This is a genomic window from Paenibacillus sp. P4_A9, from assembly GCF_056402415.1.
Genome location: NZ_JBFUHL010000004.1, coordinates 1 through 57,671, shown reverse-complemented (window position 1 = coordinate 57,671; position 57,671 = coordinate 1). Strand labels below are relative to the sequence as shown.

General features: G+C 45.0%; 56 protein-coding genes (1 of these 56 running past the window's edge). 17 read left to right on the top strand and 39 right to left on the bottom strand.

The window, feature by feature from the left end; translation table 11 throughout:
* A protein-coding gene (locus tag AC1DVJ_RS05635) for a UvrD-helicase domain-containing protein (RefSeq protein WP_477589029.1) crosses the window boundary here: on the top strand, positions 1–1,185 show its 3' portion. 1,164 nt of this gene lie to the left of the window's left edge; the window shows 1,185 of its 2,349 coding nt (coding positions 1,165–2,349); the start codon falls outside the window, past its left edge; it ends in the stop codon at positions 1,183–1,185.
* A gap of 61 nt (positions 1,186–1,246) precedes the next feature.
* On the opposite strand, the gene tpx is transcribed toward AC1DVJ_RS05635, so the two are convergent.
* Together tpx and trxB are read right to left on the bottom strand one after the other, a co-directional pair.
* On the bottom strand, positions 1,247–1,777 hold the full coding sequence (gene tpx, locus AC1DVJ_RS05630) for a thiol peroxidase (RefSeq protein ID WP_477589028.1): 531 nt from the start codon (positions 1,775–1,777) through the stop codon (positions 1,247–1,249).
* Between the two features lies 1 nt (position 1,778).
* Positions 1,779–2,735: a thioredoxin-disulfide reductase gene (gene trxB, locus AC1DVJ_RS05625; RefSeq protein ID WP_477589026.1), complete on the bottom strand. Its 957-nt coding sequence runs from the start codon at positions 2,733–2,735 to the stop codon at positions 1,779–1,781.
* A gap of 267 nt (positions 2,736–3,002) precedes the next feature.
* Between trxB and AC1DVJ_RS05620 the strand changes: the two genes are divergently transcribed.
* Positions 3,003–3,914 carry a peptidyl-prolyl cis-trans isomerase gene (locus AC1DVJ_RS05620; protein ID WP_477589025.1) on the top strand — a complete coding sequence of 304 codons (912 nt, stop codon included), beginning with the start codon at positions 3,003–3,005 and terminating at the stop codon, positions 3,912–3,914.
* Positions 3,915–3,974: 60 nt separating this feature from the next.
* On the opposite strand, the gene pdaA is transcribed toward AC1DVJ_RS05620, so the two are convergent.
* The gene (gene pdaA, locus AC1DVJ_RS05615; RefSeq protein WP_477589270.1) at positions 3,975–4,688 is read right to left on the bottom strand and encodes a delta-lactam-biosynthetic de-N-acetylase; all 714 of its coding nucleotides are present in this window, start codon (positions 4,686–4,688) and stop codon (positions 3,975–3,977) included.
* A gap of 231 nt (positions 4,689–4,919) precedes the next feature.
* Here pdaA and AC1DVJ_RS05610 point away from each other — a divergent pair, with 231 nt between their 5' ends.
* Entirely contained in the window at positions 4,920–5,213 is a 294-nt protein-coding gene (locus AC1DVJ_RS05610; protein WP_477589023.1) for a hypothetical protein, read from the top strand.
* Between the two features lie 552 nt (positions 5,214–5,765).
* Here the strand turns inward: AC1DVJ_RS05610 and AC1DVJ_RS05605 are convergent.
* The 4 genes from AC1DVJ_RS05605 to AC1DVJ_RS05590 all read right to left on the bottom strand — a co-directional run bounded on the left by AC1DVJ_RS05605 (position 5,766) and on the right by AC1DVJ_RS05590 (position 11,039).
* Positions 5,766–9,377, bottom strand: a complete 3,612-nt coding sequence (locus AC1DVJ_RS05605; RefSeq protein ID WP_477589022.1) for an Npt1/Npt2 family nucleotide transporter — start codon at positions 9,375–9,377, stop codon at positions 5,766–5,768.
* Between the two features lie 155 nt (positions 9,378–9,532).
* Positions 9,533–9,967, bottom strand: coding sequence for a DUF6526 family protein (locus AC1DVJ_RS05600; protein WP_477589020.1), 435 nt, complete (start codon positions 9,965–9,967; stop codon positions 9,533–9,535).
* A gap of 3 nt (positions 9,968–9,970) precedes the next feature.
* On the bottom strand, positions 9,971–10,195 hold the full coding sequence (locus AC1DVJ_RS05595; RefSeq protein WP_028555525.1) for a hypothetical protein: 225 nt from the start codon (positions 10,193–10,195) through the stop codon (positions 9,971–9,973).
* 79 nt (positions 10,196–10,274) lie between these two features.
* Entirely contained in the window at positions 10,275–11,039 is a 765-nt protein-coding gene (locus tag AC1DVJ_RS05590; RefSeq protein WP_477589019.1) for a GTP pyrophosphokinase, read from the bottom strand.
* Between the two features lie 184 nt (positions 11,040–11,223).
* Between AC1DVJ_RS05590 and AC1DVJ_RS05585 the strand changes: the two genes are divergently transcribed.
* The 3 genes from AC1DVJ_RS05585 (at position 11,224) to AC1DVJ_RS05575 (ending at position 12,984) form a co-directional block, all read left to right on the top strand.
* Complete coding sequence (locus AC1DVJ_RS05585; RefSeq protein WP_477589017.1) at positions 11,224–11,862, top strand: transmembrane-type terpene cyclase; 639 nt, start codon at positions 11,224–11,226, stop codon at positions 11,860–11,862.
* A gap of 128 nt (positions 11,863–11,990) precedes the next feature.
* Positions 11,991–12,674 (top strand): hypothetical protein, encoded by a 684-nt coding sequence (locus AC1DVJ_RS05580; protein ID WP_477589016.1) that lies wholly within the window; start codon positions 11,991–11,993, stop codon positions 12,672–12,674.
* Positions 12,649–12,984: a hypothetical protein gene (locus tag AC1DVJ_RS05575; RefSeq protein WP_477589015.1), complete on the top strand. Its 336-nt coding sequence runs from the start codon at positions 12,649–12,651 to the stop codon at positions 12,982–12,984. Before AC1DVJ_RS05580 ends, AC1DVJ_RS05575 begins: the two co-directional genes overlap by 26 nt.
* A 108-nt stretch (positions 12,985–13,092) precedes the next feature.
* Here the strand turns inward: AC1DVJ_RS05575 and AC1DVJ_RS05570 are convergent, their stop codons facing one another.
* The 9 genes from AC1DVJ_RS05570 to galU form a co-directional block, all read right to left on the bottom strand.
* A complete protein-coding gene (locus AC1DVJ_RS05570; protein WP_477589014.1) occupies positions 13,093–15,219 on the bottom strand; it encodes a CocE/NonD family hydrolase in 2,127 nt (708 codons plus the stop codon).
* A 12-nt stretch (positions 15,220–15,231) separates the two neighbouring features.
* Positions 15,232–16,392 carry a dipeptidase gene (locus tag AC1DVJ_RS05565; protein ID WP_477589012.1) on the bottom strand — a complete coding sequence of 387 codons (1,161 nt, stop codon included), beginning with the start codon at positions 16,390–16,392 and terminating at the stop codon, positions 15,232–15,234.
* Between the two features lie 12 nt (positions 16,393–16,404).
* On the bottom strand, positions 16,405–17,382 hold the full coding sequence (locus AC1DVJ_RS05560) for an ornithine cyclodeaminase family protein (RefSeq protein ID WP_477589011.1): 978 nt from the start codon (positions 17,380–17,382) through the stop codon (positions 16,405–16,407).
* A 346-nt stretch (positions 17,383–17,728) separates the two neighbouring features.
* A complete protein-coding gene (locus AC1DVJ_RS05555) occupies positions 17,729–18,079 on the bottom strand; it encodes a CcdC protein domain-containing protein (RefSeq protein WP_477589010.1) in 351 nt (116 codons plus the stop codon).
* A complete protein-coding gene (locus AC1DVJ_RS05550; RefSeq protein WP_477589008.1) occupies positions 18,061–18,219 on the bottom strand; it encodes a hypothetical protein in 159 nt (52 codons plus the stop codon). The genes AC1DVJ_RS05555 and AC1DVJ_RS05550 overlap by 19 nt, the downstream gene beginning before the upstream one ends.
* Positions 18,220–18,369: 150 nt before the next feature.
* The gene (locus AC1DVJ_RS05545) at positions 18,370–19,422 is read right to left on the bottom strand and encodes an NAD(P)/FAD-dependent oxidoreductase (protein WP_477589007.1); all 1,053 of its coding nucleotides are present in this window, start codon (positions 19,420–19,422) and stop codon (positions 18,370–18,372) included.
* A gap of 699 nt (positions 19,423–20,121) precedes the next feature.
* Positions 20,122–21,495, bottom strand: a complete 1,374-nt coding sequence (locus tag AC1DVJ_RS05540; protein WP_477589006.1) for a UDP-glucose dehydrogenase family protein — start codon at positions 21,493–21,495, stop codon at positions 20,122–20,124.
* Complete coding sequence (locus AC1DVJ_RS05535; protein ID WP_477589005.1) at positions 21,492–22,472, bottom strand: GDP-mannose 4,6-dehydratase; 981 nt, start codon at positions 22,470–22,472, stop codon at positions 21,492–21,494. The genes AC1DVJ_RS05540 and AC1DVJ_RS05535 overlap by 4 nt, the downstream gene beginning before the upstream one ends.
* A gap of 5 nt (positions 22,473–22,477) precedes the next feature.
* Complete coding sequence (gene galU, locus AC1DVJ_RS05530; protein WP_477589269.1) at positions 22,478–23,368, bottom strand: UTP--glucose-1-phosphate uridylyltransferase GalU; 891 nt, start codon at positions 23,366–23,368, stop codon at positions 22,478–22,480.
* 181 nt (positions 23,369–23,549) lie between these two features.
* Here galU and AC1DVJ_RS05525 point away from each other — a divergent pair, with 181 nt between their 5' ends.
* The gene (locus AC1DVJ_RS05525) at positions 23,550–24,740 is read left to right on the top strand and encodes a glycosyltransferase family 2 protein (RefSeq protein WP_477589003.1); all 1,191 of its coding nucleotides are present in this window, start codon (positions 23,550–23,552) and stop codon (positions 24,738–24,740) included.
* A 14-nt stretch (positions 24,741–24,754) separates the two neighbouring features.
* Entirely contained in the window at positions 24,755–25,741 is a 987-nt protein-coding gene (locus AC1DVJ_RS05520; RefSeq protein ID WP_477589001.1) for a glycosyltransferase family 2 protein, read from the top strand.
* Positions 25,742–25,791: 50 nt separating this feature from the next.
* On the opposite strand, the gene AC1DVJ_RS05515 is transcribed toward AC1DVJ_RS05520, so the two are convergent.
* The 4 genes from AC1DVJ_RS05515 to AC1DVJ_RS05500 form a co-directional block, all read right to left on the bottom strand.
* Positions 25,792–26,862, bottom strand: coding sequence for an NAD-dependent epimerase/dehydratase family protein (locus AC1DVJ_RS05515; RefSeq protein ID WP_477588999.1), 1,071 nt, complete (start codon positions 26,860–26,862; stop codon positions 25,792–25,794).
* Positions 26,847–27,911, bottom strand: coding sequence for a glycosyltransferase family 61 protein (locus AC1DVJ_RS05510; RefSeq protein ID WP_477588997.1), 1,065 nt, complete (start codon positions 27,909–27,911; stop codon positions 26,847–26,849). Before AC1DVJ_RS05510 ends, AC1DVJ_RS05515 begins: the two co-directional genes overlap by 16 nt.
* A 238-nt stretch (positions 27,912–28,149) precedes the next feature.
* Complete coding sequence (locus tag AC1DVJ_RS05505; RefSeq protein ID WP_477588995.1) at positions 28,150–29,058, bottom strand: NAD-dependent epimerase/dehydratase family protein; 909 nt, start codon at positions 29,056–29,058, stop codon at positions 28,150–28,152.
* 24 nt (positions 29,059–29,082) lie between these two features.
* Positions 29,083–30,252, bottom strand: coding sequence for a glycosyltransferase family 61 protein (locus AC1DVJ_RS05500; protein WP_477588994.1), 1,170 nt, complete (start codon positions 30,250–30,252; stop codon positions 29,083–29,085).
* Between the two features lie 94 nt (positions 30,253–30,346).
* Between AC1DVJ_RS05500 and AC1DVJ_RS05495 the strand changes: the two genes are divergently transcribed.
* The 3 genes from AC1DVJ_RS05495 (at position 30,347) to AC1DVJ_RS05485 (ending at position 32,182) form a co-directional block, all read left to right on the top strand.
* Positions 30,347–30,553 (top strand): hypothetical protein, encoded by a 207-nt coding sequence (locus AC1DVJ_RS05495; protein WP_477588992.1) that lies wholly within the window; start codon positions 30,347–30,349, stop codon positions 30,551–30,553.
* Between the two features lie 39 nt (positions 30,554–30,592).
* The gene (locus AC1DVJ_RS05490) at positions 30,593–30,751 is read left to right on the top strand and encodes a hypothetical protein (protein ID WP_477588990.1); all 159 of its coding nucleotides are present in this window, start codon (positions 30,593–30,595) and stop codon (positions 30,749–30,751) included.
* 159 nt (positions 30,752–30,910) lie between these two features.
* Positions 30,911–32,182: an MDR family MFS transporter gene (locus tag AC1DVJ_RS05485; protein WP_477588988.1), complete on the top strand. Its 1,272-nt coding sequence runs from the start codon at positions 30,911–30,913 to the stop codon at positions 32,180–32,182.
* An 83-nt stretch (positions 32,183–32,265) separates the two neighbouring features.
* Here AC1DVJ_RS05485 and AC1DVJ_RS05480 read toward each other — a convergent pair whose 3' ends face one another.
* From AC1DVJ_RS05480 to AC1DVJ_RS05465, 4 genes are all read right to left on the bottom strand, one after another.
* Positions 32,266–32,340, bottom strand: coding sequence for an excalibur calcium-binding domain-containing protein (locus AC1DVJ_RS05480; protein WP_477589267.1), 75 nt, complete (start codon positions 32,338–32,340; stop codon positions 32,266–32,268).
* A gap of 79 nt (positions 32,341–32,419) precedes the next feature.
* On the bottom strand, positions 32,420–33,121 hold the full coding sequence (locus AC1DVJ_RS05475) for a thermonuclease family protein (RefSeq protein WP_477588987.1): 702 nt from the start codon (positions 33,119–33,121) through the stop codon (positions 32,420–32,422).
* A gap of 376 nt (positions 33,122–33,497) precedes the next feature.
* Positions 33,498–33,704: a hypothetical protein gene (locus AC1DVJ_RS05470; protein ID WP_477588986.1), complete on the bottom strand. Its 207-nt coding sequence runs from the start codon at positions 33,702–33,704 to the stop codon at positions 33,498–33,500.
* Between the two features lie 115 nt (positions 33,705–33,819).
* Complete coding sequence (locus AC1DVJ_RS05465) at positions 33,820–35,736, bottom strand: DUF2334 domain-containing protein (protein WP_477588985.1); 1,917 nt, start codon at positions 35,734–35,736, stop codon at positions 33,820–33,822.
* 324 nt (positions 35,737–36,060) lie between these two features.
* Here AC1DVJ_RS05465 and AC1DVJ_RS05460 point away from each other — a divergent pair, with 324 nt between their 5' ends.
* Complete coding sequence (locus AC1DVJ_RS05460; RefSeq protein WP_477588984.1) at positions 36,061–36,270, top strand: hypothetical protein; 210 nt, start codon at positions 36,061–36,063, stop codon at positions 36,268–36,270.
* A gap of 89 nt (positions 36,271–36,359) precedes the next feature.
* On the opposite strand, the gene AC1DVJ_RS05455 is transcribed toward AC1DVJ_RS05460, so the two are convergent.
* The gene (locus AC1DVJ_RS05455) at positions 36,360–37,622 is read right to left on the bottom strand and encodes an SWIM zinc finger family protein (RefSeq protein ID WP_477588982.1); all 1,263 of its coding nucleotides are present in this window, start codon (positions 37,620–37,622) and stop codon (positions 36,360–36,362) included.
* A 206-nt stretch (positions 37,623–37,828) separates the two neighbouring features.
* On the opposite strand from AC1DVJ_RS05455, the gene AC1DVJ_RS05450 reads away from it, so the two are divergent.
* Complete coding sequence (locus AC1DVJ_RS05450; RefSeq protein WP_477588980.1) at positions 37,829–38,539, top strand: DsbA family oxidoreductase; 711 nt, start codon at positions 37,829–37,831, stop codon at positions 38,537–38,539.
* Positions 38,540–38,647: 108 nt separating this feature from the next.
* Here the strand turns inward: AC1DVJ_RS05450 and AC1DVJ_RS05445 are convergent, their stop codons facing one another.
* The 6 genes from AC1DVJ_RS05445 to AC1DVJ_RS05420 form a co-directional block, all read right to left on the bottom strand.
* On the bottom strand, positions 38,648–39,091 hold the full coding sequence (locus AC1DVJ_RS05445; protein WP_477588979.1) for a DinB family protein: 444 nt from the start codon (positions 39,089–39,091) through the stop codon (positions 38,648–38,650).
* A gap of 54 nt (positions 39,092–39,145) precedes the next feature.
* The gene (locus AC1DVJ_RS05440) at positions 39,146–39,661 is read right to left on the bottom strand and encodes a HugZ family pyridoxamine 5'-phosphate oxidase (protein WP_477588978.1); all 516 of its coding nucleotides are present in this window, start codon (positions 39,659–39,661) and stop codon (positions 39,146–39,148) included.
* Positions 39,662–39,700: 39 nt separating this feature from the next.
* Entirely contained in the window at positions 39,701–40,480 is a 780-nt protein-coding gene (locus AC1DVJ_RS05435; RefSeq protein WP_477588976.1) for an ABC transporter ATP-binding protein, read from the bottom strand.
* 1 nt (position 40,481) lies between these two features.
* Positions 40,482–41,471 (bottom strand): FecCD family ABC transporter permease, encoded by a 990-nt coding sequence (locus tag AC1DVJ_RS05430; RefSeq protein ID WP_477588974.1) that lies wholly within the window; start codon positions 41,469–41,471, stop codon positions 40,482–40,484.
* Between the two features lie 16 nt (positions 41,472–41,487).
* Positions 41,488–42,510: an ABC transporter substrate-binding protein gene (locus tag AC1DVJ_RS05425; RefSeq protein WP_477588972.1), complete on the bottom strand. Its 1,023-nt coding sequence runs from the start codon at positions 42,508–42,510 to the stop codon at positions 41,488–41,490.
* Between the two features lie 179 nt (positions 42,511–42,689).
* Positions 42,690–42,830 carry a hypothetical protein gene (locus tag AC1DVJ_RS05420; RefSeq protein ID WP_477589266.1) on the bottom strand — a complete coding sequence of 47 codons (141 nt, stop codon included), beginning with the start codon at positions 42,828–42,830 and terminating at the stop codon, positions 42,690–42,692.
* A gap of 185 nt (positions 42,831–43,015) precedes the next feature.
* On the opposite strand from AC1DVJ_RS05420, the gene AC1DVJ_RS05415 reads away from it, so the two are divergent.
* Positions 43,016–44,197 (top strand): GGDEF domain-containing protein, encoded by a 1,182-nt coding sequence (locus tag AC1DVJ_RS05415; RefSeq protein WP_477588971.1) that lies wholly within the window; start codon positions 43,016–43,018, stop codon positions 44,195–44,197.
* Positions 44,198–44,653: 456 nt separating this feature from the next.
* Here the strand turns inward: AC1DVJ_RS05415 and AC1DVJ_RS05410 are convergent, their stop codons facing one another.
* The 5 genes from AC1DVJ_RS05410 to AC1DVJ_RS05390 form a co-directional block, all read right to left on the bottom strand.
* Positions 44,654–47,590, bottom strand: coding sequence for a rhamnogalacturonan lyase (locus AC1DVJ_RS05410; protein WP_477588969.1), 2,937 nt, complete (start codon positions 47,588–47,590; stop codon positions 44,654–44,656).
* Positions 47,591–48,003: 413 nt separating this feature from the next.
* Complete coding sequence (locus AC1DVJ_RS05405; protein WP_477588967.1) at positions 48,004–48,552, bottom strand: hypothetical protein; 549 nt, start codon at positions 48,550–48,552, stop codon at positions 48,004–48,006.
* Positions 48,553–48,601: 49 nt separating this feature from the next.
* Positions 48,602–49,858, bottom strand: a complete 1,257-nt coding sequence (locus AC1DVJ_RS05400; protein ID WP_477588966.1) for a TerD family protein — start codon at positions 49,856–49,858, stop codon at positions 48,602–48,604.
* A 43-nt stretch (positions 49,859–49,901) separates the two neighbouring features.
* Complete coding sequence (locus tag AC1DVJ_RS05395) at positions 49,902–50,477, bottom strand: TerD family protein (RefSeq protein WP_477588965.1); 576 nt, start codon at positions 50,475–50,477, stop codon at positions 49,902–49,904.
* 145 nt (positions 50,478–50,622) lie between these two features.
* The gene (locus AC1DVJ_RS05390) at positions 50,623–51,885 is read right to left on the bottom strand and encodes a Rossmann-fold NAD(P)-binding domain-containing protein (protein WP_477588964.1); all 1,263 of its coding nucleotides are present in this window, start codon (positions 51,883–51,885) and stop codon (positions 50,623–50,625) included.
* A 226-nt stretch (positions 51,886–52,111) separates the two neighbouring features.
* Here AC1DVJ_RS05390 and AC1DVJ_RS05385 point away from each other — a divergent pair, with 226 nt between their 5' ends.
* The 3 genes from AC1DVJ_RS05385 (at position 52,112) to AC1DVJ_RS05375 (ending at position 54,233) form a co-directional block, all read left to right on the top strand.
* On the top strand, positions 52,112–52,552 hold the full coding sequence (locus AC1DVJ_RS05385) for a CHRD domain-containing protein (protein ID WP_477589265.1): 441 nt from the start codon (positions 52,112–52,114) through the stop codon (positions 52,550–52,552).
* Between the two features lie 180 nt (positions 52,553–52,732).
* The gene (locus AC1DVJ_RS05380) at positions 52,733–53,779 is read left to right on the top strand and encodes an IS1595 family transposase (protein ID WP_477588963.1); all 1,047 of its coding nucleotides are present in this window, start codon (positions 52,733–52,735) and stop codon (positions 53,777–53,779) included.
* Between the two features lie 31 nt (positions 53,780–53,810).
* Positions 53,811–54,233 (top strand): DUF4362 domain-containing protein, encoded by a 423-nt coding sequence (locus AC1DVJ_RS05375; protein WP_477588962.1) that lies wholly within the window; start codon positions 53,811–53,813, stop codon positions 54,231–54,233.
* A 520-nt stretch (positions 54,234–54,753) separates the two neighbouring features.
* On the opposite strand, the gene AC1DVJ_RS05370 is transcribed toward AC1DVJ_RS05375, so the two are convergent.
* The 3 genes from AC1DVJ_RS05370 to AC1DVJ_RS05360 all read right to left on the bottom strand — a co-directional run.
* Positions 54,754–56,298, bottom strand: coding sequence for an ABC transporter substrate-binding protein (locus tag AC1DVJ_RS05370; RefSeq protein WP_477588961.1), 1,545 nt, complete (start codon positions 56,296–56,298; stop codon positions 54,754–54,756).
* Positions 56,299–56,363: 65 nt separating this feature from the next.
* Positions 56,364–57,263 carry a carbohydrate ABC transporter permease gene (locus tag AC1DVJ_RS05365; RefSeq protein ID WP_477588960.1) on the bottom strand — a complete coding sequence of 300 codons (900 nt, stop codon included), beginning with the start codon at positions 57,261–57,263 and terminating at the stop codon, positions 56,364–56,366.
* Between the two features lie 10 nt (positions 57,264–57,273).
* Positions 57,274–57,671, bottom strand: a 398-nt coding sequence (locus AC1DVJ_RS05360; protein WP_477588959.1) for an ABC transporter permease subunit, incomplete at its 5' end; no start/stop codon positions are given.

Sequence of the window (57,671 nt, the reverse complement as noted above, 5' to 3'; positions counted from 1 at the left end):
CAGTATGGGGATTTTGCGATTTTGTATCGGACGGCGAGCAACAGTCGGGCCATTATTGAGCAGCTCATCCTGCATAACCTCCCTTTTGTGGATTATGGCACCAATGATTCGTTCTACGAGCAGTGGATGGTGAAGCCGATTATTGACCATTTGCGAATTGCCCATGAGCGTCGGAATTTCGAAGCCATCGAAGGTGTCCTCCCCTCATTATATATTGGACGAGACCAAGGCATGCGTATTATTCAAGATCAGGAAGCGATTCAGGCGAAAAAGTGGCCCTTAATTCACCTGCTTGGGCTTCCGCAGTTGAAAGATTTTCAGAAAGATAAGCTAAAAGCCCGCATCCGTCTAATCAAATCACTTGTTGAAATGACGCCGTTGGCGGCGATTCAAGCAATTCGTAAGGATTTTTACGATGCGTTCTTGGAGACCAACAAGCGCAGCAAGCTCACGCAGCATCGCGAAATGCTGAAGGAAACGCTGGACGAGCTGGAGTCCTCTGCCAAGCGGTTCAATACGGTGGAGCAGTTCCTTTATTTTATCCATGAAGTGGCGGAAAAACGCACGGAAATGCGAATGCAAAGCAAAGAGCAATTCGCGGATAAAATCTCGCTCATGACGATTCATAAATCGAAGGGACTCGAGTTCCCGATCGTGTACTTGCTCTGTGCGATTGAGGGCAATATGCCGCATAGCTCGGCACTCGAAGCAAGCCATTTGGACGATGTCAAAATGGCGGGCGTTGTTGCGCGGGATAAGTCGGCGGCTGCGCTAGAAGAGGAACGGCGACTTGCTTATGTCGCCGTGACACGGGCGAAAGGCGAGCTGCTGATCAGCTCGCCGGCGTTTTATCGCGGGAAGAAGGCGGAGCCTTCCCGGTTTCTGTTGTCCGCGTTCCCTGGCGCGGACGCAGGGGTTGTCACCAGCCGCAGCATGCCGGCTGGCGGTGCTGCGGCCGCTCGCGGAGCGGCGGCCGGGCGGTCAGCCACCGGCGGAGCCGTGGCTGGGGGTAGTGCTGCGACCGCGACCGAGCGGGTCGCGGCGTGGTTGTGCGGCGCGACCGGCTGCAAAGCCTGGTCGCGGATCTCTTCGCCGCAGGAGGCACGACTCGCGGCGAAGGCGTGCCCGCTCTGCGGTGCGGGCATGGTCAAAGGCAGCCGCGAGATCACTCTAGCGCGGCGGTAACATCAAAGAGCAGCCATCCGCAAAGGATCGCTGCTCTTTCTTTCATCTCGACATTTTACAATTAAACTAACTCCCTCAACGCATGTAACGCCGCATCATAATCCGGATGGTCCTTCATTTCAGTCAAATACTCCACATAACGAACGGTGTCATTTGCATCCACGATGAAAATCGCACGCTGGTCCAGCTGAATCTCTTTAATGAGCACGCCGTAGGCTTGACCGAAAGAGCGATTTTTGTAGTCAGACAGGGTGACCACTTTATCAATACCCGCAGCGCCGCAGAACCGGCTTTGAGCAAAAGGCAGGTCCACGGAAATCGTCAAGATGACGACGTCATCACCTAGCTTGTCGGCCTCCACATTAAAGCGGCACGTTTGAGCGTCGCATGTCCCGGTATCGACGGAAGGGACAACGGATATGAGCTTTATTTTGCCTGCATAATCCGCCAAGCTTACCTCGGTCATCAAATCCTTATTTACTCTAAAATCTGGCGCTTGATCCCCTACTTTAATTTCCGGTCCCAGCAACGTGATTGGGTTCCCTCCAACTGTAGCTACGCCTGTGCGTTCTTCTATGTGTGTTTGTGTCATATCAGTATCCTCCTAAGATTAGTTCTTGTGTAGTATGCTGCTCCGAAATAAATCGCTCGGCATCGAGCGCCGCCATACATCCGCTGCCTGCAGAAGTAATGGCTTGACGGTAGATGCGATCCTGCACATCGCCGCAAGCGAACACGCCTGGAATTGTCGTCTGAGATGTGCCTGGGATCACCTGCAGGTAACCGAGCTCATCGGTTGGCAGCTGCCCGCCTAGGAATCCTGTGTTCGGAGTATGACCGATCGCTAAGAAAATACCATCCGCCTCTAGCAACTCCTCTTTGCCTGTTGCATTGTTGTGGACTTTCAGTCCTGTCCCGCCCATCGGCCCCGCAACCACTTCAAGCGGTGTGCGATTCAAGCTCCACGCTACTTTGCTATTGCCGCGAGCATGTTCCTGCATGATTTTCGAAGCTTTGAGATCATCCCTCCGATGTACCACACGTACTTCCGAAGCGAATCGAGTCAAAAACTGTGCCTCTTCCATTGCAGTGTCACCACCGCCGATGACGATGATTTTTTTGTTCCGGAAGAAAAATCCGTCGCAAGTCGCACACGTGCTGACGCCTTTGCCGATATTGTCTGCCTCACCGGGTATCCCTAATTTCTTGGCTGTTGCACCCGTTGAAATAATCAAAGCGTCCGCGGTCAATTGTGCACCATTCTCAAGAAACAAGGTAAAAGGACGTTTGGAGAAATCCACCTCTGTTACGCGTCCCGACTGAATCACAGCTCCGAAGCGGAGTGCTTGCTTCCGCATATTGTCCATTAACTCAGGTCCCGTGATCCCCTCTGGAAAACCTGGGAAGTTATCTACCTCTGTTGTCGTGGTCAGCTGACCACCAGGTTGAATCCCTTCAATAACAAGCGGCGACATATTTGCTCTCGCTAGATAGATGGCTGCGGTTAATCCCGCGGGGCCTGTTCCAATAATAATCGCTTTGTGATGCATAGGAATGCCTCCTTCGATATGGCTATCAATGATTGCTGTATTTTGTATTGTGTAAAATTTAATTTCTTGCAAATCTTATGAATAGATCATATCAACCTTCTTTTGTATTGTCAACAATTTAATTGCATACAATCTAATTCGTTGTATCTATCCGAAGTCTTAAGCTAAGATTCAGGTTACGCTCATACTCCCTTCAGCTAAGACATGCATAATGAGGTACAGAACGCGAACGACACTAATAGCCACACCACGAGAGGAAGAATATAAATGAATTCAAAAAATAATCGCAAATGGGTATGGACATCATCCGTACTTTTGGTCAGCTTGATCGCTTACGTTTCCGTATTTCCACCCGTTTCTAAAAATGACGATGCGAAAGCCGTTGCCAAAGTCAACGGGGTTGAAATAAGCACGACCAAGCTTTATGATGCTTTGATCGCAAGTGGCGGCGCACAAACCTTGGACTCCATGATCATGGAAGAGCTTATTACCCAAGAGGGTAAAAAAGCTGGAGTTCAGATAACGGATGCTGATATTACGAATGAAATTCAAACGATTAAAGCCTCGTATGGCTCCGAGGACGAGTTTAACCAAGCACTTACCAACTATGGCATGACTCAGGATGATTTGAAGAAAAATATGCAAACACAAGTGATGCTCAAAAAGATTTTGGAGCCGCAAGTTACCATCACTGACGATGAAATCAAGAAGTATTATGATGAAAATTTAGAATCTCTAAAAGTACCTGCACAGGTGAAGGCTTCTCATATCTCTGTAGCGACGGAAGCTGAAGCTGAGGCTATTATTGCGAAGCTGAAAAGCGGCGGAGATTTCGCAGCACTTGCAAAGGAAAGCTCCACGGATACAACGACGAAAGACAAAGGTGGAGACCTTGGCTATATCTCAGCAGGTCAAGTGGATCCAGTCATCGAAGCCGCGGCATTTGCTTTGGAAACAGGTGGCTTAAGCTCAGCCGTACAAACGGCAACAGGCTACGATGTGATTAAAGTAACGGATCATAAAGCCGCTTCAACACCTACACTTGCGGACAAAACCGATACGATTAAAAAAAGCTTAGTTGATCAAAAGATCTCAACACTTTCCCAAACTTGGTTGGATCAGAAAAAATCAGAAGCGAAGATCGAAAATAATTTAGCCGATATCGCTAAAACAACCTAACCATAAAGGACCGTCCCTCAAGGTTTCATTACCTTAAGGGACGGTCCTTTTATTGTCATATTACGGCGTGTGAAGCTTCATCTCGTTCAGACTCTTGAATTGATAGCCCTGCGCTCTGGCAGCATCAATAATCTTACCAAGTGCTTCCGTATTATCACTAGATACGGAATGCAGCAGGATGACGGCGCCTGGGTGCAGCTGGGCCATCACATTTTTATAAGCATACTCCCAGCCCTTCTGCTTCTTCGGTTCCCAGTCACGGTACGCAACGGACCAGAACACATTGGTGTAGTTAAGGCCTTGGCTGACAGCCAGCGAACGGTCATTGAAGATACCCCGCGGCGTGCGCAGATAGTGCATGTCCTTTTGCCCCGTAACTGCAGCGACCTCATCTTTCACTTGGTTCAGCTCTTTCTGAATACGTTCTGCCGAAATTTGACTCATATCGGGATGGCTCCACGAGTGGTTCCCGATCAGGTGTCCCTCTGAGGTCATGCGCTTCAGCAGCTCCGGTTCCGTCCGAATGTAATGGCCTGTCACGAAAAATATAGCAGGTACCTGCTTCTCTTTCAGCACATCCAGAATCCTGCCTGTGTAGCCTTGTTCATACCCATTATCGAAGGTTAAGTACAATTCCTTGAGCGACTGATCGCCTGTAAAAACAGCCCCATGCTGCTTCAAGAGACCCTTGAAGCCTTCTTGATCGATGGATGGCGGCTGACCATTGACGCTTTTTTTGAAACCAAAATGATACGATCCATCGGCAGACACCATTGTCACTTGCCCCGCCAATAAGGCCAGAGAAAGCAGTATAATTCGCAAGATTTTCACGTGGATGTCATTCACTCCTTGCCTTGTGTGATAAGTTGTGGTGGTGAGTTACAGCCAAGTTGGACTGTTACTAATATGCCACATTATATTTTTTCTCATCCGAAATCTGTGATATCCCCCCATTCCACTTGGCTTTCACTTGAATACAATAGAGTGAGTACATGATTTGTAGGGGTGGAGATTTCAATTCGTAGACGTGATACTAAGCCAATCAAAGAAGATTTACTGCATATCCTAAAGCTATCTTCGGAAGAAGACATATATCAAGCACAATATAACGGGTTTTCTCTAGCCGATATCGCGAGAGCTAATCAGGTTGATGTACAGAAGGTCATTGAACTCCAATTAGCGGAGCTAATGGAGCAACTTCAGGCTCGTCTATTCAATGGCAGCATCACATCAGAGCAATATTTGGCTCAGCGTGCTGAATTACCAGAAATCATTAGTAAGAGCGTATATGCCATGTGATAGAGCGGCACCCCTTCTTGGGGTGTTTTTTTGCTACTGATACCGTTTAACCTTGCCGCGGTATGTAGCTCAAATTGTTTTAAACTAGCAAATCTTGAAGATCTCTATCGAGCAGAAAACCTCCGCTAATCTAAATATAGGCTTGGCCTCCAGCGGCAAAGTGCCTGAACAGACAAGCTGTGTCTGTCAAACTTGGCATGGGGGGCCCGACCTAGTCTTTAGCTGTATAAACTACAGTTAATTTTCGCGAATCTAACGGTTTCGCAGGAATAGCTGGAAAACATGTAGTTAATTTGTAGAGATTTTGAAGAATCAGGCTAAACCTTGAAAATTAACTGTAGGAAATACATTTAATCCCACGGATACGAGAAATACGGTTCAATTAGATGGAGAAAATCCAGTTAGATTCAAGAGCTGTGGTGCTTTCTGGGGTTGGGGAACCGGGAACCGGGCGTATCCACGAGCCATAATAAGGGGTAAGCTTCGCCGCCGCCCAAATCCAAAAAGGATGCCAAGCCGTTACCACGGTTGGCATCCTTTCACTTTACCACGCTAGATCATGCCACGCAGGCGATCCGCAATAACGCGCATCATACTGCGCAGTACATCGATGTTCTGGAAGCAAAAGCTCAGCACGAGATCACGATGCAGCTGGAGCAATACGGTTGGCTCCTTCGCGGTGCAATCCGCCGAGCGAGGGCCGCTGTCGATGATTGCCATTTCGCCGAAGAAGGCTCCTTCGCCCAGCAGCGCAAACTCTTCGCTGCCACGGTGCACGCGGATGCTGCCTTCGATGATCCCATACATGGTATCCCCGAAGTCACCAGCGCGACAGATCGCTTCGCCTGGCTCATAGGCGACTTCATCGACCATTTGGGCCAGCCAAATGAAGTCATCTGGGCCCAGATGGGCAAATAGGTCGATCTTTTGCAGTACGAGGATCCGACGTAAAATCATTTCGTCTCTTGTCAATTCCCTCGCACCCTCAGGCTCTTGGAGCGCCGCTGCCGCGGCTTCTGCCTGCGCAAGTGCAAGCTCCGACCGTGCAGCTTCGTTATTCTTATCTAGCACTTGTCCTTGCTCCACCTCGGAAGCCTGCCCTTTCCCCTGACCACGCTCCAGCTCGGAGCGCAGCCTGCGTGAAAGCAGCTTCATCATTTCAACTGCAATGCTCGTCTGATCGAACATCATATCGAAGAACACGGATGAATCCAGCCGCCACAGCACCATATTTTCTTCCGCCTTAATCGTCGCTGTCCGCGCGCTGTTCGTCAGAATCGCCATCTCACCGAAGCAATCGCCTAGTTTCAGTTCACCGAGGAGCTGTTTGTCGCGATATACCCCGGCTCTGCCCTCATCTACCAGCATAAGGGAATCGCCTGTATCACCCGCTTTAATGATGGTATTCCCTTGTTCGACGGCCATTTTATGCAGTCGCTTAGCAATAACAGATAGGTCTCTACTCGTGAGACCCTGGAATAACGATACACGACGAAGCAGTTGCACACGGTGCATCAGATCCGCGAGTTCGACGTTCACAGACACTTCTGACGACTTCCGAAGGGTATGGTACTGTATCGTTTGTGTTAGCCAATCGTCTCCTTGCTCGGCTAACCAGCTCAAATGCAGGTTCAGCTCTACCTTGCTAGCTGCTGCTTTCGCTACCGTCCGTGAGCCTGCCATGAATTTAGCCATGTTCGTACGCAAAGTCCCTTGCAGCGTCTGATCGATAACCTCTTCCGCATTGGCCTGTTGACGTGAGTCACCTTCCGACCAGTCCAGATACACAGCCTGCATCGTTTGCCCATCATGCAAGAGGGCGAGTAATAAAAACACCCGTCGCGTAATCGCTGACCGAATTTCGCCAATGATATTCGCAATATCCGCATAGTCAGCTACGCCAACGACACTTGCGCCATGCTCAGCAAACTCCGCATAGAGCTGCAACTCTTGGAAGATATACGCCTCCACTTTCCCACTATCGGGCTGAGGCAATTGCTTACACATGCGTTGCAATGACTCTAAAATACGGTCACGCAAGGCATAAGGTGCCCTCTCATAGCAAGCAAACAACATGTCCATCGCTCGTTGTGTAGCAATTCGTTCAAACACCGCCGGCAAATATAAGCTAATTTCCTGCTGCTCCAAATATGGTGCCAGCTGTGGCAGCACATCATCTTCGTCATAGGCTGCAAGCGCGTCGATGGCGTAGCGCCGGGTTTTGCTATCTTTTAGCATACCAATAATCGGTACAAGTAACGGTGGCACGTGGAGGATCGCGGCTGACTCCAAAGCTCGAATTCGAACCAGCGGACTGTTATCCTGCAAGAGGGAAATGAGTGGCTTATAGAAGTTTTTTACACGGATTTGTCCGAATAACGCGGCCATTGCAATCCGTTCCTCTTCGTGTCCGCTCTTCATCATTTCTTTCAGCTTCCCAACCGCACGAAACATGCCTTCAATGCTATAGTATTTGACTAAGCCAGCGATGGTTGCGGCCTGAACCTCAACGGATTGGTCATCTAAATGAACCGTAATCTCTTCAACATAATCTTCTTCGGCATAAGCCGAAAGGGCGATAATCGCTTTCGCTCTGACTTGTGTGTGTTCCACTGCTATCAGGGTCTGCAGGAGGGGTTCAAAACCTTTCGGTACCTTCACCTCCACATACGCCAAGGCTTCTAAGCGAATTTCAGTTATGGGGTGATGCAGCAGGCCGTCCAAATGCGGTGTTAGGTCAAATGAGCTTGTCTCTTTCAAAAGACCGAACGCATACAGAGCTTGCTGCTTGTCTGAGCCATTCAGCGCATCGATCAGGATTTGCCGAGTAACGGAATCCATCAGATTAAGCTCGACCTTTTGCAGGTCGTCGCCGCCAGTTTTGAGATTCGACAATAGCGTCGTCAAGTACGCTTTCTTTACCTTGATGCCCGCGAAAATCCCCACAACGAGCAAAACTAACACGATATAGCTCAGCTTCTCTGGGGCTACGAATCGCGTAACGAGGAGAAGACAGATGGCCGCAAGTCCTTTGGCACCATTCCGAACAATCCCGTCCAAAAATCCCTTCGCTTTATTCCGCCATTCTGGAGGCACGGGGAACATTACTAACTGGCTCACAGAGGAGTAAATCGTGTCGCCGACGACCTTATCGCTCCCTTTGACAACAACCGCCATAGCAAGGATCGGCAGTACGAGAATCCCGAGACTCCCTGCGAAGAGAGCGATCGGGAAAATTAACAGCGCCGTCATCACGCCAAATCGCGTAATCACACGCCCTGACACGAGCAATTGCACACAGAGGGCAATCAACCCAGAGAAGCCGTAAAAGCTTCCCATGAAGCCGGCTAATGCCTCATTTTGCAAGGTGCCACGTAAAATGACCTTGAACTGGTAGTCAATTAAGGTTAGCGACACAACGAGTGCAGCAGCCAATATTGCGACATATTTGAGATGCGGAACGCTCGCGAAAAGGCCGCCTTTTTGCTGTACGGATGACGACTTAGCAGCTGTTTTGCGCGCCTGTGCCGGCTTCGAATCACCGTTGTCTTTGGTCATACCCAATACGAGAAAAACAGCGACAAGACCGAGTAACTGCAGAACTGCGTACACATAGATTAAATTCGCTGTTCCTACGAGCGGAACTAGGACTTTGAGGCCGAAACCGCTTAAAATCCCGCCCATAATCCCCCCGCTGCCAACGAGTCCGATCATCTGCTTCGCTTTCCGCTGGTCCATGACCGAGGTAGCGAACTGCCAGAAGCATACGATCATCAGAAAATTGAACACATCATAGCCGATATAAATGACCGGAAACACCCATCGCAGCTCCAGCCCTACGCCGAATCTAGAGATCAGAACGAAGGTCGAAATTAATGGAATCATCAGTTTTAGAAGCGTTTCTAGGCGTACCTTGGGGGAGAAACGTTGGAATACGATGCCTGCCGTAATCATCACGAGTGCCTGCGGCAAGTACATCAAGGACAAATAAGAATTGTCGAATCGACTTAGGAAGAGTGTATCTGCCGCTGTTCGTCCGATCGTTGAAGCTGACACCACAAAGAATAAATAAGTAAATAACAGAAATACCTTCCTGTATTCCTTCTTATCCTCTGTGAACTTATCTAAAAAGGATTGATACTTTTTACTAATACTGCTGTTCACACGACACCTCATTTTCAAATCAAACGATCAGACTCTCCCCTAAAATTGTACCAGAAGTCCTAGGAAAAAATAACTACTTTTTCTACAAAATGACGTATACAAGCACAAAAAAAGACATCATCCGCGGATGTGTCTTTCATAAAGTGAAAACCATCTTATACTCGGTAATTGTCGCCTCTCCAGCTGCGAATCGCTTTCTTAATCGCATCTGGGGCCATCCGCTCAGCTGCTGCCTTCTTACAAAGTGCAGGAAATTCTTCATCCGATGCAAAGCGTAAAGCCGTAATTTGTCCCATCGTCAGCTTCTTATCCAGCAACTTCTGTGTCAGCACAAAGTGCCGAAGGTTCTCTTCTGCTCGAATCGCCCGATCCTGCACCTTAATCGGGTAGGAACGGATAAGCAAAAAGATCACAACCACAATGACAGCAATGAGTACAAACATGACTGCTGGCAGCACCTGATCGTCGGCCTGTAAGGCGCTCACTAGCTGCATGATGGATAGAACCACTAAGCCTAGCGCTAACAATGTGAACATATAATGAAACAACGGATGCATACGTCGATGGTTAACATAATTTTGAACCTTCATCTACTATTTCCCCACAATCTCAGTAATCTCTCTCTCTAATAAGAGATAACGATGCACACTTCTCATGATGGGCACTTTCGTTAGATTGTTCTTATCCACGTATTGCTTCATCTGATCTTTCGATAGACCTAAAATTTTGCCTGCTTCCATCACTGTCAGGACAACTTCGTTGCTTGTCGCGTTGAATGTTGTCTTCACCTTTTGATTCCAGTCTTCAAATGATTGCATGTATTCGCACCCTTCTCATTCCGATCTCTCTATTATAGCACGAAAATACATTTTTCACCCAATTACCTTCATCTGCCACCTAAGACTCCTCATCACTCATTAGTGCCAGCAGTGCTTTCGGCAACGCAAATTGCTGATTACTTATCATAATCTGATTCAAAGCATCCTCGGCAATATCCGCCTGCTCTTCCTTAATCAAGCCGATCTCGGCATGCAGCCGTTCCATCTGTGAATCCAGTGCTGCCGCGGAGGCTGCTGCTTGCTTCAACTCCTCCAGTAGACGACCTGGTACTGCTTGGTTACCTTCACTGAATTTATAGAATATCTTATGCTCCAAGCTCGCCCAACAGTCCATGGCAATCGTACGAATTTGAACTTCCATACAGACGCGCTCCTCGCGGTCCGACATATGTACAGGCACTTCAATGAGCAAATGTAAGCTTTGGTACCCATTCGGCTTCGGATTCTTAATATAATCCTTTTCGCTCAAAATATTGAGATCATTCTGGTTTCTCAGCATCTTCGAGATGACATAGATATCGGAGACGAATGAGCATGTAATTCGCAGGCCGGCAATGTCCTTTACGCTGCCCTTAATGCCTTCGAAAGAAAGCTCTCCCCCTTTTCTCATCAGCTTTTGAACAATGCTTTCCGGTGATTTCAAACGAGATTTCGTATGTTCAATCGGGTTATATTCATGCAGCATCTCGAATTCTTGAACGAGGATTTCAATCCTTGTTTCCATTTCATCCAGTGCAAACTTATAGGTCATCATGAAGCGCGTAATGTCATGTTTAAACTTCTTCAAGTCATTCATCGAAATTTGATTGCTGATCATATTCATGCAGAACTCCATTCTTTGGTCATGGTTATTTTCCATTCTTTGCTAGTTTAAATCATGAGGATCGCTCGAAGCAAATTTAGCGAACAGAAAAGACACCTTCGCTGATCTCATACCCCCTTCTTTTTCCCAAGGGTTGTACATAGAAATGGAAAGAGACACCCGCGAAAGGATGTGCTTTCCCACTATGGCGATGCAACACCTGCTGTCCAATCAAATGGAGCTCTTCCTGCAATATGGACTGGCCATTTTTTGGACAATCACCTATATTCTCATCATTATCCAAGGGTTCAAGGATCGCGCCTGCGGCATGCCATTAGCAGCCATATGCGCCAATATTACGTGGGAGTTTCTATTCGCGTTCGTGATGCCTTTTCACCCGCTGCAGATGATCATTTCACTTGTCTGGTTCCTGCTGGACTGCGTCATTCTGTTCCAAGCTGTCTACTTTGCCAAACCTAAGTTTCCGCCGCGATTACTCCTACCTGCGATTTTCTTCCTACTTGTGATTTCCCTGCTGCTCCATGTCGGAATGGTCGTCGAGTTCCATGATCAAGTGGGCAAATACACAGCTTTTGGCATCAATTTGATGATGTCCGTTCTGTTTATCGAGCTGCCCTTTAAGCAGGGTCTGAAGGGTCAGTCTATTTATATCGCGTATTATAAAATGCTGGGTACCTTGTGCGCTTCCGTGCTCTGTTATTCTCTGTTTCCGGACTCATTTCTACTAACGATCATGTGTGTGTTAGTGACGGTGGCGGATCTTATTTATATTGTGATCGTTCATCGGGCGGAGTTGGTGGCTCGTCGAGTAGATGCAGCCTGAACGAAATAAAGCTAGGTTTAAAATCCACCATTTTGAATAATAATAACTAATGACTTTAAATTACTTTAAAATCAATTTAAATTAATTGAAAAACATAGCTAAAAGCATTAATATGGAGGTATGGGGTGATGTTAATGCCGATAACCTATGCGGAAAAAAACTTATTTAGCAGGAATGCACAAGAAATCGTAGTAGAACTCCTTGATCGTAGTTATGATAATAGTGTTTTGTTATTTAAAGTTCTAGCCCATTCTGTGCAGAATAATGCTACGCTTGTACAAACATTAGATGAGTCCATATTTGAAAATACAGAAGTTTTTAAAGAGCAATTTTCAAACTTATTACAGCATGCACTGACTCAAGCTTATAATCAAAAAGAGATAATTACAGAGTCAACGAAAGATTACAGCATAAAAGAGCTCTCGAAATATTTCGGAGTTTCTGTCGTTTCCATACACAATTGGTTAGATCAAGGACGATTTGAGGGCATTGAACGTGCAGGTGACCACAAGCATAATCGTATTCCCGGAGATACATTTTACGTTACAACTACGGGTAAAAAACTCAGAGTCGACGATGTGGTTAAAATGTGGGAACAGCAAGAGCTAGAGCATGAACAACAGCATCAGCAAGAAGACAATTTAAACTACTATACACGCCAAATCGCGATGTATGAGCATAAATATCATGGTGAATATGAAGCGACGCTCGGTGCGAAAGCTGAATTTACTCCCGAAGAAGAGACAGACGCTCAAGTTTGGAAACACTTGCTAAGGAGGCAAACACTTGAGTTTAGAAATACCAAAGAGTAACTTCATTTTTATCGAAAAAAACTTCTCCGATATTATTCAGGAAATTCGAAATGGCGCACAAGGTCTTGCGAGCGATGCTAGAACAATTCGCAAAACAATCGTTTTTCATGATTTCTCCAAAATGTACTGCATCGAATTCTTGGAGGAAACCAAAACAGAAATTGAGTTGTATTGGTATGATTGGTATGCAGAAAATCAACAACTGATTATGAAGTTCCATGCACATTATCATGCAGATGGAACACCAGCGCATATTTCCGTCCATGATCCCTTCCATATTCAGAATGATACATACCGAGGGCCGGCCTAATACACATTTTCGTGAACTTACTCATATCTTAGAATTTATTCGATTAAGACAACATACCCTCAAGAAATAACAAGAAAAGACACCCCAAAGAGGTGTCTTTTTCTTTGCCTATGCTAAAATCGGCAGCTTCACATGACTTGGATACGCCTCCGAGTGGTAGATCTTCTGCGTCACCACGACCGGCTGCGGATCCTCATACGGATTCAACCCGGTGTTCGTGTTGGGGAATGCAATCATTTTACTGGACGAAGTCACAGTAAAGCGTAAGCAGTGCCCGCGCGGGAAGGTGTGTGCGATATTTTGGATAAATATCGTGTACTTCTCCACCTGCCCTGGCGTCAGGAGTTCCGGTGCATCCAACCCCTTGCGATACTTCGCACGCACGATGTAGTTGGACAGCTTAATGGAGTTCCCCTTCGGGTCCACATCGCTTAAGGTCACGACCCAATCCGTGTCGACGCCGCTGCTCGACGCGTACAACTCGCATGATAGCTCGCCTGCCACGGTCACTGCTTCCGTCAGCACCTCGCTCGTGTACACGAGGATGTCGCTGCGCAGCTCATGCCGCCGCATATTCTCTGGCTCGCGCTCACCGCTGTCGGCGACGGGTTCTTCCGGATTGTACACGTACGAATCCGAATCAGCCTGTTGCGCCTGTGCCCCCAGCGTCAACACGCCATCCCCAAGGCTGGAGTTGGCTCGCCCGCCGCTGCCCAAAAACCACTTCGTCGCCGTCGCCTCGCTCGGCGTCCAATCATCCGAGGTGTGCCACTCGTTGGTGCCGACCACGTAGTAACTCGCCCGAGGCTCCTGCTCGATGCCATTGGCAATGCCCTTCAAAAACCGATCAAACCAGCGCAGCACGTTCACATCGTAGTTATACACAACAGCATCGTTACTGAAGCTGGTGTCTAGCAGATCGCGGGCACGATTCGGGCCGTGCTCCCACGGGCCGAGCCAGATTTTGCGGTTCGGCACATCGTGCTTCGTGAGCATCCGCCAAGTCTCCGATACCCCCGCGCTGTCGCCATCGTACCAACCCGAAATGACAAACATCGGCGCCTTCACATGCTCTCCGCGCTCACTATACGTGCAGTTACGCCAGAAGTCGTCGTAATCCGGATGCTCGCTCCATAGATCCCACGGGCCGGATGCTTTCCCAAGCATCTGCTGCGGAATCTCGCGGATCGGTCTCGCATCGACAGCCTTCTCGGGGCTAACCGTCCGGCCACCGAAAATATCAAAATCCGTCCGCGTCCCCACCGACTGCGCCAACGTCCAGCACAGCAAAGGCCAAGAGCACACGGTGCCGCCTTTGCGCACCGTATCGACGAACGGCGAACCGACGTTCACTTCGTTCACGACGGCCTTCAAGTTCGGGTGCCCGCTTGTCGCAGCGGCTGTTACTACGTAGCCGAGGTAAGACGCGCCCCACATGCCAACATTGCCGTCGGACCATTCCTGTGCGACGATCCAATCAATCGTATCCGAGCTATCGTCCCGCTCATAGAAGAACGGCACTAGCTCCCCTTCCGAATCGGCGCGTCCGCGAACATCCTGATTGACGACGGCGTAGCCTTTGTTCGCCCACCGCTTGAAAAACGTCTTCCGCATATTGCGGTCATAGCACGTGCGGATCAGAATCGTAGGCAGCTTCATGCCTGCCGCTACGCCCTCTGGTAGATACACATCCGTCGCCAAACAAACGCCATCCCGCATCGGGATCAGGTCTGTTCCGAGGTCATTCACCCCATACTGTGCAGCAGACAATAAAGGATCCGCATACTCCCTCAACGGTGTCACAGCCTCATATCCCTCCACGACCAGCACTTCCATGCCATAGCGGTTCGGGGCCACAAAAGCCACGATGCAGCCATCCACTGTCACGATATCGAGCGCGGTATCCTTACGCAAAGCCCATACTTGCGAGGTCACTACTTGCCCCTCTACCTCAGCAGTATATTGGACATGCTTCTGATACAGCTCACCGTTCCCCAGTGTAACTGTATTATCCCCCTGCCACTCAGCGGCGGCATAATGGGACTGATTCGACATGATTTTCTGCAAAGGAAGTATAAAGCCTGCCTGTTCGGCCAGCACATTCTCTTGCATCTGCGTACGTCGACGTGAATCCACCTTGGCATGCAGAATCGCGCTCTCCGTAAAACGAATCGTTCCCTCAAATACGCCCGCCGCATACAGCTTATAACTGCTCGTCCATCGCTCTCTCGTCATCTCCGCCATCTCCTATCCACACACCGCTTCAAACACGCGCAGCCAGTTGCCGCCCATCATTTTCCGAACATCCTCATCCGAGTAACCTCTTGCCACCAAACCACGGGTAAAATTAATAAAATAGCTATACTTCTCAAGCCCCTTCACCGTTTCCGTCGAGGGCCCATCCCCTTTGGCAAACCCAATGCGAGGCGCAATATGCTCTTTAAAATAGACCAACGACCACGCCACATCGCTCATCGGCCAGTCGGTACCAATCCCGACATGGTCCACGCCGACCAGTCGGACAAGATAATCCATGTGATCGAGCACATGCTCAATCGTCGTATCATTCGGATCCCCGTGGACGAACCACGGCATCGCAAACACGCCAATTACGCCGCCCGTTGCGGCAATGGCTTGGAATTCCTCATCGCTTTTGCAGCGCATATGACGGTAGATGTTCTCAACCCCGGTGTGCGAAGCAATCACTGGCGCTGTCGAAAGCCTACACGCGTCCAGCGTCGTTTGTTTCCCACAATGACTCGTATCGACGAGGATGCCTAGCTCATTCATTTTGCTAATAAAACGCATACCGAACTTGCTCACGCCGCCATTAGCCTCTTCGGCACAGCCTGATGCAATATAATTCTGATTGTTATACGTAAGCTGCAGCACTCTCAGCCCAAAATTGTACATCGCCTCGAGCAGCTCCAGGTTCTTGCCGAGACCATCGGTTTCCTGTGCGGTAACGATCCCCGCCTTCAAATTGTCTCTCTTCGCAGCACGAATCTGCTCAGCCGTCACAACCTTAACTAGCCAATCGTTCGCATCAAATTGACGCTGAATATCACCCATACTGATGAGAATCTTGTCCACACTAGATACATCCAACTGACGATTCCCTGCCGTGATACCAGAACGGTACCACTCGTCTTTGAACTCGGAGATCTCTCCGCGGGCCGCCATGTCGTGAATGATTTTGCTCGGCATTGCGCTGTATGTCCATGAATCCTCTTTGAAAGGCTCACATGCCTCACGAATGCTCTCTGATACTGCCTCCGGAATCGCCTTCGGGGACAGTGGTCCCTGGAACAAAAGATCAATAATAATCGAGCTATCATGCAGCTCCCGTGCGCGCGCTTCTTGCTCTGGTGTAAGGTTAAAAGGATATAGTCCATCTGTTGCGTTCATCGATGCTCACTCCTAGAAGTCAATGTGGGTTCCTTTGTGCGTGCGAATCGCTTCTTTGTAGATATAATTGGCTGCCGCTAAATCCTCGCAAGCAAGCCCTAACGATTTAAACAGGGTGATGGAGGTGCCTCTGCGTCTTCCTTCTTTCGAACCCACCAACAGCTCACCAATTTCGGCTAAAATGTGGTCCGCCCCAATCGCCCCCTCCTGCAGAGGGATCAGGTAATCACCCGCTTCGTTCACAGCGGATTCCGTGCGGTCCACGAAGAGCTCTGCTCGGCGCACCAGCTCGGTATCGAGCTCGCGATCCTTCGCTCGGCAAGCGCCTACGGCGTTCACATGCGCGCCTTCTTTTATCCACGCCCCCTGCACGATCGGCGTCGTCGCCGCCGTCACCGTGCAGATGATATCCGCATCGGCCACAGCCGCCTGTGCGGATTCAGCGGCCTCGACAGTGACAGCCGGATAGCGGCTTTCCGTCTCGGCCTTGAGCTTCTGGGCATGGGCCGGATTCGGTCCCCATACCATGATCTTCGTGATCGGGCGCACTAGCACCATCGCCTCGATATGTGTACGGGCCTGCTCGCCCGTGCCGATCACCGCAAGGGTCGCTGCGTCGGGGTTAGCGAGCAGCTTCGTTGCTACCGCGCTCACGGCTGCGGTGCGGATGGCAGTGATTTTGGTGCCATCGACAATCGCCTCCAATTGACCGTCGGTCGAATTGAACAGTGAGACAAAGCCTTGATGAGATGGATAGCCTTTTCCATGATTACCCGGGAATACGGTAATCACCTTGGCGCCAACCTTCTCATCCCTTTTTAAATACGTTGGCATCAGCCCCATCACATTGCCGCCTTCGAGCGGAACAACGGATCTTAACGCTTGCACGGCTTGTCCATTCGTCAAATCGGCGAGCACAGCTTCCATGATATCGATGCAAGCTGGCATCGTGAGAAGCTCTAGCACTTCAGTTGACTTGATCACTAACATCTTGGATCACCTGCTTTTATGTAGTTCATTCTATTATATCAAACTGAGCCGACCTAGACATCCATGACTGCACTACGATTTAGGCTTGCTGTCCGAGATACGGAACGACGTTCCGCTATTTCGGGTAAATGAGCGATATCCGTCGAGTTACGGAACGACATTCCGCTATTTCCACGAAAACAGCCGTTTTCAAGCAATTTTTTAGAAATAGCGTACTCACGTTCCGTATCTTTTGAAAAATAGCTATTTTGGGACAAATAGCGTCCCCACGTTCCACAACTTCCCCCATTACTAGATCGAACTAAAAAAAGCGCCCCTAAGGCGCTTTTTCTACCATATTTTCAATTTATCCAGCGCTCACTTTACGGTACTTGATGAAGCTGCCAATCCGCCATACACAAATGTATAAATACGCCATGACCATCGTCAACACGGCGAATTCCGTAGGATCCAAGCCTTTGAAATACTGGGATAATATCAAGCGGAACGCAATGACGGCAATGATCACATACTTAAAGTTGGGGTTTGGCTTCGCATATACGAAACCATCGTCCCGCTTCTCATACCCCGTATGGTACAGCATAATACTGCCTAATCCTACGCCGAGTACACCTGCACAAAGGAGTTCCCAAATCGCCGGGAGATGAAAAGGATGATCAGGTATATTTGTCAGCGAGCTCAGACTAAGACCGAACACAATGAGAGCAGAAAGACCGGAATCAGCATACCTCTTCCTTTGTTCTTGATCGGCTTTGCTTTTCCTCGCGTTCTAAGCCAAATGACCAAAACGATAATCACAGCACCGATCCCATAACCGATGAGTGTTTCAGCATTCATACCCTAGTGCCCCTTTCGATGATTAGTTGTACCAAATTATAAAGTTACTTCTGCGAATTTACCTCCGTCTGGAGACCGACTCACGCACTTGGACGAAAAAAAGCACCCCGCGGGGTGCTTTTTGTAACGCTGATATGTAGCTTAACCAGGTTATGATTGAAACATTTGCTTCACTAGCTCTTTATTCCGATTCTTGAATACTTGATTATGCGAGGAGACCATGGCGCTCTTCTCTGCTGTAGGCTGGATGTACTGTTTGGCTTTATTCACCGCATTCGCCGCATCCTGGAACGCTCCAGCAATCAGATGCACTTTCCCTGGATGATGAAGAATGTCACCTGCTGCATAAAGTCCTGGCACAGAAGATTCGCTGTTCGCGTTACCTGCAATATAGTAATTCTCAGCTCTCTCGATCTCGATTTCACTATTTTCGAGCAGCGTCGTATCGCGATCATAGCCATGGTTGATAATCACTTCATCTACATGAAATGAGGTCACTTCGCCCGTCTCATGGTTCGTTAGCTCAACGCGTTCAATGGATGCGTCCTCCCCAGCAGCAAAAAGCTTCGTAATCGAAGTGTTCAAATAACACGCCACGGAACTATTCTGGAGCTGCTTCACTTGAGCTTCGTGCCCTGTCAGCTGATCTTTGCGATAGCTCAAAATGACCTGCTTCGCAAAAGGCTCCAGCTCATTGGACCAATCTACAGCTGAGTTACCGCCGCCAGAAATGACGACAGTCTTGTTCTTAAAGCGCTCCAGCGACTTCACCGTATAGTTCAAATTGGACACTTCGTAGCGCTCTGCGCCTTCGATCTCCAGCTTTTTCGGGTTGAGGATGCCGGAGCCGACAGCGACGATTACGGTCTTGGAGTAGTGAAGCTGCCCCGATGTCGTGCGCAGGACGAAGATATCATCTTCGTTTTTTGCAATAGCTTCAACCTTCTCATTCAAAACAACCTCAGGGCTGAACGTAAGGCCTTGCTCAACAAGCTGAGTGATCAGCTTCGCTCCAGGTGTCGGCGTGATGCCGCCTACGTCCCAGATCATTTTTTCGGGATAGACATGTATTTTTCCGCCAAGCCGCGGCTGGAATTCAATAATTTTGGTCTTCATTTCACGAAGTCCACTATAGAAAGCCGAGTAGAGTCCTGCTGGCCCCCCGCCAATAACTGTTACATCAAACAATTCGTGCTGCTCCATATACGTCCACTCCTTGCCCCACTAATTGCGATTGAGAATCATTATTAATGAATCATACTGCGTTTTGTGCATTTTTTCAACTATCTGACATCGATTTTACCGGCATTCCCACGATAGCTCCAACGCCATAGCTTCGCTTGTGATACGAGATCTAGGTCTCTACCAGCTCAAACATGGTTATTGGGTGGCAGTGGGAGAACAGTTTTGTTTCCGGGGTTTTCCCCCTAAAAGGAGCTCGTTCTCCCGGCTACCGCCATCTTATACCGAACCTAAAAAAAGGCCAACCAGATATTTTTGGTTGACCTAATAATACGAAGAGGAGCTCTGCCGCTAAGCAGACTCCTTAACTATCGTTCTCCATCCCGTTCATGCAGCGCAGAGGATGAAAATGAAAAAAGATTTAAACCGTCAATACTGCTACTACGTCTGGGAGAGGAATGTCGATCGTCTGACTCCTTTGATAGACAAAAACTTGGGCTATTGTAAGGAACTCAGTCCGAAGACTTGAAACACTAGGCTACAATGTTACAACTTTCGAAGTTTCCTGATTTACGGATTTACTGATCACCAATTTCCTTTTCTTCGACAGCTAGTTTTTAATTTTCATGGTGGTTGAGTAACGGAACTAAGTTTACTGAGATATTGATCTACACAATAGTACGTTTTTAACTTTATTTTTAACTACGAGCACAGGCGCCACTATACTATACCTATACCTTCATAGTCAAAACCAATTTCACGCAGCTCGATTGCCGGCAAAAAATTGCGTGTGTCCAAGATATAAGAAGTTTTCATCGAATTGTATATTCGCTTCCAATCTAATCGTTGATAATCATTCCAATGCGTCAATAGAACGAGCGCGTCTGCACGATCAGCAGCATCTTCGGCATTGTTACAATAGTGAATGGGCAGATCTTCATGCATACTTTGAAACATTCTCATCCCCTTCGGATCATGGACTCTTATCCTTGTCCCAAACTGAAGAAGTTTGTTAATAATAATAATTGCTTGCGTTTGACGCACGTCATCCGTATCCGGCTTAAATGTTAACCCTATAATTCCGATTGTCCTACCGTTTAAGCTTTTTAATTTCCGTTGAATCTTTTGCACGCAAAATTGGTACATTTGATGGTTAGATTCGACTGCTGCTTTAACGACGGCGAGCTCCCGCCCGTATTTTTGGCTGGTCGCTAATAATTCCCCCGTATCTTTGGGAAAACAGCTACCGCTCCAACCACTTGAAACCTGCAGAAACTTCTCGCCGATTCGCGAGTCGAGCCCCATCCCTCTTGCAATATCTGAAATGTTTGAGCCGAGTGCTTCTGATAATCTTGCGATTTCATTAATATAGCTTATTTTAACGGCTAAAAACGCATTTGAAGCATATTTGATTAGTTCCGCACTTTTCCCATCGGTTTCAAAATAGACGGGTTTCTGTCGATTCTTGTCTATTTCAAATGGTAAGGAGCTCATAACGTCCTCATTATTATAAAGCCGCTCAACGAAAGGTCTATACAGCTCCCTCATGATCGTTCTTGCTCTTGAATTTATTGTACCAATCACAATGCGATCAGGAAAAAAAATGTCTTCTAGTGCAAAGCCTTCCCTCAAAAATTCAGGGTTACTAATGACAGCATATTGCTCCTCTGCTTTCAATCCTGACGCCTCTTCAATGATCATGGTAACGAGATCGGCAGTACCGACCGGAACCGTAGACTTGTTAACGATGACTGTGAATCGTTGTGTGTTCAAATTCTCTCCTATTGAACGGGCAGCAGCCTCCACAAAGCGCAAGTCTGAGGTACCATCACTAAGTGAAGGCGTACCAACACATATAAATACAACGTCCGCATCATTCACGTCATGATACGAACCGGATGCTTTCAACGATTTACCGACCTTTTGCTGTATAAGCGAATCAAGACCGGGTTCAAAAATGGGACTTCGACCTGCGTTTATACAATCTACCTTGTTCAAGTCAATATCGATAACGGTCGTATCATATCCTACGATCGCAAATGCGGCAGCCGTTACACTTCCGACATAGCCTGAACCTACGCATACCACATTCATGCTCCCCTCTCCCCTCCTTCTGACTCGTTCCACTGCGAATGGTATATCCCAATAGTCCTTAAAAGCCCTTCCTCTAAAGTGATTTGAGGCTCCCAATTGAGGAGACTTTTAGCTTTACTAATAGCCGGACAACGTAGCTTAGGATCATCCTTCGGGAGGTTATGAAACGTGATGCGGCTATTGGAATTTGCCAGCTTCTTTACAAGCTCCGCAACTTGTAACACAGTGTAATCTTGGGGATTACCAAGGTTAATGATTTCTCCTGTAGCCGAATCCTTTTCCATCATCACCATAAGTCCTTGTATCGTATCATCTACAAAGCAAAAAGACCTCGTTTGACTTCCATCCCCGTAGACGGTAATATCTTGCCCCCTTATGGCCTGGTTCACAAAATTTGAAATCACTCGTCCGTCGTCGTTACGTAGATTCGCCGAATAAGTATTAAAAATACGTGCAACTTTTACACGTACTTTAAATTGATGATAATACTCATAGCAGTATACTTCACCGAGTCTTTTGGCTTCATCATAACAGGCTCTGGGTCCCCATGTATTGACGTTACCCCGATATATTTCTTGCTGTGGGTGCATTTCTGGATCTCCATATGCTTCGCTTGTACTGGTATAAACCATTCTTGCTCCATTGGATCTAGTCAGTTCTAACATATTTTTAGTTCCAATTGTGTTGACTGCGATTGTTTCGAGAGCAGCAGATTGATAAAATTTAGGGGATGCTGGGGAGGCTAGATGATAGATTTCTTCAACCCCTACCAACTGTTTCATATTTAAAATAGCTTCTGAAACGATATCCATCTGGATAAACATAAAATTTGCACTTTTTTGTAACCCTGAAAGATTGCTGATTTTACCGGTAAGCAAATTATCGATTCCGATAACCTGGTTTCCGTCGGCTAGCAGCTTTTTGGTCAGACACGAACCAAGAAATCCAGCCGCACCCGTCACAATGACTTTTTTCAAAGGATCTACTCCCTTCGATCATTTTTTTCGGTGCTTTCAACAAATTTATGCAAGAATTGTTTGAACTTCTCTTTTACCTTGTCGTTTTTATAAGCTAACTCAACATTTGCCTGAAGAAAACCTAGCGTATCGCCAATATCATATATCTTTCCTTCGTACTCATAAGCCCATAACAATTGTTCCTGTGCTAGATGCTGCATGGCATCTGTTAATTGAATCTCTCCGCCTACTCCGATCTTCATTTCCTCTAAAAAATCAAATATCTGCGGTTCTAAAATATACCTTCCTATAATGGCTATATTAGAAGGAGGATTCTCTATGGGTTTTTCAATCAGATCAGTAACAAGAGTTAGCCGGTCGCTTACTTGGTTACCTTTGATAATTCCGTACTTGCTTGTTTCCAACCAATCTACCCTTTCGACACCGATTATCGATGATTGCTTCTCTTTATAAACATCGATTAACTGGTGTAAGCATGGCACTCGACTGTCAATAACCATATCCCCTAATAGGACCGCAAAGGGCTCATTACCAATAAACTTACGAGCTACCCAAATAGCATGACCGAGTCCGAGTGCCCGCTCCTGTCTGACATAATGAATATCAGCTAACGAGCCGATTTCCTTAACAAGCCTCAACAGATCTATTTTTTTCTGCTCTTTCAGCGTTAATTCAAGCTCATTATTGTTATCAAAATGATGTTGAATCGAACGTTTGCTGTCCCCGATTACAATGTAAATGTCCTGAATTCCTGATTGTACGGCTTCTTCCACGATATATTGAATCGTAGGCTTATTGACGATAGGCAGCATCTCTTTTGGTATGGCCTTAGTCGCTGGAAGAAATCGAGTACCCAGTCCAGCAGCAGGAATAATGGCTTTACGAATGATCTTGATTGAAACTCCCCMTTTCCCGATGCTCCGCTAATATAATCGTATGTAGGTGAATGAGGCCGTGCTATCAGCTAATGTACGCATGAAAATAGTTTAAATAGAATTGATGCAAATGCCGTGCCACGTCACAATGGATAAGCATATAAGTGAAATAGCCTTGGGGAAGAAGGGACGATGAACCGCGATGAGTATTGAAGTTAGCATTATTATGATTACGCATAATAAGTATCCGCAAAATTTATATTCGTTATATGCTTTGGAAAAGCAAACATTTGACCCTAAGAAAATGGAAGTAATCCTCGTGGATGATGCTTCAACAGATAAAACGCTGAGGCTGAGAAACTATCATCCCCCATATGATTTTCGAATTATTCGCAATGAACAGAATGTAGGGCGATCAAAAGCCAAGAATATCGGAGTTGAAGCTGCTATCGGGGAAGTCCTCATCATATTAGATGCAGAGATGATTCTGGACCCTACGTACGTAGAACAACATTATAATCTCCATAAAGCCGACCATAATTTAGTAGTAACCGGTTGCTCCAGACATTACAACACCTTCACAGTTTTAGATAAAAGATTTAACATGAAACAATTAAAGCTGTTCAAGCAAATGAATCGTAAAAAAAACTTCCGAAAACTGAGATTGAGGAACCTAAGAATGCTCAAGAAATACTCGAAACAAAGACTATTTAAGAAAAAGAGCATTCTTCTGCAAAAATATAAGAAATATGCGTACCCAGCTCCCTTCTTTAAAGCGATCATAGACCGCTTTGGCGTGCATTATGAAGGATTTCATTTGCCATATATTTTTGTAATTACCCATAATATTTCCGTCAGGCGAAGCACATTCTACAAAGTTGGACCGTTTGACGAAGGTTTTCAAGGTTGGGGATGCGAGGACTGGGAATTTGGCTATCGCTTATATAGGCATGGTGTAAAAATCATTGACAACCCGAATGTTAAGGTTTACCACCAAGAACACCCCCGTAATCTCGGGAACCAAGATAAAGACTGTTTGATCAATTATAAATATTTCTTTACTCGGCATCCTGAATTTGATGTAGGTGTACAATCATTATGCTGGATCGGTAAAAACATGTTTGAAGTCAATGAACTGGTAGTTGAATATAAAGCAATGATTCTTCAATATCCGCTACAATACCTCAATCTTGTTCAAGCATTTCAAATTTTGTTTGAGAATATTCTAACCTTGCTGATTCACGACATGCCCGTAAAAAATCTCATGAATGTATCGGAAACTATGCTTGATGAACACTGGAAAAATGCTTTTCTTACGGAATTGAATCTCCTGAGATCCTCGAAGGAATATACCAAGCTGCTCACACTCATGGAGTGGTTGATAAGTAAATAAGAGGAGGAGTCAAGATGTACATCTCTGTTGTTATGGCCGTATATAACGGTGAGAAGTATATTGAGGAAGCTATCCATAGTATATTAAATCAAACGTATTCACAATTTGAACTTATTATCGTTAACGATGGTTCTTTTGATCGAACGCGAGAGATACTAGACGCAATTCTAGATCATCGAGTTAAAATTATTCATGCTGAAACTAATCAAGGAGCAGCGGCTTCACTTAATTTGGGTATTGAGCATGCTTCAGGCGATTGGATCGCGATTCATGACGCGGATGATATCAGTGAACCAACTCGGTTAGAGGAACAGGCAAGTTATTTGCAGTCACACCCTGGCAGTATAGGTGTAGGTTCTTTGATATTAGGTCGAATAGGAAATGAGGTAGTAAGCAGCAATCCTGAAGTTGAGTATTATAATCTCATGCTGAAAAAGGAACAAATTTATAATTATCGGTTATTTATGTGCTATTTGTGCCATGGCTCTGTCATTTTCTCGAAGAAAGCTTTCTACGATGTTGGGCGATATAATCCAAAATATAAAATTTCTTATGATTATGATCTTTGGTTGCGATTGTTCGATATTTCACCCATTGAGAAAATACCAAAGGTCTTATATCACTATCGGCTACGTAAAGACTCCTTAGGAAAACAAAATACCAACAACACGATCGCAGAGTTAATGACGATTTCATCCCGCAGTATTTACAACAAGATTCTCCGTGAAAAGAAAAAACAGCCTGTCCTAACAATTGTTGGCTCAAGAAGAGGATGTTCATTCTTTAAAAACCATGTGGGTAAGGAGTTTAAAAAACTAAATTATGTCCGAGTAATTACGAAAAAAGACTTCAGAAAAATAAGTTTACTGAATAAAAAAGGCAAGCATCATGCGGCGGTGATATTAAACAACCGATTATCAAAAGCAGTATATACGTATCTCCTGCGCAGAGGTTTAGGCAGGAAAAAGAAACTATTTAAAATTTGGAATTATAGATTTTGAAATATTGCGCTCCCGAACCACCAAGCAAAGTGGTCCGGGATTTTTTTGATTCAAGTATTCCAACGATCTTTATTTTCAAGATAGATCTGTTCCATAATTTGAGGTGCGGGGATTTGAATATTCCAATTCGGATAATGATTCCGAAACTTTGTCATATCGGTAATATACCAAATGTGATCACCCATCCTAGGGTGGTCACTATAGCAAAAGTTTAATTTTTTCCCAGTAATTTGTTGGACTAACTCGATCGTTTCAAGAATGGAGATGTTTGAATCACGCCCACCGCCAAGATTGTAAACTTCCCCTCCTCGCCTCGGATTTTGAAAAAACGTATGAAAGGCAGCGACAACATCGCTCGAATGAATTATATCTCGGACTTGCTTCCCCTTGTATCCGAATATGGTATAAGAACTGTTCGTCATGGCACACTTTAACAGATAATTGATGAAACCATGCAGTTGCACCCCGGATTGCTTGGAACCACTTAATACCCCTCCGCGGAAACAGACAGTTTTTAACTGAAAATAACGGCCGTATTCCTGTACGATGATATCCGCTGCAAGTTTTGAASCTCCAAACAAAGAATGTAAACACTGGTCTACACTGAATGTTTCAGGTATTCCATTATAGAAGGGATGCTTGGAATCAAGCTCCCATCGACTTTCTTGCTCCAAATACGGTAGATCATTTGGACGGTCGCCATAAACTTTATTCGTCGAAGTAAAAACAAATACGGATTCCGGACAATACAAACGCATCATCTCAAGCAGATTAAGCGTCCCATTAGCATTAATATGAAAGTCTGTTAACGGCTCTCTGGCAGCCCAATCATGGGACGGTTGAGCAGCAGTATGAATGATGAGTTCAATATCTTGCTTATAACTCGAAAAGATTTTGCTAAGTGCATGGCTATCCCGAATGTCAATGTCATAATGAACATAGTTGGTTCCTAAGTTATTCTCAAGTCGCTTACGGTTCCATTTTGTTGTTCCCTCAGTGCCAAAAAAGTCTTGACGCATATCGTTGTCAATGCCAAGGACACGGTAGCCCAAGCTCGCATAAAATTCGGACGCTTCTGATCCAATCAGCCCTGCAGAACCTGTTATCAAAACAACTGACATGACAATACCTCCATTAATTGTTTTGGATCAATTGAAAGATCGTCGAATCCCCTCCAATAATGATGTGGATTTTCTCTATTTCCGACGATCATGCGGTATTTTAAATCCATTAATCTACTGATTTGCCAATAGTGCGGCTCCATAAAACTTGGTGTGAATAATTCAATCACTCTTGTTTTTGGCTGACAAAAAACGAGATTGGCGAGCCCAGCTCCGTGTGGAGCAACGATGACTTTTGCGGAATAAAACAATCTGATTTGCTTATCTAAAGGCAATGTTTCCAATTCGACGCATTTAAAACCATACTTTTCTAATAGACCGACTATTTCCACTTCATTAACAACTCTTCTATAAGATTTCCGTCTGATGTAAATCCGCTCATATCCGTCTTCAATTTGAAAGGCCATATGGGGTAAAAGTAAATTTCTTACATACTTGCAGGACCACGCATTAGGTAAATTAACATAAGATGGAATGATTAGCTTTCTTGCAGATAAATGAAAGCGGTCATGCGGTTGAATCAATTTTTCTGCTGTTATTCCACATGCAGCAAGTGTTTTAAGCTGAAATGGCAACGAACGGTGGTTAACGATGTATTTGTCTATTTTGGTACGACTCTTTTGTAGCAGATGAATGCGAGCTATTGCTTCTAATAACCAATGATAGTAATTATTGGAAGCTGGATGATTGAGCAGAGCCACTGTTTTATCGGTTTTGATAATTGGTGGCAGCTTACTTTCCTGAAAAACGGAATGTTCTGGTGGTAGTTTCGCCCATTCAACCGAAACGTCCCATAATAGTTTATTATCTGGTGAAATTACAGCCCGTTCCCCCAACACGCGTCCGTTTGGTATGATTGCAACAAATGCCCTGTTGCTGAATCTGGGTTTATCGACGAGCAATTGCAATTCTTCCTCTCTCTCAACCTTGGGGATAGGAATTCCCGGATAAATCTTGTATAACAATTTTTCATTCTGCGTCTGTTTGATCCAATCTAGTGTTGATTCATAAAAGTCTGAAGGAGGCATCAATTCATTTGAATCTACCATGATTATTTGCAACTCCTTTAGTGGTCAACAACTCTTTCCTACATATTATGAATACGGCGTATCAAGGACACGGCTATGGCATAAGAACAGCCTCGTCAGGCTACGCTCGATTTTATTGCCAATAGTATATATGATTATAAGATCCTTTTTAATAAATCTACTACCTATAACGGACGTTTTTCAAAGAATATAGAAACAACAAACCATTTGACCTACTTCAAACAGTCAAGTGGTTTGTTCATATTGTAAGAAGTTTTTCAATTCCATTATCCAGTATAATTTTAGGTTTCCAACCTAATTTTCCAAGCTTTTCGATACAAAGTACATTCCATCTCAAATCTCCATCTTTCGCGGGCACATATTGGGGTGAGGTTGAACTGTGATTAGCCCCCAATATGATTTTTATGAGATCATTTAATGAAGTTCCACGCTGTGTTCCAACATTAAATACAGCATTCGATATTCTATCCAGCTGTAGAAACAGCATATTGGCTTCAACCACATCGTCTACATGAATGTAATCACGCACCTGCTCCCCATCTCCGAATACAACAGGCCTCTCCCCTCTACTCATATGGTCAAGGATAATCGAGATAATACCTGACTCACCAAGTGGATTTTGACGGGGACCATAGACGTTGGAGTATCGTAAAGTGGTCCATTGATATCCATAAATGTCAGAGTACATACGAACATATTGTTCGGCTGTGAATTTATTGATTCCGTAGGGTGATATTGGCTTGCAGTAACAAGACTCTGAAATGGCCTTCCTAGGCGTATTCCCATATATTGCCCCTCCGGAAGAAGCAAAAATGATCTTCTTCACTTTTGCGCTTCCGGCTGCGCGAAGTAACCGAACAGTATTCGTTACATTCGTTTCGATGTCAATACAGGGTTGTTTTATAGACAATCTAACATTTGCTTGCGCTGCATGGTGATTAATAAGATCAGGCTTCCTATCGCACAAGATTTCTTCTAGCTGAGGATCAGAGAGGCTTATCATTACATATTCAGCATTAGGATTTCTGTAATCTTTGCTCCCTGTGGATAGATCATCCAAAACTATGACTTCATGGCCCATATCGACATATCGATCAACTAGATGTGAACCAATAAAACCTGCTCCTCCTGTAACTAAAATTCTCATATTCCGCCCTCATTCACACGATATTTATAATTCTGCATATTGAACTAACTCTAGTAAACGACCTATATTCACGGTAAAATCTGATGATGTAAGACTGGATTGCTCAACTTCGTTAACTAAATAATAATAATCCAAATGAACATGATTGCTAATCATCCAGTAGTAAGAGGGCATGTATTTGGGAGAAAAGAGCTCGATTACCTTCGTCCCTGGTTTGCAAAATACCAAGTTGGCAAGGCCCGCACCATGTGGAGCAATGATAACTTTTGCATTAGAAAATAATTTCACTTGCTCAGCTACCTTCATAGACTCCAACGTAACTTTTTTAAATCCGAATACATCTAATTGTTTGATGATTTCTTCCTCATTTATTACTTTGCGGTATGTTGCATTCTCTCGACTAATGTAGATATATTCATTTTTCTCCGAATGATCGGTATCGTTTGTAAGCAGAAATTCTCTTCTAAGAAAATCACATGCCCATTTGGGAATGACGCGTGGTCTTACATAGGCGTCAGGTTTTATAATATAACGGCATATTAACGAAGGCACTACGAGTTTTCTGGCTTGCAAGTCAACCCGGCTATCGATTAATTTCTTGTTGGATATCCCAAGAACAGCAAGTGTTTCGTCTTGAAACGGAAGAGTCTTTTTACGATTCATGACATATTTATCAATCTCACTACCGCTTTGGCGAAGCAATTCAATTCGTGGCAACACGTCAAACATCCAATGGAAATAGTTGTTAGAGGAACAAAAGCTAAGCACAGCGACAGTTTCAGGGATATATTTATAAGGGCGAGCTTTCCATGTTCGGTACGCTTCCCGTTTTTTTATTGGTTTAAGATGCTCTCCAGAGAATGCAAAAGAAACGTCTTGCAGCAGTTTATATTTTGCTGTGAGAACAAAATCTTTCTGCCTACATACACGACCATTATTCAGTACGACAACAAATGAGGCCGGCGACCTCACCGTACGGGACCGAAAGTTTTCGTGAATGTCAGGAACTAATCGTTTTGCTTCCGAATAATGATTGGTTTCATTGCGATAATATGTTGTATTTTTTTCTCCTACTCGCTGTAACTTTGAATTCCTGGCAGTAAGATACTTCCACGTTGTACGAATAAACCAATTTGGATTACTCCTCGTGATTTTTATTTTGCGTATGCTCACCACCCCATTTATACGCTTCAAGTTGCTAAGATTATATTCAAACCGTACTCAGATTGTTACAGGGATTGGAATCCTGCCGTTACGGCAATACGAGATCCCCTGCGAAACAAAAAGAGTGCCAGCAGTAGCGGTATCATTCAGAGAAGCATTTAGCGGCGTAACACCCTCTGGACTAGGCAGCCAACCGAGCCATGAGCTCGCACAACGGAACAAAGCAGCTTTAATGAGTGTACTTGGGACTTATGCCATCACGAACGAGCGATTGGATGAGGTGTCTAACTTCTATTGTTACAACGGGCTGAAAACAGCAACTTGGCAATAGACCTCAGCTACTGCAACTGCCATCGTTACCGATGGTGTCGTGACCGGCGTTACGATCAACAACCCAGGGGCTGGCTATTCGTCCACACCTACGGTTACGATCACAGGACCTACTGGCACCGTAACGGCCAAAGCCGTGGTGACTTATACGCAAGATTTTAAGACGAATGGAAGTATCACCTCGATTGCCCTCAATTAAATACGATGGAGCTTGTCACAGTTATTCTGCGGCGAGCTCCTTTTTTATGTTGAAATTTACCACAATTGGCACCATTCACTCTCTTAGCCGCCTTGTTTCCGCACGAAGATTGGTAGTATGATAGGGGGATACTTAAATTAACCAGAGGTAAATTAAACGATGAAGATTAGAGATTGGGACATTAATTTAAAAATCCGCCTCGGCGGAGAAACCGCTTTTAACATTATTTTTTGGGCTTTCTTTCCGTTTTTATCAATCTATTTTGCCAATTCATTCGGTAAAGGCTGGACGGGCATTCTTCTGATCTTGTCGCAGGCGCTATCTGTCTTCGGCAATTTGCTAGGCGGCTACAGCGCGGATCGATTCGGGCGAAAACGGATGATGGTGATCGCCGCTTTGGGACAAGCTTTCGGCTACGGGATCTTTGCCTTGGCCGCTTCTCCGTGGATCGCCATGCCTATGATCAGCTTCATCGGCTTCAGTATTGCGAGCTTTTTCGGCTCCTTGTACTGGCCTGCCAGTCAAGCGATGGTGGCGGATGTCGTGGATGAAAAGCATCGCGCCAGTGTGTTTGCCATCTTCTATACAACTGCTAATATGGCTGTCGTAGTAGGACCTTTACTCGGTTCCCTCCTCTATAAGGACAATCCGTATCTCGTGCTGGCCGCGGCTTCCGTGATTTGCGTCTTACTTGCACTTATGATGTCACAGCGTTTACACGAAACACTGCCCAAGCAGCTAGCCGATCGCCATCGCTCACAAGCTGACGCGCCTTGGTACCACGCCATCGCTGTGCAGCTTCGCGACTACAAAATCATTGCAACGGACCGTGTATTTCTGTTGTTCGTCATAGCTGGTGTGCTGCTTTCTCAGACTTTCATGCAGTTGGACTTACTTTTTCCCGTATTCTTGGAAGAAACTATGCCGTTGACGACCATTTTCTCTTACAACGACTGGGATCTCCAGCTAACGGGTAAGCAGCTATTCGGCTTGATCGTCTCTGAAAATGGCCTTTTCGTAGCTCTGTTTACCGTCATCGTGACCAAATGGATGCTCGCGTACCGCGATCGCTATGTGTTCATCGGCGGGGCACTTTTCTACGCGCTGGGCATGGTGATGTTCTGCCAGATGTCTACCTTCTGGGGCTTAACCATCGCGATCGCCGTCTTCACGCTTGCCGAGCTCATGTCCGCAGGACCGCAGCAGGCATTCGTTTCCAGATTGGCGCCAGGCCATATCCGCGGTCAATATTTCGCAGCCTCCAGCTTGCGTTATACGCTTGGGCGCACCATCGCACCGCTATCTATCCCAATCAGCAGTTGGATCGGCTTTACTTGGACGTTCATCTTGTTGGCGGCATTAGCTGTCCTGTCAGCTGCCATCTACAACATGATGTTTAATCAGTATGATAAGCAAACTGCTGCGCAGTAGGCGAAGTTGAAAATGAAAAAGCACCCGCAAGGGTGCTTTTTTTGATGTTAAATATGGTTGCTGGGCGTTCCATCTTCTCTTCCCTACTTTTTCTCACAAGCAACGCCATCGCTGTCGCCATCCAGCTTCGAGCTGTAGCCAGGCTCGCCTTTTTTGATGTTATACGCACCAGCCGCATTGGCCTCCTTGCAGGAGTTGTAGCTGACGGACGATTTTGGCTGCGACGTAGCGTTTGCTTTAGGTGTAGCCGATGGTGCTGCTCCCCTTCACCACACCCTCATGAAACCCATCCTCCTGCGCATAGTTCTCTACGCTCCAAATGTTCACTGCTTTTTGCTGGGCTGTCTTCTGAATCGCTCGAAATTGATCTACATATTTCACATTCGGCGGATAAATATACGCCACGCGAGCGTAGCCATTTTCGAGCAGCAGCTCGTTGAACATCTTATCCCCGATGTATAGGTAGCACAGTAATCTGCCATATTTATCCCGCTCCGATACATCCAATTCAAGCTGGACGTCCTTGCCCGTTAGCATCGTTTTCGCATAGTTGGACGCGTCCAATGCAAAAGGCTGAACTGGTTTCTCGGGATCCACGCTTTCTGGCGTATCTACAAGGAGTAAGCGAATCGTCTCTTCTTTGGCTTTGCCACCCTCGGTAAATGACACTTTCATCGTGTCGCCGTCGACCACCCGGACTACTTTGGCTTCGATACGATTAGTAGGCGCAGGCTTGACTGACTCCTTAGCGGTTGCCTTGGCTGTCGCCTTGGCAGACGCGGCCGCGGAAGGTGATACGCTCACCGTAGCCGCAGGTGTTGCTCTTTCCGTATCCACTTGTGACGACGAACAAGCAGACGCAACCATCATAAGCAGCACGAAGATGCCTGCGCGGATGATTTGTTTTTTACTACTTAAACCAAGGATTGCGTTTACCATTTAGTTGTACCTCCATATGATGACTGTTCTATAGGTATACGTGCGAGTTAGTCTCTTATTTATATTCTGCCAGAACGCATGGTTTAAGCAGTTAGTATCAAAGGTTTTGAAGCGATCTCCGTTGTCCGTCTCTAAAAAATGGATTTTATCTAGTAAGTCTAACATGGATTTCAGGTCGAGTGAAGGCATTCCAGCTAACATGCGTGAGCTAATGACAGCTGACATGCGTGTGGAATGGCAGGCTTATTGCTTGGAATAGATGATTGAAAAAATCACCCCCGTGGGTGATTTTTTCTTTTAAAGATCTAGCTCATAATGGGTATCTTTAAATTTTCGAAAAGGCTTACTCCCATTAAGCGCATCAAATAACAGCTCCTCAGGGTCCTGATTCTGTTCGCTGGGTAAACTTCGTCATCACATTAAAGGCCTCATTTGAATCTATTTTGGGGATGTCGATATAACGTTCGTCGTTCTCCTCATCATCCCAATCGATACTCGGTTCCCCAGTGAATGCCTGTATTCCAGCGTCTATGCCGCGCGGCAAGCTGAATTGACACACCGAAGCTGGATTTTCCAGCTTCAATGCCGCGAGACTAGCTGAACTGACACACCGAAGCTGGATTTTCCAGCTTCAATGGGCGCGTCCAGCTGATCTGACAAAAAGCACCCATCAGGGTGCTTTCGCTTTCATTACGTCACTAAGGCGTGCCGCCTCGATAAGACAGCGCCAGATCCAGCACATGGCCCGCTTCATCATACGAGCCAATATCCGTCTTCCGATTCCCATCAAAATCAGCGACAACACCCAGTCTTTCTTTCCCTTGTGCCCAAGGACCTAATTCATTATCCAGTGGCTGGAAGCGATTCTCACCCTCGTTCTGGAACACTCGCCACATACCGGTCTCAGCGGTGTAGGCAATCAGATCGCTTCGCCCGTCACCATTCGCATCGCCAACCAGCAACTGGTCTCTTTTTCCAAAGGAAACTCCTCTTGCCGCTTGGGGCGCAGCGAATCCCCCGTTCCCTTGGTGATACAGAATGGACACCTGCTTCTCCTTATGTGAGACACACAGGATATCATCGACAGCCGGGTCCTTGAATTTAGCTGCGAAAATTTCAGTATCCTCAGGCAGCGAGAAGTCCGACTCTGTAAATGATATTTGCTGATTACTCAGACGGACTTGCACGAGGCCTTTTTCCCCTTTGGCGATTAAGCCTATACCATCGGTAAATTGCAGTGATCGCATGGAGCTAAGACCTGCCGGCAAAGTGCCGATTGTTTTCAATGGCAGGAACTGTCGCTTATCCGCTAAGGCCACACGTACAGAGCCCGTATCGGCGTTATAAGCTACCAGATCTTGCTTGCTATCGCTATTAACATCGACGAGCAAGAGCTGATCTTCAGACGCAAACGTCTCTCTTAACCATACCTGTGAAGCTTCTTGCTGGCGATTCCTCGGAGGATCGTAGCTCCCGGGAATAACCAGAATACGATGCATTTGGCGCACGACCACATCCGCATGCCCGCGACCCGTAACATCGCCTAGCAACACATTTTGCAGCTTCGTTCTAGATGGTAGCATCACTCGATGCGCAGGGGTGAAAGGCACCATATCGTACAGCGACATCCAGCGATAGTCTAGCTTCTTGAAGCCAGTAATTAATTTATGGAGAAAGGAAACGGTGTCTCCTTCTTTATATTGATAGACAGGGAGGCCGTCCTTCTCTTCAGGTTTGCCATCTGCGTCTACGACAGGCTCCAGATGCTTAAATTCCAAGAACGGATGAAAGTAAAAGGAGGCTAGCCCATCGTCCGTCGCGGCCTTCTCTAACATCTCATCAACCGATTTAGCATCGCTTACATAGCGATATGGCGCTGGAATATAGACAGAGCCCAAACTATCTTGACCGAACGTATTGATCGTATCATACGTACTAAGATCGTCACGAGCGTTTTTGGCATAGAGATCCGGTTGATACATCAGTCCGACGAAGGAACGGAACACGGCCTCTTGCTCAAGGGTATCTTTATAGTGAGGAGACTCCCAGAATGCCGGATGCAAGTCTGCTCTAGCAAAGGCAGCTAAACTCTCTTTCATTCGTTCTGCCGCATAGGAGATTTCCTGCGTTTCGGGTGCATCTTTAATATTAAACTCAGAGCCCGTTCCTGAATTCTGCTCGCCATCTGAACGATACGTCTCTCCATACTGGTGGCGATATCCATGCATCCCCAATACACCGCCTTGATGCTCTGCCTGTTGGAGAAGTTTAATAAATGCGCTTACAATTTCGTCCGGATTAGGGTCGTCAATCCCCTTTTCCTTCCAGACACCGTCGTCTTGCAGGCTCATCCTTCTTGGAATCACAGCGACATGAAAGGGCACATGTTCAGACGCAACATAGTTTATCACGGCTCGCAATTTCCCGAGACCTTCGAGTGTATTGTAATCGCCGCCTAGCCCGACATCTTCCAATCGGATCATAACATGGCGTTTACCTTCATTAGGAGAGGTGCTCGTCTTTGTTTCCGTTGGGATATAAGCCGCCAGCGCAACGACTGCGATGATGCCCCCAACGATACCTATTCCTATTTTCTTCCATAATTTACGTTTCACGCTTAACTGCTCCCCCAATATGTAAAACGTAGATTATCCCTATGATTTCGACATTTTCTCTTAAATTATATATGAATCTATGTCTTCTTACTATAAGAGTTTGAACTTAGGTTAAAAAGAAATAGACTAGGCACAGCAGGAATGGAAGCGTTGCCAATAAATTCTTCTCTTGATGAGACTCCTGTGCAGAAACCTACTCGTTAAATACGCAAAAAAGCACCCAAAGAGGTGCTTTTGTAAATTCGTTCTTCACACTGTGATAATATTCCAATAACATGTGCATCCTATAATAGAGATATCTTATTGTGACGGAGGCATCCTACTATGACAGCAAAAATAGGTTTCGTATTTTTCTGTATATTGTCCCTATCGGTTTTAGGTGTTGCTGCAAAAGAGAGTCAGCCAGAGAAGCATTCGGAGACACGTACGGATAACTACATCGTTCGTCCGTACTCGCCTGCCCTCTATGACTCCACGGAACAATTTGAATATGAATTTGAGTGGCAAAATGGGAAGATCCTCGCGAATCCATAGTAGAGCCTTGGCTGTCATATACACTAGCTAATAAAGAGAACCAAAATCCCCCCAACTCTCGCGGTCGGGGGGGTATTTTGCTTCTCACATCAATTGAACTTGATTTTATCCAGTTCATCCATGAATGCAGATCTATTCGGATATTTCAGCCGGAAATGCTGCGTTAACTCCATCGCACGATTTCCGCCATTCGCTTTGATCAATTTACGAATGATTTGACATACTTTCTGATATTGATTTCGTTTCGATGCGTTGGCTGCTTCTTCCGTGATATATGTCACAAACAGCCGATGAACTTCCTCTGCATACTCACCCATTAAATACGGGTAATATTCCACAATACAATTGATATTTCTTTGGACATAATTCAGCAGTCTCTGGTTCTCCTTCTCTTCTATAAGCAAGCGCCTATATAGAGAATCTGTATGCCAACTCCGACTAAGTTCAAGATCGTTCAAAATCCTCTCGCTTACAACTGGCCATTCATCCTTGCTATATAACTCTTTTAAGATCAAATAAAAGGAATATTCACCTTCGGATACAAATTCCTCTGCAAGCTCTATTTGTTTCTCCACTTGATGCGTACATGCGTAGATTTCGTAGCGACATTTTTTCCACTTATCAACCAACCCCGGATAACCTTTACTTGCATCCTTACGTTCGCCTTCATCAACTAACTGTAACGCTTTATCAAATTGTTGTTGTCTCATGGCATCATCAATTGCCATTTTGCGGAAATCGGAAAAATCGAGATGATCTTGTAAAAAAGCCGCTGCCGCTGCCGCATTATCAAACTTCTCAATCACCTGATACCGGAGTAATGCTGCTTGTTCAGCATCAAATGAGCTATAGGAGGAACTGTTTGTTTCCATATTCACTAATTTAGCAAGTTGCTGTTCCCACTGTGCCCTTTCCTTCTCATTCGCGATCAGCAATATAGCGCTTTCCATGAGTGATAATTGCCACTCACTCCATCCTTCGAGGTTGGAATGAAGTGACTCTTTTAAAAGTAACTGAAAAAGGTCCCGCCTATCCTTACTTGACATACTTTCGAGATCACTGGTTACAGCATCAACGAATCCCAGACACTGCTGAATGATTCCACCTACAATGCCATCCGAATCATCACACAACTGAAGCAAATCACCCATCTCGTGCAAGATGCAAAAGTTTATTTTGGCAGCGGCCAGATGTTGCCCACTTTCGAATACTTCTTCGGCCTTTGCCATAACCATCTCTGCTCCAACTACGGCCTTCGACACATCACGATACGCTACAAAACCATATCGGTCAGAGTTTTGCTTTACATATAATCGAATCATTTTTTTATAGGAGGTTAGTTCATTAGCCATGCTTACCTTGCGTATAGGCTTGGATTTAGAAGAATCTATGCTATTATTGATTTCTCTCACCTTCCTATGGTTCTATTTTCATGACTATGTCACATTATTATAACTACTTACATAATTCTATCTACTATAATTATAATATATAAATGTAATTCATTTTCCAACTACAACATGTATTGTTTCCTAATCCCAATATCGAGGTGATCCTTATGCAAGTAGAGATTTGGTCAGACTTTGCCTGTCCATTCTGTTTTATCGGCAAACGCCGCTTCGAGCAAGCCCTAGCGGGCTTTGCACACCGTGATCACGTTGAAGTTGTTTACCGCAGCTTCGAGCTAGACCGTCATGCTCCCAAAAGTGTCCCGCACGACGTCTACGATATGCTGTCTTCCAAGTACGGCATGAGCCGTCAAGAAGCTATCGCCATGAATGAGAAGATGCGTCAGCAAGCCGTTAGTGAAGGTATCGACTTTCAATTTAGCGGAATCGTGCTGACGAACACGTTCGATGCTCATCGTCTACGGCTATTTGCCGAGAATCTGGGGAAAGGTGCCGCAATATCGGAGCTGTTGTTCCTCGCTTATTTCAGCGAATCCAAAAATATTAGCGATCACAACATCCTTGCAGACATCGCAGAAGTCGTAGGGCTTGATCGCGAAGATGCCTTGTCTGTGCTCGCAAGTGATCAGTTCGCCCAACTGGTGCGGGCTGAGGAAGAGAATGGCAGCCGTCTTGGTATCCGAGGCGTTCCGTACTATGTTATCAACGGTAAACATGCGTTGTCCGGGGCCCAGCCAAGCGGTGTTTACTTAAACGCTATGCAGCAGCTGTGGGATGCCGAGCAACCGCCACAAGTTGTAGAATCAGCAAGCGAAGAAGCTTGTTTAGATGGCACCTGTGTCGTCCCGAACAAACCATAAGTAGCTCCGAATAAATGCAAAAAAATAGACCTCCTTGACCGATTGCGCTCAAGTGAGGTCTATTTTCGTTTGCTAATTGAGGGGTGCAACCAAGCCCAGGATGAATTCTTATTTGTCTGCTTGACCGCCCGCCGTTTTCTGAATGAGTGATATTTGCCCAGAATGAATGCCCGTGTGATACATCAAGCGGCCTACGGCTTCAAGCGGCGTGGATGCTCCAATACGGGACTCCACACTCTTCTGCCACGCTTCCTCTGGAAGCTCACGCATCGCTTCGATGAGGTGTTCGTTCGACTCTGTCAGTAGATCAACCAATTCTTGCAAATTCGTGAAAGATGGCTTGTCTGCGTCAGATTTGCGATTCTCCGGTATACTTTTCCCGAAGAACCATTCTGCGAACATAAACTCCACTTCCGCGTTATGATGCAGCAAAGCGCTGATGGATGAGGAACCCAACTGCAAGCTCAAATCCTGCTCAGGCAATGCCTTTACCGTTTTGTGAAACCGTCCTTGAATCGCTTGCCAGATCGGCAGTACTGTATCAAAAGTCATACGAATCTGATCTCCTTTACTTTCCTAGATTTCGATATTACGAGGAGCAGCTCGTTAGTTATTGACCGCATCTTTCTTTTTATCAATAACGACATGAGTGAATTTATTCGCTTCCAGATCCAGATCGAATGCCATACCGAAGCCAACGACATAACGGCCTTGCAAAGGTGTCATCTCAAACAACGAGAAGTCTAGTCCGCGTAGTAAATCGACCATTTTAGCACCGTGATCGGCATTGAATAGTTCGAAAATATCCTCGTGTCCATCATTGCCAATGTTCTCTGAACTACAGCTCCAACGAACTCGCTCTGTTGCAAATTTATTGTTCGTCTCGGATTCGTCGGCAATAAGGAGCACATCGACAAATTCATTGTTTTCCATATATCGATAATGATCAGCGATTTGGCTAATATAAATATACAATTTGCCATCTTTTTTAACGAAAGGTGCGTAGCTGATAAATGGCTTGCCATCCTCGTCAATTAAGCTCAAGATCAAGTTTTTACGCTTGGCAATAAACTGCAAGTAATTTTCCTTGTTTTTCTCAACATCGACTGGTTTCTTCTGCATATTGATTCCTCCATTTGAATGGTTGCTTAGTTATGGCTTCTATTTCACGGTACTTAACAAATGAATACGAGGATTCTGCTCCGTCCTAGCATAGTTCACTTCCGCATCCATACGGTACACTTGTCTGATCATCTCTGTCGTCATCACTTCACGCGGTGTGCCGTTCATCGCCTTCTCACCGTCTTGTACAACAACAATACTATCACTATAACAGGATGCTTGGTTGAGATCATGTAAAACCATGACAATCGTCATCCCCATCGTCTGGTTCAGCTCACGAACGAGTTCAAGTACTTCATGCTGATGCGAAATATCCAGATACGTTGTCGGTTCGTCTAGCAGCAAAATTTGAGGACGCTGCGCTAGCGCCATCGCAATCCAGGCCCGCTGTGATTCACCACCGGACAAGGAAGCAACCGTTCGATCTTTATAAGAAATCAGCTTCGTCTTTTCCAAGGCCCACTCGACGATCGCCATGTCCTCTTGGTCTAATTTCTCGAACCATTTTTTGTGCGGATACCTGCCATACGAGACCAGATGGACCACTGTCATATCGCTGGGTGCTTGGTTTTTCTGACTGAGTATGCACATCTTGCGCGCAGCTTGTTTGGAACTCAAGGTATTTATATTCACGCCATCGAGCGTTACCGTTCCCGCATGATAGGGAATAAGCCGTGAAACTGCTTTGAGCAGAGTGGATTTGCCCGAACCATTCGGTCCGATAATCGACAATACCTCACCCTGCTTGACTGAGAAGGAAAAGTTATGAATGACGCTCTTCTGTTCATATCGGATCGAAATCCCATCGACTGTTAACATATTAGAACGTTCTCCTTCTCATCAAATATAGAAAATAAGGTGCGCCGATAACAGCCATGAGAATGCCTGCTGGGATATCTAGTGGTGCGAACAAGGTCCGTCCGCCAGTATCTGCAAGCAACAAGACGAGCGCTCCAAGTCCCATGCTCATCGGCAGCTGATATTTATAATCGGAGCCCACCATGAGTCTGGCCATATGCGGAATGACGAGTCCTACAAACCCGATCATCCCAATAGCAGCTACGGAAACAGCTGACAAGAAAACGGCCAAAAGGGACAATAATATGCGAATTCGGTTCGTATTCTCACCCAGATTAGACGCGACTTGGTCACCCATACGAATGATATTGGCCTTACGGATGGTGAATATCGACAAAATCCAACCAACGGTCGCGTAAGGAAGGATCATCGTTAATGCATTATTTCCTTTGGCAGCGAGACTGCCATTCAGCCATTGCACCGCGGAGGGAAGTCGATCACTGTACATGATCGTCAAATATCCGATAACGCCTCCGCACAAAGCATTCACCGCAACACCAGATAGAATAATGGTTATCGGTGTAATACCGCTCCTTCTCCACGCGAGTGAGTACACAATGCCAGCAGCAATTACGCCACCTATAAATGCAGCTATTGGGATAAAATTCGTATACGTCGGTGCTGCAAGCATGATAACAAGCACACAAGCTGCGGCACCGCTGGTAACGCCCGTCAAGCCAGGGTCAGCAAGCGGATTACCCATGACAGCCTGCAAGAGGGCACCGGAGATCGCGATATTTGCCCCAATAATCAATGCCAGCAAAACTCGAGGCAATCGAATATCCCAAATGATCGTAGCATTCATGGCTTTGGACGGTGAACCTAAAAGCGTCTTTATAATTTCCGGAATTGAGATCGATACACTGCCTAGACCAATCGCGATGATGGCGACAATCGCTACAAGTATGAACGTTAAGATAACAATCGACTGGTTTCGAGTTCTGCTTATCACTGTGTAACTCCTCGGGTTATTGATAGAAGTAGTTGGAGATTTGAGTCAAGGCTTTATCTACGTTCGTAATGGACGTTACACCAAAGATGCTGTAATCCAATATCTGAATCTTGTCATTCTTATACGCCGAAAGTTGCTTCCAAATGCCATTTTTCTCTACTTCTTTCTTGAACTTATCTACCGTTGCGCCATGATCGCCAGAAGCCAGAACAAGAACAATGTCCGGATCAATAGCAACAACCTGCTCCATGTTAATGGCCGAATAGGTCGCTGTTACCTTCAACTCAGAGGTGGCAATATTATTCGCATTCACCTTCTTCGCAAGACTTCCCAAATAAGACTTTTCACTCATTACCATGAAAGAATCTGCCGTTCCAATCACTAGCATTACCTTCGGTTGTTTCTTGCCTTTGGATTGCTTAATCAAATTATTTTCTTGGTCTAGGATCTTAGTTAGTATTTTGTTCATCTCGTCTGTTTTCTTAAAATAAGTACCCAACACCTTAAAGCTTAGCTTTAAATCTTCGAATGAATCTGTTCGTAAATAGGATTTATCTAGCTTGATTCCTGCCAAATTCTTATCCAATGTGCTTTTGAGTGATTCTGCACCAAGAAGCAGGTCTGATTCCAAGCTAGTGACAACCTCCAGATCCGGTTGCATAGGTGATCCAATACGTTTAATGCCATCAAAAGCAGCTGGAAGCGGATTCGTAGAAGTCGGTACACCTACAGGCGTAATCCCAAGTAAGTGGAGCATTTCAGCTAATGGTACGGATGTCGTTACAATGCGCGTTGGCACCTTCGCTGGAAATTGACTTAGCGCTTGGGTAACTGCCGCTGGATCAACCCCATCATTCGTCAAGCTATATACTTTGTCTGCATCAGCAGCAGCAGTAGGACTAGCTGTAGCTGTAGTTGTAGCTGAACTGGCTGGACTTGGTGTAGCTGTGCTCGTTGTTGAAGCATCCTTCGTCTGTGACGAACACGCTGTCATTACTAATAAACCTGTCAATACTAGAAGTGAAAGAAACCTTTTCAAAATCAAAACCCCCTGATGTATGTACAATGTAATTGATTCTAATAATCATTATCAATAATAATGATAATCATTATCAAAAATGATTCTATCACATTATTTCCCTGCTTTCAATGAGAAAGATTCTTAATGGAACCAAATAGAGCCTGTCACCATAATCCGGTAACAGGCTCATCTTGGTTTTATTTATTGGTTCCAACCATATTGTTCGTATTTTTTCTATCGAATTTAAATGAGTACATGTCTAGATCTGCCGCATGCAGTAAATCATCTAGCGTTTTCGCCTCATTGGGGTACATAGCCGAACCAATCGAAACGCTAATTTCTGTGTCTACGTAAGTCTATAGTGACACACTTGTTCTATACATTTCAAGGAATATTTGGTGTATGATTTGTCTTCAGTTATGGAAAATTTGAAACATGTCTCTTCAATTTTGTGATAAAGTAAGTGTGATCGACATTTTTCTTCCAAATATCCAATACTTCCAACAGGCAGATGAGGTTCGAAATGGCTCTATACTTGGATTTGAAAACCATGCTGCTGACACTTGTCATAGGGCATCTATTTACTGCCGTATTTATTATCGCCTATTGGCGTCAACATAAGAACGAAAGTACAATAAGATACTTTTTCTATGCAAAATGCATACAAGCCGCGGCGTGGCTGATTTTAATTGTTCGTGGCGGTCTGTCGGATACACTTACAATATCCCTTGTGAACTCGTCACTTTTTATCGGTTATGCGCTTGAAATCATCTCCATACTGAAAATCCAGCATGCCCTTAGCAGACTGACACGAAACCTATATATCGCTTTAACTATTACCAATATTGTCGTATTTCATAGCATCCTTCTTTTTTCCAACGAAGAGAAGTTCAGAATTTTCTTTGTTTCCATGGGTATCGCTGCGGGGCTCCTAATTCCAGCATACAGAATGATTCAAAAACGAGGCGCATCCACGTTGACCCATGTCATTGGCTATTTTTATCTAATGATCATTGCAGCTCTTCTAGTTAGGGCCGTCTGTGCGTTAGTCTTCGATACATTGATGAGTTATTATCATATCAACGGAAATCAGACCATGATGCTGCTAGCCCAATATTTCGCTATGATTGCTGGTAATGCGGGATTCATTCTCTTGATGAAGGAACAAACCGATCAGGCCCTGCTTCGACTGGCCAATTATGACGATTTGACGGGGACATTGAATCGCAGGACGTTCATCTCTCACACGAATTCATACATTGCCGCTTATGCGAAGAAAAAGAAACCGATCACGCTGCTGCTTTTTGATATTGATAATTTCAAATCGATTAATGATACGTTCGGTCATGACGTGGGAGATCGGGTGCTTATTGATCTCACAACACGAATGAAGAAACAGTTGGGACCAGATGATCTATTCGCTAGATATGGCGGGGACGAATTTGCCATTATCCTGCCTGGTATAGATGAAACGGAATCATCGCGGTACGCTGAACAGCTTAGACAAGCCGCGGAGGAATCGCACATTTTCGGTTCACCTCTCTCCTATACCATCAGTTTGGGTGTTCTCACGATCATCCCGAATGAAGGGACACATCTTGAAGAGCTTTACTCCACTTGTGACAAAGCCCTCTATCGCGCCAAAAGAAACGGTCGAAACAGTGTGTTTCGAGGACATGTGGACAGACAAGCTGTGCATGCTTAGGTGAATTCATGTATCTGAGCATAGATTTGAAATGAAGCTGTCGCTCTTGCGGCAGCTTTTTGTGTTGGGCAAAAAGACGTCCATCAGATCGCGACTGCCTGACCGCTGTTTGTGACAAACTATCAAACACTTCCTTTTTTGATACGATAGACGACAATTTTCCTGATACTTTTCAAACCATTCTTGTTAATTTATTCCTAAGCACAAAAAACCCTGACAGAGAGTAGGTAGATAGGAATGATTACTCTGAATAATACGCCCATGTATCTCGCGCAATTCGCAAAGTTAATCCAAATGGATGAACATCGGCTATTTCGTATATGCTCGGGAATCGAGGAAAATGGGTATAGATTTAACCGGAACGAACACGGACACATCGATCTGTCGGAGAATGATATTACGGTCGTGTTGAGCTTTTGTTGGTAAAAAAACCCGCTCCATGAGCGGGTTTCAACGTCATTTGTGATTTTTTGGATCTTTTGGCTTCTTAGGTTTCTTATCGTAGTGTTTGTCCGTATAAGCGACATTAGGCGCTTGCAATCCGCCTGCAAGAACAGTCTCTCTGATGTCTTCACCGAGGTAGAAGCTCAAGTGCGGCGGCTGATTGTACGCCGTGTTTTGCCATGCGATGCCGTTCCTGTATACCGGGTCATGCATGAGCGTATAAATCCGGTACTCCGTAGGAATCGTGGTACTGTGGATTCGCAATTCCGAGCTATCTGTTGTAGGCAAAAGAACTTCTTCACGCCAGTCTCCTAGGATATCGGCCTGTAGGGTCGGAGTCGCCTTCGTTCCGTTGTTGCTGACAACGTCTGCAAAGCTTTTCAAAGGCTCCGATTTCTTCGTATTTGGATTAAACTTCGTAATCGATGTATTATCCAGCAACTCATTTAATAAATCCCCATCCCAGTGAAGGGCGAAGTTTACGGATACGCCTGCCGTTCTAAAGCTATCCGCAACGACCTGACCCTGTACGTTATAAATACCTCCGCCAGATGCTGGCGTTGTCCCTCCAGTCCCCCAGAACTCAAAGCCCGGGCTTGCGGTAATATTTGCCGCCAAGCCACGTCCTGTATCTACATATCCATTGTATGACATCAGTGTTTCCCCTGTTGCAGCATCATGGAGCTCTACCGATGCAACAGAAGGGACTTCATGTACGGCCATAACCTGCAAGCCTTCACGAGCTGGATCAAATGCCCCTACATGAAGCGCGTCACCGTGTGAACCCTGTTCACGCTGCATTTCGCCATCCATTTCATAAAGAATGGTGCCGTCCTGATCAAGGGTCAACGAACCAGCGATAATTTCGTCGAAACCATCATTATCCACATCTGCCGTGGCCAGATTGTGGAAGCCTAAGCCTGCCCCACTGCCCGCTTGCGCGGAATCGAAGGTCCACTCTTCTTTGAGCTTGCCATGAACTAAGCTATAGGCCACATACGTAGTCCGTTCATAATAGCCTCTGCCATAGACGGCGCTTGGCTTCACGCCGTCCAAATAAGCCAACCCTGCAAGGAACCGGTCCGAACGATTATGCCAGGTGTCTCCCCATGATGCAACATCCCCTAGCGGAAATGCATAATCAATCGTGTCGATCTCCTTGCCAGTTTCACCTTTGAATACGGAGATATATTCAGGCCCGCCGAAAATATGACCAGCCTCATTCACCCATTTGCCATTATCCGCAGGGTTACCGATTACGCTGATCACCTTGCTGCTATCAAATTTCCCATCCGTTGTCCCGTATACGGTTGTTGCATCCGCCGTTTTAATGAGGAACTCGCTTTTGCCATCCCCATCATAATCCGCGATGATAAATTGATGATAATGGGCTCCAGATGTGAGGTTAAGACCCATATCCATCCGCCACAATAGCGTGCCGTCCATTTTATAAGCATCAAAAATCGTCGGCCCCGTCATCGCATTCTGTGAACTGTCGATGGCATTGGAAGGGTACCATTTCACAACAACCTCGTACTCACCGTCACCGTCCAAATCCCCTACACCAGCGTCATTGACACTATACGTGTAGCTACCTGTGGCCGTAGTTCCTCCTTCAGGCTTTTGCATAGGAATGGACAGATAATCGTTAGCCGCCGCTAGAGTTTCGTCTGTATCCGATGAAACACCCTGAACAAGCGTCTCCACTTCATAGGTGTCTCCGGCGACGCCGGCCGTGTCCGCAAAGTTAGTGACAGACAATGGTGACGTATTCAGCTTTTCTCCATTGCGGTAAATATTGAATGTCACATCGCGATTATATTCATCTGCAAGCAGACGCCAGCTTACGAATATGCCCTCATTTGATTTTAAAGCAATCACGCCTCTGTCCAGCCATTCTGTCTGACGTGCTGTATCTGGCGGAGAAAAACGGTTGTATACATATTGGGTTGCATATCTGCCAAAACCGTTCTCCAAGCTCGCAGGAACCGCAAGCTCACCTTTAAACGTATATACGCCAGCTTCATGAGGATTCCATGGCTTACCATCGTTAACCCACGAACTTACAGGCACGGTTACCTTACTATTATTTGCAAGGGTAACGCTAACGGATTGCGGCAGACCGATGGATTGGATATCCGACGTAGTTTGATCTACATACACGGTGTGATAGGATAATTTATCCACTTTTGTAATTCTATTTTCCGGAATAGGCATATGATAAACACCGAAATTATCGAGGTACGTCGTCCAAGCAATATTATTGCCAGATGTCCGCATGCCCACCAATTTAACCGAAGCGACTGAACCGTCAAAAGCTACACCATTCAACGATGACGTGAATTCTTGACTTGTACCCGCAGCTTTGTCGGTAAGCTTGAATTTAACTACGCCATTTTCCACATCAAGATTAATCCCTACCTTATACCACGCTTGGGGATTGGTAATACCCGTACTAGCGGCAGGCTGCTTTCCTGCAAAATATTGCAGAGGTGCATTATTCGTGTTGTTTACCGTAAACACCGTATTGCCAGAGCTATCGAGAATTCTAAACTCGCCGCCGTTTTCACTGGGATTGTTCGCAGCTTTATCATTCACCTTGCCAGGGTACCAATCAAATTCAACGAGAATCTGGCTGCCTTTTACCGAAGTGCCAAAATTTTTCGTCGCTACACGCCCCCCGCTTTGGTTCGTCTGGGTGAACTGTAGCATGGGTGTGTTATTCCCCATCACTTCATATGTATTAATCGATACCGTAGCATTCGCTGTTACAAATCCCCAATTAACGGGATCAGGCACGACTGAATCACCGAAATCACTATAATAGACGCTATCGAGTTCGGCCCCATTGTTACCAACAGCCGCTGATGCCATCGACCAATTCGGAATAAAGAGAACGCTCGCAAGAAGTAACGAAGCCATTTTTCTCCATTGCCTGCTATTTCGCATTTTTAAATTCACTCCTTCTGTTTGAGCTGTGAGAGGATCTTGATCATTCCCGGTAAATTTCTCTACGTGCAAGGACATGCATATGCTAAGAAATACATCTACCATCCATCACAATCGTGCGGTTACCATCCCTCCCTGCCGAACAGAATTTACTACAATGACCTATCCGTTATGCGAGTTGAAAATTTGGCCAGTGAATTAACAGTAGAGCGTTACTGGGAATCACGTCTATAAGACATTTCTTTATAAATAAAACTTTATTGAAGCAAGCCATTTGGAAGACATATGACATTTTTGACTACACTTCTCTTTTCTTGATCTGACAGGTAAGAAGCTTATATGAACGCGAAAAAATAGACCTCCTTGACCACTTTGTGGGCAGGTGAGGTCTATTTTCTAGTCATCCATATCGACTACTTGGTATTCGCGAGTCCATTCATCTTTTCCTGTGATTCCTTGTATATGCGCACAAGCGATTGTACCTTATCAAATTCATCATCACCCGGACCGTAATTATCCATAAACATTTTTTTTAACAGACCCGCGTAAAAGGTAACTCTTTGCTCAATTAAATTATGTTCGATTCGGATAATCTCCTCAATGGAATGATTCCCGATAAATTCTTCTTCCGTTTCCTGAGCGGGATCATTCCACTGACTTCCCCTTCTCTCGGCAGGATTGACCCCTTCTGGCTCTCTCGATGGTTCCAGATCTATGGATGTTCTTAAACTCGACATCGCAATATTTTGTTTTGCTAGCATGATTTGAAAATATTTATTTTTAAAAAGATCCAGAATGACAAGTCTGCATAACTCGCGATTCTTGAGGAGAATTCCATCAAACGGATGGATCGTCCAGTAACCATTCTTGAGAAATAGATTCAACTTGAAAAGTTCGCTGCCATAGATGTATTCCATATTAATATTTGTATCTGAAATGAGTTCAAAAGAGAATTCTAACATATATGCAACCTCCTGAAACGATACCCTTGGGGAAATCCGACTCGTTCATTTATTTGCTTCCTACAATCCATCTTAAACCCCAGTCAAATGCCTTATCCAGCTCGGGATGTCCCTGATAATGTCGGACGATTCGTTCAATACTGAACGTCTCATCCTTTACATTTTGAATCAAAGCAATTGCACACATAGGGAGATCGTTGTCGTGCTCATCAAGTTTAACAATGATGTCTGGACCGCCATTTTGTTTAATAGTTACAATGCCGTCAGCCTCAGACCAACTCGAAACACCCTCATAGATGAATGTGAAAATAAGGATACGCCTGAAATCTCTTAGGTTACTTCCATTGATACGAATATTCTCACCCGTTTTAACGGAACCTGTCCGATCATCCCCATCAAGAGCTATATAGGGTTCACGCGTAAGCGACCCAAATGACTCACCTAGTGCCTGAATGACTCCTTTTCTGCCATCCTTGAGTTCATAAAGACAGGCTAAATCAAGATCGATAGATGATTCCCCCCAGAAGCCTCGGTTGCTTGCTGTTTGTTGATTCCAATTTAGGTTGACTAAGATTTCCCCCAGATCGCCCGACTTCTTCTCAAGGTTGATCTTATCTCCCTTTTTCATTAATTCAATTTTGGAAAAATTGATCTTTGGAAGCTTATCCTGTTTCGGTTCAGGCGGAGCGATCAACATTTCTTGCGCTTTTACTGGTTGCTGATCGTTCCTCACCTCAATACCATAGCTCCTACACAGAGCTTTCAGGCCTCCAGCGTATCCAGCACCGATTGCGCTGAACTTCCACTCCCCGTTGTATCTATATAATTCTCCTGCAACAATCGCCGATTCTATGGAGAAATGGTTTCCTAAGTCATAACGAAGTATTTCCTGCCCTGATGCTTGATTAATGAAACGGATATAGACGTTACTGACCATGCTAAAATTTTGACGCCTTGCTTCACTTTCATAGATGGTTAGCGTAAACGCAATTTTATCAACTACAGGTAGAACTCGATTGAGCTCTATATGAAGTTCCCTTTCATTTGCCTGCTTCTCTTTGTATGTCATAAAGCTATTGCTCGGGTTCCCGTAAAAGATAAGATCTTCATCACCTCGAACCTTACCGCTCTGCGCAAGCAAAAAGGCTGAAGTATCGAGCTCTATGTGTTTTGGGGCATGCCAACCGATAAAGACAGTCAGATTGGAAAGCGTGGTATGTACTTTCGTTATATCCACCTTTTGTCCTTTGATAACAGCAACGACGGTCATGTTGACTTCACCCTTCTTTGTAAAAGATGTAAACATGAGGGCGGCAACCAGAAGGCAGCCACCCTGTATAAGCCAACTCTTAGCTCAAACCGTAATTCGTAACTAGGGCAGCCAAACCGCCTGAGAAACCACTGCCAACAGCTTGGAATTTCCAATCACCACCATAACGATAAAACTCGCAGAAGACGACAGCTGTTTCAACGGAAAAGTCTTCACCCAAATCATAGCGAAGAATTTCATTCTTATTAGCTTCATTTACGACTCTTACGAATGCATGGCTAACCTGTCCAAAATTTTGAGCACGTTGATTTCCATCGTGAATCGTAACCGTGATGCCAATCCGACTGATGGATGGCGGGACTTTGGCAAAATCAATGATGATTTGTTCATCATCCCCGTCGCCCTCACCCGTACGATTGTCTCCAGTATGAACAACAGCGCCCTCATAGGCTTTGAGGTTATTATAAAAAACGAAATCCGCTGCTGATTTTGCTTTGCCATCTTCATGAAGGAGAAACGCAGATGCATCGAGATCGAAATCTCCACCGCCATTATATCTATTGGTATCCCAGCCAAGTCCTACAATTATTTTCGTTAGACCTGGATTGGTTTTGGTTAGGTCAATGCGTTGACCTTTGGATAAATCAATCGACATGGTTATCTCACCTTTCAGATAAAATAATGGACATTACATCATCGGTCCCTACAGCTAGTATATCGTTTCAACTACATAACCCGCAATGATTCGACTCCTAAAATTTCCCTAAGAAGGTAACTGCTCACACGGAAGAAAGAGGACTTCACAGCCATTGTGAAACTCTATCTAGTAATAACCCATCAGATCTGTTATTTTCGCCTGTAACGAAGTCTTTCATATAATAAGAAAGGTATTTGCCATAGCTGCTGTCTGTTTTAGACAACAGTTCATCAACAAAATAGATACCCGTAGGAATCTCATCAAGCAGCAGCGTAGATATAGCCCCATAGATGCCGCATGCTACTTGGAAATAGGTGGCGTTCGTCTTGAACTCCGCAAATATGCTTTGATTACTCATGACGTTGTACATAAATCGTTCCTTATCTTTATACACGAGAAGCACACCTACCAAATCCTCCCCATCCAGTTCAGCCTCTGCAGGGTCTAACACCTTATGATTCCAATTCCAAAGAGCCTCAGCGTTGCCGAGATTGGCACGGAGTAATTCCGTTGTAACGTCATTCACCCGATATATAAAGCCTGTCTCCATGTCATATGCTTTTCCCAACGTAATAACCTCTTCATGCGGCATCAAACATCCATAAAACTGTTTGTTTCCGAGAGATACCTTAAACGCCAGCTCGTACACATCGTTATAAAGAAATATAGGCCTATTTTGCTTCATAAACATCGGATAGTTTAATAAGGCTTCATCCAAGAAGCATTCGGGAGACCATGTGGAGTAAATCGTTTTTTTCTGAACTAGCGACCGATCGGCGTAAAATGAATTATCCTGCTCAACGATATAGCAGCCTAGCGGGGTTTCACCGGGTGTTTGCTTCATCATGTCCAAAGCCATCCACTGCACAACGCCTGGATTCATGCCGGATCCGATAATCGCTTTCATATTCGTGAAGCGTCCTCTATTTTCTTGGAATATGCGGTATCTTTCCAATAATGTAAATCCTTCAAGCTCTATGTTTTCATCCACCATTCTATTTTCTAAAGCAGTATTTATATACGGAATACCTAGTTCATTACAACACTCCAGCATCTCGACGGTATCTGCCCAAGATAGGTCGATGACAAGCGTTGTCTTCGTGCGGGTTAAATGCTGTCGGAACATTTTCAGATTACCCAAATTAAATTGATGCAGCGTAATGGCGTGGCTTAAATGGGGGAGAAATGATTCGTAATAGGTCATGTCCTTTTGTTTCTGATCGATTAAATGAATGTCGCAGTGGCTAATAAACGGATGGACGGGATCACCGATATCCTGAAACGATTTATTTAATACGGCCAGAACGGATTTAGCCACTCCACCAGCGCTACCGAGAATACTAATGGTTAATTTCTGATTGTCCACATCTACTCATCTCCTATTTACCTAAAGTACATCTTAATAACATCACTTCCGGTATCCAGTAATATCCCCCTCTCCTACTAATCTCGTACTTATCATTCATAGAATATGTATTTTAATAATAATTTGACTGTGTCAGCTATCATGTAAGGATAATTATTCATCGATACAATATCCTATTTTTCGATTCCAATAAGGCTATTAAACGAGCCCATTCTACTAGCATTGCATAAATAGTAGTAGTACTAGTCGAGGAGAGTGGTGGCTTATCAAAACATTCACAGCAATCTTAAGAGGAAGAAATGAAGTTCCCCCTGTACGAACTATAGCTAGTGGAAATGCCTTACTACAGCTGAACAACAGAGGGAACCAACTCAGATTTATTCTTGTCGTCCGAAATATTTCTCGCGTGACGCAAGGACATATTCATCTTGGACAAGTAGGCCAAAACAGTCCCGTTGTTGCATTCCTGTTTGGTCCATCTAAATTTGGTATTTCTGTAAGACGAGGAGTCGTTCGAGGCATATTGACGGGTGCAGATTTAGTCGGCCCACTTAGAGGGAAATCGATTCAAGATTTGGTACGTGAGTTCGAAAATGGCAATGCCTACGTGAATGTCCACACCATTCAAAATCCAGATGGCGAAATTCGAGGTCAAGTCACTCTCTAAGAGGAACTTTGAATTTGAGCGGGAAAGTATGATACGTATGAACAGGATTTGGGGACAAGCCTGTTGCATCTTAAGCTCTTAAAAGAAAGGCTATGTTAAATTTTATTGTTGATAATTGATTACTCCGAACAAAAATGGGGCATAATAGAAGATATAATGATAGTTCGGAGATGATTTAATATGGAGTTAAAGGAAATTAAGAAACTCGCTGCCGCATTAAATGAAAGCGGTAAACAAGAACTTGTATATTTCTTACAGTCTCGAATGGAACCCCTGTCGGCTCCTATTCGTGCAATTGATGAAATCCAGGAGCAAAAACACAAAGCTGGGCTTGTTTGCCCACATTGCGACAGCCATTTTGTTGTGAGATTTGGAAAATACATGATTAAGATGCGCTCTGGAGTTGTCAAACGGCAACGTTACCGTTGCAAAGCCTGCCGTCAAACCTTCAACGACCTCACTAATACGCCTCTTCAACGCACCAGAAGACCTCATCTTTGGGTTCGGTTTATCGAATGCATGATTGAAGGCTTTTCGCTAAGGAAATGTGCCGAGCAATTGGGTGACGAAGTGACACATGTAACCTTGTTTTACTGGCGACATAAAATTCTTTCAGCTCTGAAGCAAATCCCAACCGAAGCATTCCAAGGCATCGTCGAAATGGACGAGACCTATTTCTTGTACTCTGAGAAAGGGAAAAGAAACATCTCTGAACGCAAGTCCCGTAAACGCGGTGGTAAAGCTAAATATCGCGGTATCAGCAACGACCAAATATGCGTATTGGTCGCTCGCGATCGTCAGAAAATGACTTTCTCTGGCGTTCTTGGACGTGGGCGTATTCGGACTACAAAATTGGATGAAGCAATTGGCGGTCACTTATCGGATTCGAACGTGCTTTGTACGGATTCATGGCGAGCATTTAGTTCCTACGCCAATTCGAAAGGGTTAGACCATTACCGCTTCAAATCCGATGGGAAACAGCGTATGAAAGGCGTTTACCACATTCAAAATGTAAATAATTATCATAGTCGTTTAAAACGTTGGATTAATCGTTTCAATGGAGTAGCAACGAAGTATCTGCAACATTATTTAGCTTGGTTCCGTTATCTAGATAGCAAGGAATATGAGAATACAACATCGAATAAGAAGAATATGTTGGTTGCTTCTTGCCTGTTTGCTGTAAATGAGACAAACAATAAACTTCGACGAACGGCTTCTTCTTGCTGAACTAACTGGCAGATTAGCGTGAAAAAAGGAGATGATTACTTTCAAATCATTAATTGCAATTCTTGCAATCTTGATGGTATTAACAGGATGTTCTTCGAAATATAGCCCAGAGTTAGCTAAAGAAAATGGAGATGTAGTAGTGGACTATGGGATAGTTGGCAATGTTGAGAAACTTGATGCATTTATATCTAATATAGATAAGAATCAAAGAGCTGAAGTGAAAATCACGCGATTCACCAAAGAAGGAGATCCTGTTTTCATTTATTTAAAATATGATGCGAAAAGCATTAAGGTTAATAGGGATTCTTCAATGGACAAATTTGGCAGTGGAAATAGTAAATCATATATCTGTTCACAAATGAAAAAAGAAGTAAAAGAAAAAGGAACAAACTACTCACTTGACGGTTGCGAACAAAGTCTCGATGGGGATTTGTTATTTGTACCAATTAAATAAAGTAAGAGTTGTTATTCAACAGTCGGGTACTTCAGTAAACAATAGGGAAACGATAGTTAAATTAACCGCCTTTTCAAAGGACGGTTTTCTTTTGGGGCTAAAAACAACATTAAGATTTAACATAGCCTATCAAAAAGAAGTGAAACTGGCTTTGCATATGGCATATAATTCCGCAAATCTGCCCGTTAGCCACACATGCAGCGCWWGCGCTGCATGTGTGGCTAACGGACTTTATTTTCCACTAACGATCGATCTTTATTTCCCTTGATCATCAGCAGCAGCTGGTGGAGGAAAATAAAGTTTGTTAGGACAAATCAATATTTCCGCGGATTACTTATTACCATTATGATTGAAATTACTTTTGATAAGTTTGTTAGTGCGGGGCATAATCGCGTATTTACCGGCAAAAAATGGAAAATAAAGTTTGCTAGTGATTTATGCAATTTGTAATGACAATAAAACCATAATGGAAAAGGCTGACGATCATGGAATGAAAGTCAGCCTTGTCACGAATTATGATTTATTTTTTATTTTTGGCTGCCCACACATCAAGTTGCTTTTGTTTCTCTGCAATAATTTTGTCGGAACCCGCGGCTTTGTATTTCTGCAAAAATTCTGGAAGAACTTTATCGATATCAACAGCACCTGCTCCTAATATTGTAATGTATTGTTTTTCGACGTTTGCGACAGCCGCGATTTCATTCTTCACCGGTTCGGCATTGAAATGGAAGCCCAACGCGATCGATGGAGAGGAAGAATCATTATACTTCTTCAATTGACTGACGAAATCAGCCGGATAGGCTTTGTTCAATAACTGAATGTATGAATTCTGCCATTCCCAAGTCAAATTCGGATTGTAAGTGAGCTTGGCTGGATCGGATCCAGGCGGGAAGTCAATTCTTCCATCAGGAAGTTTGACATAGTTCCGACCTTCGATACCGAAATTGGTCAGGTTTTGCAGATATGGGTCGCCCATTAGCAGGTTAATAAACATCATAGATCTCTCAGGATCCGCCGCAGTTCTTGGAATCGAAGTTGAGACAAAGTAACTGCTATACGTGTCAAGGATCGGCTTACGAAGTGTTTGCTTCACAAATTCATATTTAGAGCCGATACCGACAGATACCTCGGCTTCGATGCCGACCTTATTTTGGCCGATCAGGGCATGAAGCTTGTTATCCGCAAGAGCGGCAGTATGATTGAAGCTTGGGTTCGTCTCATCTTTATTAATGTAACCGGCTTGATACCACTTTTGAACCAACTTCAAATTCTCAACGACTTCCGGATCTTCATACGGATTGACAACTTTTAGATTATTGTTTCCTTTCAATAAACCTGGTCCTTCAGCAAGTGTTTGATAACCCAGCGACATGAAAAGAGCTTCAGAGCTAGTCATAACAGTGAAATTAGGTTCCACTTTCTTCGAAGCTTCCCAAACTTTCGTCAAATCCGACCATTTCGTGATGGTCGACAAATCGATTCCCGTTTTTTCAACGATATCTTTACGAATTACCGGTCCGTACGAACTGCCGAGAATATTAATGAACGGAACTCCGTAAAGCTTACCATCGAATTTGGCCCCATCGATCAAGCTAGGCGGCATAGACTTCTTGATGTCCGTCCCGTATTTGTTGTAAAGGTCTGTCATGTCCACAAAAGAACCTTTGGCGATCATCTGAGGGAAATTCAACATCGAGCCGGTGCTCAGGACGTCGATCTTTTCGCCGGAAGCAATCATCATCTCGATTTTTTGAGAGAATGATCCCCAATCCAGCACATGCATCTGAACTTTAGCATTGATTTTGTCTTTTGTGTATTTGCTTATCTCGTCACTGATCAACTGGTTATCGACTTCTTCTTTGTTGCCAACATAGTACCAATCAATTGTTACTTCTTTTGCAGGTTTTGTACTCACATTCTCAGTAGCTGCTACAGTCTTAGAATCAGATGACGGTGTGACGCTGGTGTCGTTACTGCTCTTGCCGCAGCCTGACATCACGAGTGATAGTGCAAGCGTTGAGGAAACTAACAGAAACAATGACTTCTTGACCTTGAGTGATTTCATATTGCCCCTCCAATTTAAATTATATATTTGCTAATCGCTTTCACGAATATAGCCGAACTGAATCACTAGCCTTTAACAGCCCCAATGGTAAGACCCTTTACGAAATATCTTTGCAGGAACGGATACACCAAGATGATCGGACCAATTCCTAGAATGGCCATCGCCATTTTCGCTGATTCACTGGGACGGATGGCATTCGCCGTTCTCGCACCAAACGAGCTTGTGTTCAATACGTCGATGCTGGCATTTACTTTAAACAACAGAAACTGCAAAGGATACATCTTCTTATCATCAATGAAAAGCAAGGCGTTGTACCAGTCATTCCAATAGCTCAAGCTGAGAAATAAACCAACGGTAGCCAAGCCTGGCAATGCCAGTCGTATTGCGATTTGAAAAAAGATTCGGTACTCACCCGCTCCGTCCAGCTTGGCCGATTCGATGAGCTCTTTCGGAATGTTGTGCTGCATAAAGGTTCTTAAAATGATGACATAAAATCCGCTTACCAGTTGCGGAAGAATGAGCGCCAAGTACGTGTTTTTGATACCCAAACCTTTGACGTACAGAACATACCAAGGAACGAGTCCCCCATTATACAGCATCGTGAACGCAATAAATAATGCGAAATATTTGCGGTAAGCAAAGTCGTTCCTGGATAAGGGATAAGCGCACGCAGCAGTGATTAGGACACCCAGCACCGTTCCGCTTACAGTCACAATACCGGAAACAAAATATGAGCGAATGATTTCCGTAGCATCGGATAAAACGAAACGGTAGCCATCCAAGTTGAACGATTCAGGAAAGAATGAGTAACCGCTTCGCATAATACTACTTTCGTCCGTAACAGAAATGACTAGAACCAATAAGATTGGCAGAATACAAAACAAACAAAAGAGAATAAAGAATATGTCAATGAAGAGTTCGGCCGGCCTGGAAATGGCGCCGGGTGGTCTACCTGATGCTTTCATGTGGCACCTCCTAGAATAAAGCACTATCTCTATCGAATTTCTTTACAACCAGATTACTGACCAAAACCAGTATCAACCCGACGATCGCTTGGTAAAAGCCCGCAGCCGAAGCCATTCCCAGATCCCCCGTGATGGTTAGTGCATTATATACGTAAGTATCGATGACAAGTGTCGAGTCGTACAAGGCGCCAATGTTGTTCGTCGTTTGGAAGAAAAGTCCGAAATCGGAGTAAAAAATGCGCCCCAAAGCAAGCAGGTTCATAATAATGATAAAAGGAGTCAGGAACGGAATCGTAATGTATCGGATTTGTTGCAACTTCGAAGCTCCGTCGATCTGGGCGGCTTCGAAATACTCGTGGTTAATACCTGTAATTCCCGCCAAATAAACAACGGCATTATATCCAGTCC

Bases quoted from the DNA above. Each gene is read 5' to 3' on its own strand.
- tpx (WP_477589028.1), bottom strand. From the start codon at position 1,777: ATGACACAAACACACATAGAAGAACGCACAGGCGTAGCTACAGTTGGA.
- trxB (WP_477589026.1), bottom strand. From the start codon at position 2,735: ATGCATCACAAAGCGATTATTATTGGAACAGGCCCCGCGGGATTAACC.
- AC1DVJ_RS05620 (WP_477589025.1), top strand. From the start codon at position 3,003: ATGAATTCAAAAAATAATCGCAAATGGGTATGGACATCATCCGTACTT.
- pdaA (WP_477589270.1), bottom strand. From the start codon at position 4,688: ATGGTGTCTGCCGATGGATCGTATCATTTTGGTTTCAAAAAAAGCGTC.
- AC1DVJ_RS05600 (WP_477589020.1), bottom strand. From the start codon at position 9,967: ATGAAGGTTCAAAATTATGTTAACCATCGACGTATGCATCCGTTGTTT.
- AC1DVJ_RS05595 (WP_028555525.1), bottom strand. From the start codon at position 10,195: ATGCAATCATTTGAAGACTGGAATCAAAAGGTGAAGACAACATTCAAC.
- AC1DVJ_RS05590 (WP_477589019.1), bottom strand. From the start codon at position 11,039: ATGAATATGATCAGCAATCAAATTTCGATGAATGACTTGAAGAAGTTT.
- AC1DVJ_RS05585 (WP_477589017.1), top strand. From the start codon at position 11,224: ATGGCGATGCAACACCTGCTGTCCAATCAAATGGAGCTCTTCCTGCAA.
- AC1DVJ_RS05580 (WP_477589016.1), top strand. From the start codon at position 11,991: ATGTTAATGCCGATAACCTATGCGGAAAAAAACTTATTTAGCAGGAAT.
- AC1DVJ_RS05570 (WP_477589014.1), bottom strand. From the start codon at position 15,219: ATGACGAGAGAGCGATGGACGAGCAGTTATAAGCTGTATGCGGCGGGC.
- AC1DVJ_RS05565 (WP_477589012.1), bottom strand. From the start codon at position 16,392: ATGAACGCAACAGATGGACTATATCCTTTTAACCTTACACCAGAGCAA.
- AC1DVJ_RS05560 (WP_477589011.1), bottom strand. From the start codon at position 17,382: ATGTTAGTGATCAAGTCAACTGAAGTGCTAGAGCTTCTCACGATGCCA.
- AC1DVJ_RS05550 (WP_477589008.1), bottom strand. From the start codon at position 18,219: ATGAATGCTGAAACACTCATCGGTTATGGGATCGGTGCTGTGATTATC.
- AC1DVJ_RS05545 (WP_477589007.1), bottom strand. From the start codon at position 19,422: ATGGAGCAGCACGAATTGTTTGATGTAACAGTTATTGGCGGGGGGCCA.
- AC1DVJ_RS05540 (WP_477589006.1), bottom strand. From the start codon at position 21,495: ATGAATGTGGTATGCGTAGGTTCAGGCTATGTCGGAAGTGTAACGGCT.
- AC1DVJ_RS05525 (WP_477589003.1), top strand. From the start codon at position 23,550: ATGAGTATTGAAGTTAGCATTATTATGATTACGCATAATAAGTATCCG.
- AC1DVJ_RS05520 (WP_477589001.1), top strand. From the start codon at position 24,755: ATGTACATCTCTGTTGTTATGGCCGTATATAACGGTGAGAAGTATATT.
- AC1DVJ_RS05510 (WP_477588997.1), bottom strand. From the start codon at position 27,911: ATGGTAGATTCAAATGAATTGATGCCTCCTTCAGACTTTTATGAATCA.
- AC1DVJ_RS05505 (WP_477588995.1), bottom strand. From the start codon at position 29,058: ATGAGAATTTTAGTTACAGGAGGAGCAGGTTTTATTGGTTCACATCTA.
- AC1DVJ_RS05485 (WP_477588988.1), top strand. From the start codon at position 30,911: ATGAAGATTAGAGATTGGGACATTAATTTAAAAATCCGCCTCGGCGGA.
- AC1DVJ_RS05475 (WP_477588987.1), bottom strand. From the start codon at position 33,121: ATGGTAAACGCAATCCTTGGTTTAAGTAGTAAAAAACAAATCATCCGC.
- AC1DVJ_RS05460 (WP_477588984.1), top strand. From the start codon at position 36,061: ATGACAGCAAAAATAGGTTTCGTATTTTTCTGTATATTGTCCCTATCG.
- AC1DVJ_RS05455 (WP_477588982.1), bottom strand. From the start codon at position 37,622: ATGGCTAATGAACTAACCTCCTATAAAAAAATGATTCGATTATATGTA.
- AC1DVJ_RS05450 (WP_477588980.1), top strand. From the start codon at position 37,829: ATGCAAGTAGAGATTTGGTCAGACTTTGCCTGTCCATTCTGTTTTATC.
- AC1DVJ_RS05445 (WP_477588979.1), bottom strand. From the start codon at position 39,091: ATGACTTTTGATACAGTACTGCCGATCTGGCAAGCGATTCAAGGACGG.
- AC1DVJ_RS05440 (WP_477588978.1), bottom strand. From the start codon at position 39,661: ATGCAGAAGAAACCAGTCGATGTTGAGAAAAACAAGGAAAATTACTTG.
- AC1DVJ_RS05435 (WP_477588976.1), bottom strand. From the start codon at position 40,480: ATGTTAACAGTCGATGGGATTTCGATCCGATATGAACAGAAGAGCGTC.
- AC1DVJ_RS05415 (WP_477588971.1), top strand. From the start codon at position 43,016: ATGGCTCTATACTTGGATTTGAAAACCATGCTGCTGACACTTGTCATA.
- AC1DVJ_RS05410 (WP_477588969.1), bottom strand. From the start codon at position 47,590: ATGCGAAATAGCAGGCAATGGAGAAAAATGGCTTCGTTACTTCTTGCG.
- AC1DVJ_RS05405 (WP_477588967.1), bottom strand. From the start codon at position 48,552: ATGTTAGAATTCTCTTTTGAACTCATTTCAGATACAAATATTAATATG.
- AC1DVJ_RS05400 (WP_477588966.1), bottom strand. From the start codon at position 49,858: ATGTTTACATCTTTTACAAAGAAGGGTGAAGTCAACATGACCGTCGTT.
- AC1DVJ_RS05395 (WP_477588965.1), bottom strand. From the start codon at position 50,477: ATGTCGATTGATTTATCCAAAGGTCAACGCATTGACCTAACCAAAACC.
- AC1DVJ_RS05380 (WP_477588963.1), top strand. From the start codon at position 52,733: ATGGAGTTAAAGGAAATTAAGAAACTCGCTGCCGCATTAAATGAAAGC.
- AC1DVJ_RS05375 (WP_477588962.1), top strand. From the start codon at position 53,811: ATGATTACTTTCAAATCATTAATTGCAATTCTTGCAATCTTGATGGTA.
- AC1DVJ_RS05370 (WP_477588961.1), bottom strand. From the start codon at position 56,298: ATGAAATCACTCAAGGTCAAGAAGTCATTGTTTCTGTTAGTTTCCTCA.
- AC1DVJ_RS05365 (WP_477588960.1), bottom strand. From the start codon at position 57,263: ATGAAAGCATCAGGTAGACCACCCGGCGCCATTTCCAGGCCGGCCGAA.